The sequence below is a fragment of the Rhodomicrobium sp. R_RK_3 genome (genome assembly GCF_002198715.1).
In the GTDB taxonomy this organism is placed as follows: Bacteria; Pseudomonadota; Alphaproteobacteria; order Rhizobiales; family Rhodomicrobiaceae; genus R-RK-3.
On record NZ_MWLK01000035.1, the window covers coordinates 1 to 54,648 of the forward strand.

The 54,648-nt window shown below is 63.0% G+C and carries 56 protein-coding genes and 2 pseudogenes; 18 read left to right on the forward strand and 40 right to left on the reverse strand.

Annotated elements, in window-relative coordinates; genetic code table 11:
• Window positions 1-95 precede the first annotated feature (95 nt).
• The 4 genes and pseudogenes from BLEFHOIH_RS27415 to BLEFHOIH_RS21490 all read right to left on the reverse strand — a co-directional run.
• Window positions 96-243 (reverse strand): annotated as a pseudogene (locus BLEFHOIH_RS27415) (IS3 family transposase); the annotation flags it as partial.
• Between the two features lie 12 nt (window positions 244-255).
• A complete protein-coding gene (locus BLEFHOIH_RS21480) occupies window positions 256-1,233 on the reverse strand; it encodes an HNH endonuclease signature motif containing protein (protein ID WP_088348097.1) in 978 nt (325 codons plus the stop codon).
• 6 nt (window positions 1,234-1,239) lie between these two features.
• The gene (locus BLEFHOIH_RS21485; RefSeq protein WP_088348098.1) at window positions 1,240-2,979 is read right to left on the reverse strand and encodes a hypothetical protein; all 1,740 of its coding nucleotides are present in this window, start codon (window positions 2,977-2,979) and stop codon (window positions 1,240-1,242) included.
• An 855-nt stretch (window positions 2,980-3,834) separates the two neighbouring features.
• A complete protein-coding gene (locus tag BLEFHOIH_RS21490; protein WP_095407244.1) occupies window positions 3,835-4,653 on the reverse strand; it encodes a transposase in 819 nt (272 codons plus the stop codon).
• Window positions 4,654-4,663: 10 nt separating this feature from the next.
• On the opposite strand from BLEFHOIH_RS21490, the gene BLEFHOIH_RS21495 reads away from it, so the two are divergent.
• Window positions 4,664-4,945 carry an alpha/beta hydrolase gene (locus BLEFHOIH_RS21495; RefSeq protein WP_348626064.1) on the forward strand — a complete coding sequence of 94 codons (282 nt, stop codon included), beginning with the start codon at window positions 4,664-4,666 and terminating at the stop codon, window positions 4,943-4,945.
• A 300-nt stretch (window positions 4,946-5,245) separates the two neighbouring features.
• On the opposite strand, the gene BLEFHOIH_RS27650 is transcribed toward BLEFHOIH_RS21495, so the two are convergent.
• From BLEFHOIH_RS27650 to BLEFHOIH_RS21505, 3 genes are all read right to left on the reverse strand, one after another.
• Window positions 5,246-5,419, reverse strand: a complete 174-nt coding sequence (locus tag BLEFHOIH_RS27650; RefSeq protein ID WP_170937314.1) for a hypothetical protein — start codon at window positions 5,417-5,419, stop codon at window positions 5,246-5,248.
• A gap of 154 nt (window positions 5,420-5,573) precedes the next feature.
• On the reverse strand, window positions 5,574-6,533 hold the full coding sequence (locus tag BLEFHOIH_RS21500) for a zinc-binding dehydrogenase (RefSeq protein ID WP_088348099.1): 960 nt from the start codon (window positions 6,531-6,533) through the stop codon (window positions 5,574-5,576).
• Window positions 6,533-7,546, reverse strand: a complete 1,014-nt coding sequence (locus BLEFHOIH_RS21505) for an NADP-dependent oxidoreductase (RefSeq protein WP_088348100.1) — start codon at window positions 7,544-7,546, stop codon at window positions 6,533-6,535. The genes BLEFHOIH_RS21500 and BLEFHOIH_RS21505 overlap by 1 nt, the downstream gene beginning before the upstream one ends.
• A 326-nt stretch (window positions 7,547-7,872) precedes the next feature.
• Between BLEFHOIH_RS21505 and BLEFHOIH_RS21510 the strand changes: the two genes are divergently transcribed.
• Window positions 7,873-8,865: a zinc-dependent alcohol dehydrogenase family protein gene (locus tag BLEFHOIH_RS21510; RefSeq protein WP_088348101.1), complete on the forward strand. Its 993-nt coding sequence runs from the start codon at window positions 7,873-7,875 to the stop codon at window positions 8,863-8,865.
• Between the two features lie 20 nt (window positions 8,866-8,885).
• On the opposite strand, the gene BLEFHOIH_RS21515 is transcribed toward BLEFHOIH_RS21510, so the two are convergent.
• From BLEFHOIH_RS21515 to BLEFHOIH_RS21540, 6 genes are all read right to left on the reverse strand, one after another.
• Entirely contained in the window at window positions 8,886-9,791 is a 906-nt protein-coding gene (locus tag BLEFHOIH_RS21515; RefSeq protein WP_088348102.1) for a LysR family transcriptional regulator, read from the reverse strand.
• Window positions 9,792-10,424: 633 nt separating this feature from the next.
• The gene (locus tag BLEFHOIH_RS21520) at window positions 10,425-10,973 is read right to left on the reverse strand and encodes an ester cyclase (RefSeq protein ID WP_088348103.1); all 549 of its coding nucleotides are present in this window, start codon (window positions 10,971-10,973) and stop codon (window positions 10,425-10,427) included.
• Between the two features lie 43 nt (window positions 10,974-11,016).
• On the reverse strand, window positions 11,017-11,982 hold the full coding sequence (locus BLEFHOIH_RS21525; protein WP_088348104.1) for a quinone oxidoreductase: 966 nt from the start codon (window positions 11,980-11,982) through the stop codon (window positions 11,017-11,019).
• Window positions 11,983-12,035: 53 nt separating this feature from the next.
• On the reverse strand, window positions 12,036-12,446 hold the full coding sequence (locus BLEFHOIH_RS21530) for a DoxX family protein (RefSeq protein ID WP_210191723.1): 411 nt from the start codon (window positions 12,444-12,446) through the stop codon (window positions 12,036-12,038).
• A 55-nt stretch (window positions 12,447-12,501) separates the two neighbouring features.
• Window positions 12,502-13,101 carry an NAD(P)H:quinone oxidoreductase gene (gene wrbA, locus BLEFHOIH_RS21535; protein WP_088348148.1) on the reverse strand — a complete coding sequence of 200 codons (600 nt, stop codon included), beginning with the start codon at window positions 13,099-13,101 and terminating at the stop codon, window positions 12,502-12,504.
• Between the two features lie 98 nt (window positions 13,102-13,199).
• Complete coding sequence (locus BLEFHOIH_RS21540) at window positions 13,200-14,099, reverse strand: pirin family protein (protein WP_245297139.1); 900 nt, start codon at window positions 14,097-14,099, stop codon at window positions 13,200-13,202.
• A 150-nt stretch (window positions 14,100-14,249) separates the two neighbouring features.
• Here BLEFHOIH_RS21540 and BLEFHOIH_RS21545 point away from each other — a divergent pair, with 150 nt between their 5' ends.
• Window positions 14,250-15,182: a LysR family transcriptional regulator gene (locus tag BLEFHOIH_RS21545; RefSeq protein WP_088348150.1), complete on the forward strand. Its 933-nt coding sequence runs from the start codon at window positions 14,250-14,252 to the stop codon at window positions 15,180-15,182.
• A gap of 556 nt (window positions 15,183-15,738) precedes the next feature.
• On the opposite strand, the gene BLEFHOIH_RS26905 is transcribed toward BLEFHOIH_RS21545, so the two are convergent.
• The 4 genes from BLEFHOIH_RS26905 to BLEFHOIH_RS21560 all read right to left on the reverse strand — a co-directional run bounded on the left by BLEFHOIH_RS26905 (window position 15,739) and on the right by BLEFHOIH_RS21560 (window position 17,537).
• A complete protein-coding gene (locus tag BLEFHOIH_RS26905) occupies window positions 15,739-15,891 on the reverse strand; it encodes a hypothetical protein (RefSeq protein WP_170937315.1) in 153 nt (50 codons plus the stop codon).
• Between the two features lie 118 nt (window positions 15,892-16,009).
• Window positions 16,010-16,822 carry a hypothetical protein gene (locus tag BLEFHOIH_RS21555; protein WP_088348106.1) on the reverse strand — a complete coding sequence of 271 codons (813 nt, stop codon included), beginning with the start codon at window positions 16,820-16,822 and terminating at the stop codon, window positions 16,010-16,012.
• A gap of 120 nt (window positions 16,823-16,942) precedes the next feature.
• On the reverse strand, window positions 16,943-17,089 hold the full coding sequence (locus tag BLEFHOIH_RS26910) for a hypothetical protein (protein ID WP_170937316.1): 147 nt from the start codon (window positions 17,087-17,089) through the stop codon (window positions 16,943-16,945).
• 37 nt (window positions 17,090-17,126) lie between these two features.
• Window positions 17,127-17,537, reverse strand: a complete 411-nt coding sequence (locus BLEFHOIH_RS21560) for a hypothetical protein (RefSeq protein WP_088348107.1) — start codon at window positions 17,535-17,537, stop codon at window positions 17,127-17,129.
• On the opposite strand from BLEFHOIH_RS21560, the gene BLEFHOIH_RS21565 reads away from it, so the two are divergent.
• On the forward strand, window positions 17,527-17,880 hold the full coding sequence (locus BLEFHOIH_RS21565) for a hypothetical protein (RefSeq protein WP_088348108.1): 354 nt from the start codon (window positions 17,527-17,529) through the stop codon (window positions 17,878-17,880). The genes BLEFHOIH_RS21560 and BLEFHOIH_RS21565 overlap by 11 nt on opposite strands.
• Window positions 17,881-18,384: 504 nt before the next feature.
• On the opposite strand, the gene BLEFHOIH_RS21570 is transcribed toward BLEFHOIH_RS21565, so the two are convergent.
• From BLEFHOIH_RS21570 to BLEFHOIH_RS21580, 3 genes are all read right to left on the reverse strand, one after another.
• Window positions 18,385-18,768 (reverse strand): type II toxin-antitoxin system VapC family toxin, encoded by a 384-nt coding sequence (locus BLEFHOIH_RS21570; RefSeq protein ID WP_088348109.1) that lies wholly within the window; start codon window positions 18,766-18,768, stop codon window positions 18,385-18,387.
• Window positions 18,765-19,022 carry a type II toxin-antitoxin system prevent-host-death family antitoxin gene (locus BLEFHOIH_RS21575; RefSeq protein ID WP_088348110.1) on the reverse strand — a complete coding sequence of 86 codons (258 nt, stop codon included), beginning with the start codon at window positions 19,020-19,022 and terminating at the stop codon, window positions 18,765-18,767. Before BLEFHOIH_RS21575 ends, BLEFHOIH_RS21570 begins: the two co-directional genes overlap by 4 nt.
• A gap of 608 nt (window positions 19,023-19,630) precedes the next feature.
• The gene (locus BLEFHOIH_RS21580; RefSeq protein WP_088348111.1) at window positions 19,631-20,263 is read right to left on the reverse strand and encodes a TetR/AcrR family transcriptional regulator; all 633 of its coding nucleotides are present in this window, start codon (window positions 20,261-20,263) and stop codon (window positions 19,631-19,633) included.
• Window positions 20,264-20,342: 79 nt separating this feature from the next.
• Between BLEFHOIH_RS21580 and BLEFHOIH_RS21585 the strand changes: the two genes are divergently transcribed.
• The 5 genes from BLEFHOIH_RS21585 to BLEFHOIH_RS21600 all read left to right on the forward strand — a co-directional run bounded on the left by BLEFHOIH_RS21585 (window position 20,343) and on the right by BLEFHOIH_RS21600 (window position 25,011).
• Window positions 20,343-20,705, forward strand: coding sequence for an ethanolamine utilization protein (locus BLEFHOIH_RS21585; protein WP_088348112.1), 363 nt, complete (start codon window positions 20,343-20,345; stop codon window positions 20,703-20,705).
• Between the two features lie 65 nt (window positions 20,706-20,770).
• Complete coding sequence (locus BLEFHOIH_RS27575) at window positions 20,771-20,896, forward strand: hypothetical protein (RefSeq protein ID WP_280950393.1); 126 nt, start codon at window positions 20,771-20,773, stop codon at window positions 20,894-20,896.
• A 100-nt stretch (window positions 20,897-20,996) separates the two neighbouring features.
• The gene (locus BLEFHOIH_RS21590) at window positions 20,997-21,830 is read left to right on the forward strand and encodes a hypothetical protein (protein WP_125461846.1); all 834 of its coding nucleotides are present in this window, start codon (window positions 20,997-20,999) and stop codon (window positions 21,828-21,830) included.
• Window positions 21,831-22,332: 502 nt separating this feature from the next.
• Window positions 22,333-23,448: a hypothetical protein gene (locus tag BLEFHOIH_RS21595; protein WP_088348114.1), complete on the forward strand. Its 1,116-nt coding sequence runs from the start codon at window positions 22,333-22,335 to the stop codon at window positions 23,446-23,448.
• A gap of 45 nt (window positions 23,449-23,493) precedes the next feature.
• Window positions 23,494-25,011: a hypothetical protein gene (locus BLEFHOIH_RS21600; protein ID WP_088348115.1), complete on the forward strand. Its 1,518-nt coding sequence runs from the start codon at window positions 23,494-23,496 to the stop codon at window positions 25,009-25,011.
• Between the two features lie 149 nt (window positions 25,012-25,160).
• Here the strand turns inward: BLEFHOIH_RS21600 and BLEFHOIH_RS21605 are convergent, their stop codons facing one another.
• The gene (locus BLEFHOIH_RS21605; RefSeq protein WP_125461847.1) at window positions 25,161-26,642 is read right to left on the reverse strand and encodes a hypothetical protein; all 1,482 of its coding nucleotides are present in this window, start codon (window positions 26,640-26,642) and stop codon (window positions 25,161-25,163) included.
• 200 nt (window positions 26,643-26,842) lie between these two features.
• Here BLEFHOIH_RS21605 and BLEFHOIH_RS21610 point away from each other — a divergent pair, with 200 nt between their 5' ends.
• On the forward strand, window positions 26,843-28,075 hold the full coding sequence (locus tag BLEFHOIH_RS21610; RefSeq protein WP_088348117.1) for a lysozyme inhibitor LprI family protein: 1,233 nt from the start codon (window positions 26,843-26,845) through the stop codon (window positions 28,073-28,075).
• A gap of 39 nt (window positions 28,076-28,114) precedes the next feature.
• On the opposite strand, the gene BLEFHOIH_RS21615 is transcribed toward BLEFHOIH_RS21610, so the two are convergent.
• On the reverse strand, window positions 28,115-28,678 hold the full coding sequence (locus BLEFHOIH_RS21615) for a hypothetical protein (protein WP_088348118.1): 564 nt from the start codon (window positions 28,676-28,678) through the stop codon (window positions 28,115-28,117).
• A gap of 146 nt (window positions 28,679-28,824) precedes the next feature.
• Here BLEFHOIH_RS21615 and BLEFHOIH_RS21620 point away from each other — a divergent pair, with 146 nt between their 5' ends.
• A complete protein-coding gene (locus BLEFHOIH_RS21620) occupies window positions 28,825-30,600 on the forward strand; it encodes a hypothetical protein (protein WP_088348119.1) in 1,776 nt (591 codons plus the stop codon).
• 67 nt (window positions 30,601-30,667) lie between these two features.
• On the forward strand, window positions 30,668-31,843 hold the full coding sequence (locus tag BLEFHOIH_RS21625; RefSeq protein WP_088348120.1) for a DUF1906 domain-containing protein: 1,176 nt from the start codon (window positions 30,668-30,670) through the stop codon (window positions 31,841-31,843).
• Window positions 31,844-31,971: 128 nt separating this feature from the next.
• Here BLEFHOIH_RS21625 and BLEFHOIH_RS21630 read toward each other — a convergent pair whose 3' ends face one another.
• Window positions 31,972-33,276: a type II toxin-antitoxin system HipA family toxin gene (locus BLEFHOIH_RS21630; protein ID WP_088348121.1), complete on the reverse strand. Its 1,305-nt coding sequence runs from the start codon at window positions 33,274-33,276 to the stop codon at window positions 31,972-31,974.
• Entirely contained in the window at window positions 33,276-33,527 is a 252-nt protein-coding gene (locus tag BLEFHOIH_RS21635; RefSeq protein WP_088348122.1) for a helix-turn-helix domain-containing protein, read from the reverse strand. Before BLEFHOIH_RS21635 ends, BLEFHOIH_RS21630 begins: the two co-directional genes overlap by 1 nt.
• 247 nt (window positions 33,528-33,774) lie before the next feature.
• Between BLEFHOIH_RS21635 and BLEFHOIH_RS21640 the strand changes: the two genes are divergently transcribed.
• Entirely contained in the window at window positions 33,775-34,737 is a 963-nt protein-coding gene (locus BLEFHOIH_RS21640; protein WP_245297136.1) for an IS5 family transposase, read from the forward strand.
• Window positions 34,738-35,053: 316 nt separating this feature from the next.
• On the opposite strand, the gene BLEFHOIH_RS21645 is transcribed toward BLEFHOIH_RS21640, so the two are convergent.
• Window positions 35,054-36,838 (reverse strand): bifunctional sulfate adenylyltransferase/adenylylsulfate kinase, encoded by a 1,785-nt coding sequence (locus tag BLEFHOIH_RS21645; protein WP_088348124.1) that lies wholly within the window; start codon window positions 36,836-36,838, stop codon window positions 35,054-35,056.
• 217 nt (window positions 36,839-37,055) lie between these two features.
• Window positions 37,056-38,390, reverse strand: a complete 1,335-nt coding sequence (locus tag BLEFHOIH_RS21650) for an amidase (protein WP_088348125.1) — start codon at window positions 38,388-38,390, stop codon at window positions 37,056-37,058.
• Window positions 38,391-38,529: 139 nt separating this feature from the next.
• Between BLEFHOIH_RS21650 and BLEFHOIH_RS21655 the strand changes: the two genes are divergently transcribed.
• On the forward strand, window positions 38,530-39,285 hold the full coding sequence (locus BLEFHOIH_RS21655) for a L,D-transpeptidase (protein WP_348626065.1): 756 nt from the start codon (window positions 38,530-38,532) through the stop codon (window positions 39,283-39,285).
• Window positions 39,286-39,349: 64 nt separating this feature from the next.
• Window positions 39,350-39,940, forward strand: coding sequence for a L,D-transpeptidase (locus BLEFHOIH_RS21660; RefSeq protein WP_088348126.1), 591 nt, complete (start codon window positions 39,350-39,352; stop codon window positions 39,938-39,940).
• A gap of 119 nt (window positions 39,941-40,059) precedes the next feature.
• Here the strand turns inward: BLEFHOIH_RS21660 and BLEFHOIH_RS21665 are convergent, their stop codons facing one another.
• A complete protein-coding gene (locus tag BLEFHOIH_RS21665) occupies window positions 40,060-40,479 on the reverse strand; it encodes a helix-turn-helix domain-containing protein (protein ID WP_088348127.1) in 420 nt (139 codons plus the stop codon).
• A gap of 72 nt (window positions 40,480-40,551) precedes the next feature.
• Between BLEFHOIH_RS21665 and BLEFHOIH_RS21670 the strand changes: the two genes are divergently transcribed.
• On the forward strand, window positions 40,552-41,211 hold the full coding sequence (locus BLEFHOIH_RS21670) for a cation transporter (protein WP_245297137.1): 660 nt from the start codon (window positions 40,552-40,554) through the stop codon (window positions 41,209-41,211).
• Between the two features lie 106 nt (window positions 41,212-41,317).
• On the opposite strand, the gene dhaK is transcribed toward BLEFHOIH_RS21670, so the two are convergent.
• The 13 genes and pseudogenes from dhaK to BLEFHOIH_RS21730 all read right to left on the reverse strand — a co-directional run bounded on the left by dhaK (window position 41,318) and on the right by BLEFHOIH_RS21730 (window position 52,402).
• Window positions 41,318-42,310, reverse strand: coding sequence for a dihydroxyacetone kinase subunit DhaK (dhaK, locus tag BLEFHOIH_RS21675; protein WP_088348129.1), 993 nt, complete (start codon window positions 42,308-42,310; stop codon window positions 41,318-41,320).
• Between the two features lie 13 nt (window positions 42,311-42,323).
• Window positions 42,324-42,764: a hypothetical protein gene (locus tag BLEFHOIH_RS21680; protein ID WP_088348130.1), complete on the reverse strand. Its 441-nt coding sequence runs from the start codon at window positions 42,762-42,764 to the stop codon at window positions 42,324-42,326.
• 4 nt (window positions 42,765-42,768) lie between these two features.
• A complete protein-coding gene (gene ptsP, locus BLEFHOIH_RS21685; protein WP_088348131.1) occupies window positions 42,769-44,376 on the reverse strand; it encodes a phosphoenolpyruvate--protein phosphotransferase in 1,608 nt (535 codons plus the stop codon).
• Window positions 44,369-44,665, reverse strand: a complete 297-nt coding sequence (locus tag BLEFHOIH_RS21690; protein ID WP_245297138.1) for an HPr family phosphocarrier protein — start codon at window positions 44,663-44,665, stop codon at window positions 44,369-44,371. The genes ptsP and BLEFHOIH_RS21690 overlap by 8 nt, the downstream gene beginning before the upstream one ends.
• A gap of 3 nt (window positions 44,666-44,668) precedes the next feature.
• Entirely contained in the window at window positions 44,669-45,052 is a 384-nt protein-coding gene (gene dhaM / locus BLEFHOIH_RS21695; RefSeq protein ID WP_088348132.1) for a dihydroxyacetone kinase phosphoryl donor subunit DhaM, read from the reverse strand.
• A complete protein-coding gene (gene dhaL, locus BLEFHOIH_RS21700; RefSeq protein WP_088348133.1) occupies window positions 45,049-45,651 on the reverse strand; it encodes a dihydroxyacetone kinase subunit DhaL in 603 nt (200 codons plus the stop codon). Before dhaL (BLEFHOIH_RS21700) ends, dhaM begins: the two co-directional genes overlap by 4 nt.
• Window positions 45,648-46,358, reverse strand: a complete 711-nt coding sequence (gene dhaL, locus BLEFHOIH_RS27425; protein ID WP_245297140.1) for a dihydroxyacetone kinase subunit DhaL — start codon at window positions 46,356-46,358, stop codon at window positions 45,648-45,650. The genes dhaL (BLEFHOIH_RS21700) and dhaL (BLEFHOIH_RS27425) overlap by 4 nt, the downstream gene beginning before the upstream one ends.
• Window positions 46,350-47,333, reverse strand: a pseudogene (locus BLEFHOIH_RS27430) (ABC transporter ATP-binding protein); the annotation flags it as partial. The pseudogene BLEFHOIH_RS27430 and the gene dhaL (BLEFHOIH_RS27425), both read right to left, overlap by 9 nt.
• Window positions 47,326-48,423, reverse strand: coding sequence for an ABC transporter ATP-binding protein (locus BLEFHOIH_RS21710; protein WP_088348135.1), 1,098 nt, complete (start codon window positions 48,421-48,423; stop codon window positions 47,326-47,328). The pseudogene BLEFHOIH_RS27430 and the gene BLEFHOIH_RS21710, both read right to left, overlap by 8 nt.
• Before the next feature lie 409 nt (window positions 48,424-48,832).
• Complete coding sequence (locus tag BLEFHOIH_RS21715) at window positions 48,833-49,036, reverse strand: hypothetical protein (protein ID WP_088348136.1); 204 nt, start codon at window positions 49,034-49,036, stop codon at window positions 48,833-48,835.
• On the reverse strand, window positions 49,033-49,986 hold the full coding sequence (locus tag BLEFHOIH_RS21720) for a carbohydrate ABC transporter permease (RefSeq protein WP_088348137.1): 954 nt from the start codon (window positions 49,984-49,986) through the stop codon (window positions 49,033-49,035). The genes BLEFHOIH_RS21715 and BLEFHOIH_RS21720 overlap by 4 nt, the downstream gene beginning before the upstream one ends.
• Window positions 49,983-50,933 carry a sugar ABC transporter permease gene (locus tag BLEFHOIH_RS21725; RefSeq protein ID WP_088348138.1) on the reverse strand — a complete coding sequence of 317 codons (951 nt, stop codon included), beginning with the start codon at window positions 50,931-50,933 and terminating at the stop codon, window positions 49,983-49,985. The genes BLEFHOIH_RS21720 and BLEFHOIH_RS21725 overlap by 4 nt, the downstream gene beginning before the upstream one ends.
• Before the next feature lie 188 nt (window positions 50,934-51,121).
• Window positions 51,122-52,402, reverse strand: a complete 1,281-nt coding sequence (locus BLEFHOIH_RS21730; protein ID WP_245297141.1) for an extracellular solute-binding protein — start codon at window positions 52,400-52,402, stop codon at window positions 51,122-51,124.
• 342 nt (window positions 52,403-52,744) lie between these two features.
• On the opposite strand from BLEFHOIH_RS21730, the gene BLEFHOIH_RS21735 reads away from it, so the two are divergent.
• Together BLEFHOIH_RS21735 and BLEFHOIH_RS21740 are read left to right on the forward strand one after the other, a co-directional pair.
• Complete coding sequence (locus BLEFHOIH_RS21735) at window positions 52,745-53,962, forward strand: PQQ-dependent sugar dehydrogenase (protein ID WP_245297142.1); 1,218 nt, start codon at window positions 52,745-52,747, stop codon at window positions 53,960-53,962.
• Between the two features lie 84 nt (window positions 53,963-54,046).
• On the forward strand, window positions 54,047-54,388 hold the full coding sequence (locus BLEFHOIH_RS21740; RefSeq protein ID WP_088348141.1) for a cytochrome c: 342 nt from the start codon (window positions 54,047-54,049) through the stop codon (window positions 54,386-54,388).
• Window positions 54,389-54,648: the final 260 nt, after the last annotated feature.

Consider the following 54,648-nt stretch of genomic DNA (forward strand, 5'->3'; position numbering starts at 1 on the left):
CCGGCATCACGCATCGACGAGCTGATGCCCTGGGCTTACGCAAAACCAGCCTGAGCCAGGATCAAGGTGGGGTGGCTGGCCCGCTTACGGTCTGTCGCGTACGCCACGTGGCAACGGCGAGCTGGCATGCTCACGACTTTTTTGCCGCGTTTCCTTCATCACCTCGATTTCGAGACCGCGCTCGGCAAGCAACTTATTCAGTCGCACATTCTCGACTTCAAATTGCTTCAGGCGCTTGGGAATGCCAGTTCGTGCTTAGGCTACCGCCCGCGCACGATCATCCCAAATTCTTTTCGCGACCTCACGGCCGAAGAAACGGTGTGCGGCGTAGGGATCATGCTCAGCGCAGTAGATGTGCAGGTTGCTTGGGTTCGGTGCGCCTCTTGCATCTCCAGGCGCAATAAAGAGCTCGGCATTTTTCACCGTTGCACTGCAGCCGCCTGCATGCTCACATCGCGCTCTGGTCGCCAAGATTCGCACGGTCCAAAACGGATGTGGCAGCTCGTGCCAAACCACAGATCCCAGCGCATACACCGAACGCGGCGGTCGACCGTCCGCATCATAAATAGAAGTTCGGGCACCTTTGCTTTTGTTACACCATCCACATGCCAGCGCTAGATTGTCTTTGCCGCCTCCCCCGCCAGCGACAGGAACGATATGATCGACCTCTATTCTGATGTCTCGGGAAAGGATGCCTCTTGGCTTAAGGACATCTACAAATTTCGGCAGATCGAGCTCAATTCCCTTTCGCTTCTTTAAGAACCGATCGACAGCTTGCCCGCTGAATTTGAAGCCGCAAATCCAGCACCTTGGCTCACTTCCCGCTGCATCGACCAAATCCCGTTTTATTGCGCGCGAAGCTCCCACGCGCTTTAACTGCCGATGTCTCTCGACCTCAAGCATGATGCGCTGAGAGATTTTTTGTGCGAACGCGATGCGTTCGTCCTGAGGTTCGCTTGAATAGAGTGCATCGACACGGGCCAGAACATCGGCAAGTACATCGATTATCGTTTTAGTTTCATCTTCAACGTAACGTAACGGGTTGCAAAGTCCTTCCATAAACCACCGGAACCAGATCGCATAAGCATCGGCTCGCAGCATCGGTTCGTTTCGCGGCAACATCGCGTCGGGCGGCGGTCGAGACGACATGTCAACGAGATCTGTCATTCGCCACAGACTCGACGAATCATGTGGTGTTCCGTCGATATAGTGGCTGAGGCGCGTGAGCAACATGAATGCCTATCCCTCTTTATAGAGGGTTGAGAAGAGACGGACATTCGGCAACATTCGGGGATCGCGCCGGTAGCCATACCACACCTTAGACCACTGCTTTCGTGTTCCCGGCGCGTCCTTTTTGACGCCCGAGAGCCGCCAATCACGCGCAAAATAGTTGCGGTCGAGGTCGAGAAGCCACTCGTCGACCAATCCGGGCACCTGATCTGCTGTATCGATCGTCTTGCGTGTCTCTACGAGAAAAGCAAAGAAATCGGTTGCCAACGTCGTCAGCGTCGGTTTGTTAAAGAGGTTGGACGCGCGAGGTCGCCCCCAGTAGTTATAGGCATTTGGATTGCTAGTATTACCCAGCGCATCGCGGACTGCTGACCAGAACTCTATGAATACGGCGCGCCAAGGACCGTCTGGGTTTTGCCAGAAGTTGAAGGCATCGGTGTCAGTGGTACTACTATCGAACGCGATTTTCGAGCTCTCGAGGAACCGGCGCCGCCACACATCGGCATAATCGATCTTCCGATCGTGGAAATAGCGAGCTCCGCGCAACTCGCGGAACAATGTTACAAGTTGACCCAACACCGTCCACGGCAGGAGATCAGAGCCCTCATCTGCAAGTCCCCGGGTTACGAGGTTAGCAAATGGACTCTGAGGGTTTCTTGCGAAAAAACTGATAGCCCGGGAGCTCTTGAGCGGAATTCCTGCACTCTCAAGTCGGTCAGTAATTGGCGCAAGCTCGCCTTCCGACAAACTCGTCGAAATGATAGTGGCGAGCAGCGCTGGCCGCACCGGCGTTGCTTTTTGATTGACGACTACAAACTGAAAGACGTGCTCACCAGGAGCAGCTTCTAAGAGCAATGAGATCGGCAGTCGACGCGCACGCTCAATCAGTAATTCCTGCTCGACCTGATCTGCAGCAGTACCTGACACTAATTTGCTTGCAGCTTGTGCCAGCAGCTTTGGATCATTGTCGATCGAGTCCCGCGCGGCGCGTAGCGCACCCATCAAGCGGTGCTGGCCATCGACCAAGACGACGGGACGAAGATACGCCTCCAAAGCTTCCCGTCCGAAACCCACGAACTCGTCACCCTGGAATTGATCGCCCAATCGCGTCAACAACACTTCCCGAGCGCGAAGCTCCGCCCAAAACTCGGTGACGTGTGACTCCTCGAATAGAGCCTCCTCGGGAGCAGCGGTAGCATCTACTTCGCCATCGGTCTCACCGTCATAGTCCTCCGGCTCCTCGCCGTTATCGTCGGACGTGGGCGAGATGGGGACGTCGGCACTAGACCTGAGCTTTGCGATCAACTCGTCCGGATCTGCACGCCCAGTGAGTTCGGGAACGCGCTCCTCCAAAGCCTCTCGCGCTTGGCGGAACAGGTCTACCAGCCTCTGGGTCGAACGATCTTGCAACGAAATTTTCAGCGTTCCCGCAACCGCAGAAGCATCGGTTTCTGCGTGGGTCGGCGTAAAAGCAACGTCGACACCTTCCGCCTTGCGGATCGCACAAAGGAGTGGATTGTGAATGACGTTGCGCGGTTCGCTGTAGAACCTTGCAATCTGCTGCACACGGAGTTCGTTCACATCGCGCTGAAAGCCGATGGTTTCCCCGTCTAGCAAGCGCGACTTTTGGGGTATCCCTACCCATTGGTCGATCTCAACCGCCGAAGCCGAGAGCAAGACCAGAGGCGGAGCGTCGCCACCTTGACGCGCCAATAACGCTGGATATTCGAATATCTTGACCGGCATCATAATACTTTCGCTGCTCTTTTTTCACCCTAGGCTGCATCGAAAGCGGCTTCAACTATAGCTCGCTCGGCTCCCCAGCTTTGCATAGCGGCGCAAGAAGGTTTCCTGCTTGTGTGGCTTGTCAACCATCCGCTCGACGAGTGCTGCTAGAATCCGACCCAAAGGCCTGAAGCTTCATTGACGCAAGCGGTCTCACCACCAAGCTCGTACGCCTGCACGATCCTTCGCCTCAGCCATTGGTAATTTCACACTGCAGGGAGACAAATAGGTGGATAGAGCTAAAAACTATCGAGGAAAATCAGCCGCATATTTGAGTGCTGGCGGAGAGGGAGGGGTTCGAACTGCTACGTGCTGAACGCGACGAATGCCGCTAAATCCGCAGGCGCAGCCCACTTTAACTATCGTCTTCAGCGCTCAGCAGCTTTTCCTTTCGGACTGCGCACCGAACGGGTGGAGCGTTTTTACCGGCATTGCAAGGTGCCCGAAGCGGATATCTTGTAAAGGCGCCGGGCTGGTGCTTAGCAATGCTGTAACGGCGGCCTTCCCGCAAAGCGAAATGACCTGTCGCAGGGATGATGAGAGGCGCCGGCATATGACGCTCTGTAGCGACGGTGCCTTATCTCAGCCAATGGAAAAGCCGTAAATTGACACATGACGTCTTCGCCTGCTGTGGTGCCATTGCTTTGACCAAGAATCCAAACCGCACCGCTTCCGAAGCGTTCTCTAATTCCGGGTCTGGGGTCAAGCTCTGATCGTTGTCCTTGCCGAGGCCACGGTTCTCTCCGCGGTAGAGGCTAAACTCTCCGCATGATGGCGTGGGTGACGTTGGCGGATCAATGTGTGAAGCGCGTTTTGCTCCTATGAGCATCGCAAAGCTTGGGGCGATCTCGCCACCGCCATCGTCCCGGCAGGGACATCGTGACCCGCTATCGGCGGGAACTCATCTTGGCTCAAGCCGCCTTTGGCGCTGCCTCCTGCGATGACCAGTTGAAGTCGGTGCCGTCGACCCACATCCGATGCAGGATGACGGACAGCTTGCGGGCCACGGCGACCTTGGCCTTGCGCAGACTGCTGCGCTTGGCAAGCCGCATGCCCCAGGCCTTGCGCCGACCATTTGGCGACCCGGGTGAGCAGCACGCTGGCGGCCTCATAGAGGTAGCTGCGCAGCATGGCGTCGCCGCATTTCGAGATCCGGCCGGTCCAATCGATTTCGCCGGAGGCATAGCGCCTCGTCGTCAGGCCGAGATAGGCGCCGACATTGCGCGATCGCCCAAAACGGGCGGGATCATCGATGGTAGCGAGGAAGCATAGCGCTGTGATCGGGCAGACGCCGGGTGCAGTCATCAGGCGACGCGCCGGAGCGCTGGCTTTCGCCAGCCGCCTGACTTTGCCATCCAGCTCCACAATCTGGCGTCCGACCGCTTCTCGCGCCTGGAGCAGTGGCTCGACGGCGGCGGCGAGCTCGGGGCAGCCCTCGAGCAAGTCATCAGCACGCAGCGTGAAGGTATTCTGCTTGGCCCGCCCGATGACGAGGCCAAAGTTCTTCAGTAGACCACGGATCTGGTTCTCCATGTCCCGCTTGATCTTGACCAGCAGCGCCCGGCTGGCCAGCAGTGCCTTGATGGCGTGGCTGTCCAGTCTTTTGACGCGCACCTCCTTATACCAGCCGGCCTGCATGATCCGTGCAATGCCGATGGCATCGTTGCGGTCATTCCATGCCGTTCAAGGCCGGATCTCAGAGACGCTGTTCGCATCGAAAACCACCGAGGTTGCCTGGCGGTCCAAGCCCAGCTTCTATGCGATATCGCGAAACGACCGCACGACTGCGCCTGAACTACAGCGTTTCGTCGCCGAGCGCATGAAGGCGACTACGATCGAGCTAGACTCCAGCCATGTTTCGCTCATCTCCCATCCGCGCGAGATCGCGAACCTCATCCTTCAGGCGGCGGCCTATACGATAAGCCAATAGGCCACTGTGGCGGCGGCAATCTTCGCACTCGACGAGGCAATGCCGCCGATTCTGCCGGCACAGGACGAGGCGCAGAAACCCAGCTATGCCTCTCGATGCTAATCTCGCCGAGGTGACGCAACCGATGGAGAGGAACGATCGCCCCCTTGCGGAGAGTGCTCCTCGAACGTGACTATGCTCGCCAACGCGCGCAGCGAGACGGCCGCTACGAGGCGACCTTTCCGCCTCCGCCCCGGAACTGATAGCCGTCCAAAGTCGGCTGCCAGCAATGGCCTGAGACTGTGAGAGCTAACACGGCTATCAGAGCGAGATTGCCGAGTGCCTTCGCAGGGAGACGATCTGGGCTGTCAGGCCGATGATCAGAGCAAGCAGCAGACCTGCCTGCGAGCCGAGGAGGATGGGCGAATTCAGGTTGGTCACCAGCGGGTGGCCGTTCGGAACGCGGCGCAAAGTCTCCGTCAGGGTCGGCGGCATCAGCAGGAACGCGGTGAGGCTCAGCAGATCGTCTCGATATAGACGCCGGCGCGGCCGATCCCCCGAAGCCGTCCGACCTGTAGCCAGCAACCAGCAACGCAAGCGTGATCGCAGCAATGGCGTAACTGACCGGCTGATGCTCCGTCAGCCTCCATCATTCCGACGCGACGAAATAGGACGGCCCTGTCAGACGGCGGGCACGGACATCCTCATGCGCCTGCGCTGCGGCTCGAAGCGGATAGCGTGTGGCCTGAATACGAGAAAACGCTCCCGCGCGAACAGCGTCGAACAATTCGCCCACTGCCTGTCCTATGAGTTCGCCGCGGACGTTGCGTACGGTGCTTCCACCCGCGACGCTGATCCTTCTGGTCGCGATGAGCGCCTCGTCGAGTTCGGCGGTTCCAGAGGCGGCTCCGATGGTCAGCAACCGACCGCCGTCACGTAGGGCCCCCACCGATCGGGCGATCGTCGCCTTTCCCACGAACTCGTAGACAGCATCGACTCCATCCGGCGCTAGGGCTTTCAGTTTGACGTCGAACGTCTCGTCGCCTGTCAGAATCGCGTGATCGGTGACAGCAGCCAGGGTCTCCAGCTTCTCCGGGGAACCTGTGGTACCGATGACCCTCGCGCCCAGAGCTTTCGCCCAGAGCGACACGATGGTCCCAGTCGCGCCGGTCGCCCCTTGAACGAGAATGGTCTGCCCGGCCTCGAGTTGGTGAAGCAGCCGTAGCCCCATCCAGGCAGTCAGGCCCTTGCCGAGGAACGTCACAGCCTGGTCTTCTGAGATATCGTCGGGCAAGCGCACCAATGGCGCGACAGGCACGATACGCCGCGTCGCATAGCTGCCGGGGGCGTAAAAATATGCCACCCGGTCCCCGATCTCGAACTCGGTGCCTGCGCCGACAGCTTCGACTGTGCCACTGCCTTCGATACCCAGCACGGCTGGCAAATCGAGCGGGAAAGTGCCGTCCCGGAACATCGTGTCGACGAAGTTCAATCCGATCGCCCGCTGCCGCAGGCGCACCTCGCCAAGCCCCGGCTCGCCGACGTCGACGCTCTCCCACGTTAGAACGCTTGGCTCACCATGCTCGTAGAGGCGGATTGCATGAGCCATCAGTCGATGATCCTCAGCATCATCTTGCCGTCATTGTTGCCATCGAACAGACGCAACATTGCCGGCAGGACATTCTCAATGCCTTGCTCGATATGCTCATCGACGCGCAACTTGCCGTCTCTGACCCAGCCCATCAGTTCGGGCACTGCCTCGCCGATGCGGTGGAAATAGTGGGTCAGGATGACCCCCTCCATGCGCGCGCCCTGGACGATCAGCTCCCAGAGATTGCGCGCGCCGCGCGGCTCGGAATTATATTCCGAGATAAGGCCGCACAGCACGATCCGCGCTTTGGGATTGATGGCTCGTAGGCCGGCGTCGAGGATGTCGCCGCCGACATTCTCGAACTGAATGTCGACGCCATTCGGCGCGGCCTGCCGGATCTCAGCCAGCAGTTCGTCGCCATCCTTGCCGCGGTAGTCAATCGCCGCATCGAAGCCATAGTCGTCCAGTAGGCGCCGAACCTTGGCCGGACCACCCGCAACGCCGATGGTCCGGCAACCCCTCATCTTCGCGATCTGCCCCACCAGCGAGCCGACCGACCCGGCCGCGCCAGTCACGAGAACGGTCTCGCCAGCTTTCGGCTGGCCGATCGCCAGGAGCCCGAAATAGGCCGCGAGCCCCGTAGGACCGATGACCGACAGATAGTTGGTGATGGAGGGAACGGCCTCGGGATCGACCAGATTGTTGTAGCCGCCTTCGACGCCGACGCTGAAATCCTCGACCGCGTTCACGCCGGCTGCCCAAGCGCCGACTGGGAAGGCATCGCTGCGGGACTCGACGATCTGCCCGACGGTGCTTGCACGGACCGGCCCGCCAAGCGCGATCGGCGGCAGGTAGGACGGCCGGTCGTCCATCCAACCGCGCTGCGCGGGGTCGATGGAAACATAGTGATTGCGCAGCAGGAATTGGCCTGGTTCGAGCGTCGGCGTCCGCTCCTTCGTCAGCAGGAAATCTTCATGGACGGGAACGCCGCTCGGACGTCGAACGAGAGTAAATCTGCGGTTGACCGGCACGTAAACTCCATCGCCTAGTTTTCTTAGCGGCGAAGATGAGTAGCGGCCTCCTGGGTCAGAAGTGCCTCTTCCGGAATACGAACTATTCCACGGAAGAATACGCGACCATATAACTCCGCCGCGCATCACTTCCGACCGATGAACTTGGGTCGCGCGGGCGGAAACAAACATTCCACCATGCAATAGATACAATTCCTCGGCACGGTCTGACGATCTCGATCCGTTTCCCCTACTTGCTCGGCAACGCTCTTCAAGAGCATACGCGCGTCGCATGGCCCGAGCCGTAGCGAGCGCAGCTCAAGGTCTACACTCGCGAAGGGAATGCCATGCCGCGTATCGTCCAGTTCTCCGAAATTGGCGGCCCAGAGGTTCTCCAATTCGTCGAGATGGACACGCCGGTTCCAAATGACGAGGAGGTCCTGATACGGGTCAAGGCCCTCGGCCTCAACCGCGCGGAGGCTATGTACCGGCGGAACAACTATATCTTCGAGACGGTTCTGCCTGCTCACCTCGGCACTGAAGCTGCCGGGATCGTCGAGGCGGTCGGTAAGAGCGTCACGCATGTGAAGGTCGGAGATCGCGCCAACACGGTGCCGGCTTTCCGCATGGGCGACTATGCCATCTATAGCGAAGCTGTCGCGATGCCCGGTTACGCTGTGGTCAAGCAGCCTGACGGGCTCTCCTTCGAAGAAGCCGCCTCGCTCTGGGTGATGTTCCTAACCCCATATAGCGCGCTGATCGAGGACGCCAATATCCAGCCTGGCGAACCTGTGTTGATTTCGGCCGCATCGAGCAGCACCGGCATCGCCGCCATCCAGATCGCCAATCGCGCCGGTGCAATCCCAATCGCCCTGACGCGCACAAGTGCCAAACAACAAAGACTATTCAACGCCGGCGCCAAGCATGTCATTCCCTTCGCCGAAGTCGACTTGGTGGCGGAGGTCGCGAGGATTACCGATAGCAAGGGCGTGCGCGTGGCGTTCGATCCGGTGGGCGGCGAATTGCTCCCCAAGTTGATGCAAGTGATGCCGTGGCAGGGCATCCTTTACATCTACGGCGCGCTTGCAGGCGACACGGCGACTGTTCCAGTCCTGACACAGATCGGCCAGATGGTGACGATCAAGGGCTGGATGCCGGCCGATATTCTCTATAACCGCGATCGCCTGCAGGTCGCAGTCGATTACATCACCGCAGGCCTCGGCGAAGGCACGCTGTCTCCCGTCATCGATCGCATCTTCCCCTTCGACGAAATGGTGGAGGCCCATCGGTATCTCGAATCTGCGCAGCAATTTGGGAAAATCGTGGTGAAGGTCGACTGATACAAACCTCACCAGCGCGGCTAACTCAGCCGCAAATGGCGATTCTGGGCGAACGCTCTGACAAGGAAATCCACGAAGACCCGCACTTTGCTCGACTGCAACCGACCACTCGGACTGACCGCGTAGATTGGATGTCGGTCCGGTGCGTATTCCGGCAGCACCCTTACGACCGCGCCCGACTCCAGCTCCTCCGAAAAGAGCCAGGCCGGGCCTTGAGCAAGACCGAGACCCGAGAGAACGCCGACACGAACATGCTCTGCGTCGCTGGTCCTGATCGGCCCTACCGGATCGACCGTTACCGTTCTGTCTGCCTCCCTGAACTGCCAGGGCCGCGCTGCTCCCCCCGATACGAAGGTGACGCATTCATGATCGGCGAGGTCAGCGGGCGTGGCGGGCGTGCCTTTGCGCTCAAGATAGCCTGGAGTTGCGAGAAGCGCCGTCTCGCCGCTGCCGATCTTCCTCGCTACCAGGCTAGAATCCGACAACGAACCGATCCTGATCGCAACGTCGATGCGGTTCTCGATGAGATTGATATAGTGGTCGGATATATCCGTCTCGACCGTGATGTCGGGATACTCCTCAAAGAACTGCGGCAGCTTCGGGAGGATATACATGCGGCCGAAGCCTGCGGACATCGCCACCCTTATGCGCCCGGAGGGCGCCGACTGACCGCGCCCTACCCGCGCCTCGATTTGCTCGACCTCATCGAGCAGACGAACGGTGGCCTCGTAAAAGGCTTCCCCGGCCTCGGTCAGGCTCAACCCGCGCGACGTCCTGCGGAGCAGTTGTGCCCCGAGCCGCGCCTCCAAGGCCGCAATATGCTTGCTGACAGTGGGCTGCACGACCCCCTCGATCTTGGCGGCCTTTGAGAAGCTCGCCGTGTCCACCACGCGGACGAAGAGACGCATCACATCGAGACGATCCATCCAACACTCCTTAGTCCCACCGACGGATGCGCATGATCGGACCAGTTTAAGATCCGGCGCGGAATGCCGCGCCGCAGTTCACCTAATCGATCCTCCCGCCGGCCAAGCTTTCATCGCGATATCAACCATGCGCCGAAGGTCATCGTGCGAGGCGCCACCCTGAGCCGCGATCGACATGCCTGATCTCGCAGGAGAGCGTCGAATCGCTCCTTACCCATGAACGCGCAAGGATGTGGCTCAAAGCCCTCGAAGGCGATCTCGAATCCCGGCCATTTTCGCTCAATCACCTTAGGAGGACCCTGCACCGAACACTTGGCGAGTCATGGCAGCTAGAACGCGGTCGTCGGGTGTTCGCGCAATTGTCTTCAACAGGAAGTGAGGGCGTGAGCGCCAGAAGGCGTTCCAGCGCCTCATCGCCGCCCTTCCGCGCGGCCGCCAAGGCATCGATTTCCTCGAATGGCCGCAGCTTCATGATGTCGGCGCCAATCCTTCTATGGCCTGCAGAGCCCAGAAGTGAGACGTGCCGTCGCCTCGGAAGGCAAGGTCGTAGAATACGTGCTATTCTAAGATGGAATAGAGACAGTCCCAATGATCTCCATTCATGCTCGACAAGCAAAAATGAACTACAGGGTCTTACGCCCTCAAGCGCTGCATCAAGGCAGTCCCATCGGCGATCCCCCAGTGCTCGACGATAGCCCCGCCTCGGATGCGCATGATGTCCATCGCGTCAAAATTTATGACGCGGCCGGTTGGCGCCACTCCCATAAACGCAGCGCGATGCACCCCGAAGTACGTTTTATATGTCGTCACCAAGTCCGCCTCGGCAATCATATGATGGATTTCGGCCCGCCAGCCCCCAAAGCCGGCGCGGAACATCTGATAAATCCTCCGCGTACCTTCTCTATTAGGCTCGAAATCCCCAAAGGGGGTTCGATCTATATAGTTGTCAGCAAACAGGCGATCAAAGAGCGCAAAGTCTCCATCGCGCTGCACACCCTCATGTAGACTGAGAATAACGGCCTTATTCGCCTCCAAGGCCGATCCATCACCGGGATCTGCGGTGACCGGAGATTCGCTCGCGGCTACTCCAACAGTGCCTGCTGTCAAGCCGAGGATCAGCTTGCGGCGATCCAAAAGAGCAAGGTCGCTCCTTCCCACAGGACGAAGATGACTGATTGGCATCGCTATGGCTCCCTCGATTTCCTCGGCGCTCCGGCCAGATGATTTAGGGCTTCAAAACAATAGAGCCGATGACTCGCCGCTCCGCGATGTCCACGTGAGCGCGAGCAGCCTCGCGAAGCGGATATTGGGTGATGGGAATCCGCCCGAAGATATCGCCCTGGAGCGCAGCGAACAGTTCGTCGCTGGCCTCTTCCAGAAGAGCCCGGCTATTCACCACTTGCCCGGTGACTGGCTTCAAATACCGAATGGATCGGCTGACCAGCGCTGCCTCATCCACCGTGGGCGGACCAGAGGCATTGCCAAGATGAACCAGGTCACCGCCATCGCGAATAGACGCTATGGATTTTTCGAAAGTCACGGCGCCCACCAGTTCGTAAACGACATCGACGCCCTGTCCGCCGTTCAACGCCTTCACTTGGGCAGCCAAATCAGCATCGTTCGCACTGAGCACGTGCTCTATGCCACGCTCGCGAACGATCGCAGCTTTCTGTGGACTCCCGACTGACGCGATCACGTTCGCGCCTAGCGCCTGGGCCCACGTAGCGACGAGAGACCCAACGCCACCTGCAGCGGCGTGAACCAGTACGGTATCACTTGGTTTGACTACATGCGCACGCTTCACCAGTGCCCAAGCGGACATCCCCTTAGCGAAGATCGCGGCGGCCTGCTCCGTCGAGATGCCTTCCGGCAGCTTCACCAGCGCGTCGGCCTCGACAATGCGCTCGTCCGCATATGAGCCGAGGGAGAACCAATAACCAACGCGGTCGCCGACCGTCAGGTTAGGAACACCTGGGCCGACCGCCTCAATCACGCCGGCAGCCTCGACACCAATTGCGAAGGGAAGTGAAACCGGAATGGCGCCACTGCGAAAAAGCGTGTCGACGAAATTGACGCCTATGGCGTCCTGTTTGAGCCGAACCTGCCCAGCGCCCGGCTCGCCAACATCAGCTTCCTCGTATTGTAGGACCGCTGGCCCGCCTGTGCTGTGAATGCGAATACGATGTGCCATGCTTCAATCCCGTCTCATCGTTTTGGAACGTCACGAAGGCGCGCTCCCGCGTCTCAAGCAGCGCCCCGGCCGGATAGCCGCCCATCGACGCTGAAGGCGCCTGCTCCGAAAGCGAAGACCTGCAACAACCCGCCCGCCATGGCGATGTTCTTGAGGAAGTGGATCATCTGGTTCTGGTCGGCGAAGTCCCGGTGGAAGAACACCGCAGTCGCAACTGCGAAGATCGCCATGAGCACAGCGACAACACGTGTCCGGTAGCCGATTACGAGCAGGATACCACCGCCGACTTCCACTACGATCGCCAGCAGATAGGCCAGCAGGGGGGCGGGCAGCCCAACGGAGCCGATATAGCCCTGGGTCATCGCAGGAGCCGCGATCTTGCCGAGACCACTGATGATGAAAATCGCCGCGATCAGCAGGCGGCCGAATGCAGACACATAAGAGGACTGATAAGTCATAGACATTTCCTTCAGGGAAGCCAGAGTTGCTCGAAACGCGCGTTCGATCTGACTAATGGTGTCAGCCGAACAGTTTCTTTGCGGTCTGAGCGATGAGTTCGCCCTGCTGGCGTGCTCCCGCCAGTTCGTTCTTGGAGGGTTGGCGTGACCCGTCGCCGCCTGCGACTGTCGTCGCCCCATAGGGAGCGCCACCTGTCACTTCGTCGATCTTCATCTGCCCTTGGAAACTGTAGGGCAGACCTACGATGACCATCCCGAAATGCAGGAGGTTCGTGATAATCGAGAACAGCGTGGTTTCCTGACCGCCGTGCTGAGTGGCGGACGATGTGAAAGCTCCGCCGACCTTGCCGTGAAGCGCTCCCTTCATCCACAGCCCACCAGCCTGATCGAGGAAACTGGCAAGCTGCGAAGAGATGCGGCCGAACCGCGTCCCAGCGCCTACGATGATCGCGTCATAGTGGACCAGCTCATCGATCGTCGCGACCGGAGCTGCCTGGTCCAGCTTGAAGTGGCTGGCACGTGCGACATCTTCCGGAACCGTCTCCGGGACACGCTTCACGTCGACCGTCGCGCCGGCCGACCTGGCGCCCTCGGCCACGGCGTAAGCCATCGCTTCGACATGGCCATAGGTGGAATAGTAGAGAACGAGAACCTTCGGCATCGAAACGCTCCTATTGCTGACGTGCGGTGTGGTTTTCTCGGGCTCCGGCGGGGCCACTGACGACGAGCCGAAGAGCCGGTTTATGAAACTGCGAACGCTCATCTGGAGGCCACCTCGGTCGGCAAAGCGATGAATTCGGTCTCCCCGGGAACCCCCGGGAAGTGCCGCTCACGCCAGTCAGACATCGCCTGCTCGATCCGCTCCATCGAGCTGGAGACGAAGTTCCAATGGATGAACCGCTTCTCCGGCAGCGGCTCGCCACCGATGAGCATCAGCCGCACCGCGCTACCGGCCTTTAGGACGATCTCGGAACCCGGCTTGAAGACGATCAACTCGCCAGCGCTGAATTCGCCTTCCTGGCCGACGACCCGCACAGAGCCCACCACGAGATAGATCGCGCGCTCTGCATGTTCGGCCGCGATCTGAAACCGCGCACCCCGCGCCAGCGCAACATCGGCGTAGATCGTGTCCGAAAAGGTCGACACGGGATAGCGACGCCCGAATCCTGACCCAGCGATCAACGTCGCGGTGATACCTTCACCTTCAATGCGTGGAAGCGCGCTCGCCGCATGATGAGCAAAGCTGGGCTCTGCTTCCTCTTGGGCTTTGGGCAGCGCAAGCCAGACTTGCTGGCCGAAGATGGTGCTGCCTTGCACGCGAGCGCTCTCAGGCGTGCGTTCCGAATGCACTATTCCCGGGCCCGCGGTCATCAGATTGGCCTCGCTAGGGCCAATGGCCTGCACGTGCCCCGCGCTATCGCGGTGTAGGAGGTCTCCCTCGATCAGATACGTCAGGGTAGCTAAGCCGATATGCGCATGCGGCCGCGTATCAACGCCGTCGCCCTCACCGAAAACGGCCGGCCCGAAGGCGTCGAAGAATATGAACGGCCCAACCATCTGCCGCTTTGCTGACGGAAGAGCGCGCCGAACTTCAAATCCCGCGCCCAAATTGTGAACACCCGGCGGCATGACGACATCGACTTTGGATATATTGTTCAAAACCAGCGTCAATACTGAGACCTCCACGAAGATCCCCAGCGTCTGTTGAAGCGGCCAGCACGGATCTTTGTCCTTGATCACGATAACTAGGCATTCACTCTGATATAAAATACCCGTAAAACGTTGGACATAACGTTCAAGGAATCTGAAATGCAGGGACCGGGCCTTCCCAGCCTCGATCAGTTGCAAGTGTTTCTGACAGTCGTGGAGACGGGGAGTTTTGCGGCCGCAGGACGCAAGCTCGGACGGGCGACGTCGGCGGTGAGCTACGCGATTGCCAATCTCGAGCAGCAGCTCGGTGTCCAACTTTTCGACCGGGACCGCACACGCAAACCGACTCTGACCGCAATTGGCTCATCCGTATTGTCGGAGGCTCGCACCGTCACCGTTGGCGTCGACAGCCTACGCGCAAAAATCAGCGGCCTGACGAGCGGGCTCGAATCCGAGGTTTCAATCGTTGTTGACGTGATGCTTCCCACCGCGCGGCTCGTTGACGCGATGCTGGCCTTTCAAAGAGAATTTCCCACTGTCGCACTGCGCCTGCACGTCGAAGCTCTAGGCGCCGTCACGCAACTAATCCTGTCCGGCGCGGCCGCGATTGGTATCAGCGGGCCGGAGCACAAAGGGATGGCCGGCCTCGAGCAGATGCGTGTCGGCAGCGTAGAATTGATCCCTGTCGCCGCTCCGAGCCATCCTCTCGCCCAGGCTGCCACCATCCAGCCGGGAGCCGCCCGCGATCACGTTCAGCTTGTCCTGACGGACCGCTCCCTCCTGACGGAAGGAAAGGATTTCGGGGTCGTGGCAGTTCGGTCCTGGCGGCTCGCCGATCTCGGGTCGAAGCATGCGCTTTTGCTAGCGGGCCTCGGTTGGGGCAGCATGCCCGAACCGATGGTTAGATCCGACTTAGAAGCGGGGCGCCTCAAGAAGCTCGACTTACCAGAGTGGAGCGTAAGCCAGTACGCGATGCAGGCGATCTATCGAACCGAATCACCGCCGGGCCCCGCCGCTGCGTGGCTCATCGACCGATTCATCGAGCAAGCAGAATTGCGTCTGAAGGCACCGCGTCCTTCGCTTGGAACCTGACCGTTGTCGGGCCACCTTACGTCCAACGGCCCAATATCGCCCGTAGCCTGATCAGCAGGTCCCTCAGGCATCGCGGCAACGCCGACGTCGCGCGCCAGAATCCTCTCACCGAGAACGGGCTTGGCGGTTAGCCTGCGAACGCTGCAGCGCGCCGTTGCGCCCTACCGGCAAGCACTCAAGGCCGAGGCATTGGCGACGACACGGTTCGAGACGCCGTCAGGCCGGCAATTGCAGATCGACATCGGCGGCGCCAAGCTCAAGTCTTCTTGTTCGTGGCCACGCTCGGGCATCCGGGGCGCCCGCACGTTCGGGCGTTCCGGCACGAGCAGCAGGCGAGTGGGTTCTCGGGGCTGGAGAGCGCGTTTACGACCTTCGGCGGCGTGCCGGAGGAGGTGCTGGTGGACAACCCGCGCGCGCTCGTGGTGCTTCACGACGCGGTAAGCCGCACGGTCCTGTTCAACGACAAGCTGCTCGCGTCCGCTAGGCATTGGGGCTTCACCCCCGGGTTTGTGGGCCGTATCGGGCGCACGAAGGGCAAGACCGAGAACGGCGTCAGTTACGTGAAGAAGAGCACCATCGCCGGGCACGTGCGGTCGAGATTGGCGTTTGCCACGTCGAGACGCTTCAGGATCGGCGCAAGGCGTTGCCTGCCGGCGGGCCGCTCTGCCTCCAGGTGGATGGCGGCATGCAGTTGCTGGAGGTCGTGCATCGTTGCCGAGAACCTTCGTAGATGCCTCAAGGCCAGATCACGGAACGGATTGATAGCTAGCGAATGAGAGCAGCGCCCTAAAGACTGGTTCCACCTCCAGTCGCGACGGCGTGGCTACCTAACCGGCTGACCGACAGAAATTCGGTCGCAGATAGGCAATGTCAAAGCCGGCGCGCTGGATGTTGCCATATGAGTGGCCGGGCTCGCCGGGATGGGGCACGCCGGTCTCGGTGGTCAGTATGCGAGCCCCTTGTACTGCGGCGTGAGAGACGCGCGCCGCTAGGAGAGCGGATTGCGCGCCCCGCTGGCGATAGGCTGAGAGCGCTGCCCCAACGCCGAGCCAACCGGATGCGCCGTGCACGAAAAGCGCGGCCGTCGCTACCGGCGCCTCTCCATCGAATGCCATGAAGCAGGTCCAGCGGGGCCGGTCGACGAGCGCCGACAGCCACTCAGCCGCGGCAGACGGCAAACCAAAGACGGTTGCCGCAATCTCCCCGAACGCGGCTGCATGCTCGCGGCCGATCATGCGCACCTCCAGGCTGCTCTGCGCTGTGATGATGCCGGGCCGCCGGATGAACTTCGCCCAGACGCGGTGGTGTGGTACAAGACCACGTGCATTGCACAGCGCTTCCAGAGCCTTCTCCCCTTCCGGAACCTGAACGCCGCCATTGGGCGTGTCTGCAGCATCGAACGCTGCAATTGCCTCATCGAGCACTTGCGGCTGTGCGGGCGACACAACGCCGAGGCAAGCAAGCCGGTTGAACACAAGCGAGTCGATCCGGCGCGATATCAATAGTGCAGCATCGCCCTTTAGCCGGTACGCTACGCTGAGTTCAACTGCGGCATCGGTAGGGGCGGCGGCATAGAGATCGAGCCAAGCGTCGCGTTCGACGATCTCGATATCGCGGAAGTCGGCTGTTGAAATAGTCATGGATGGTCCTCTCAAATATTACATTGCTGGATGCTCGGCCGGCCTTGGCGCTTCGGCCTTGCTGGCGGTGTCCAGAAATCTCGAAGATGAGGTACTCGCCGTGACTGAAGGTCAGCACTTTCAGGCGGTCCGGAGCGAAGCCGTTTTGGTCATTTTTGTTGGACGAAGTCTAATGGCCGAGCAGGCGGCGTCGAGAGTATCGCCGCCAACATTCTCGAACTGAATATCGATGCCGTTCGGCGCGGCTTTGCGGATCTCGGTCACCAACTCTTCAAGACCCTTGCTTTGGTAATCGATCGCAGCGTCAAAGCCGTAATCTTGGAGCAGCCGGCGAATCTTCGCCGGACCATCCGCCTCGCCGAATGTCCGACGGCCCCTTCATCTTCGCGATTTGCCCAACCAGCGAGCCGACCGACCCGGCCGCCGCTGTGACCAGAACGGTTTCGCCAGCCTTGGGCTGACCGATCGCCAGCAAGCCGAAATAAGCGGCGAGCCCCGTGTGGCCAACCACCGACAGATAGTTGGTGATCGAAGGTACCGCCTTGGGATCAACCCGATTGTTGTAACCGCCTTCGACGCCGACGCTGAAGTCCTCAATCCCATTCACGCCGGCCACCCACGCGCCGACCGGGAAGTCATCACTTCGCGATTCAACGATTTGCCCAACTGTGCTGGCGCGTTGATCGCGATCGGAGGCAGGTAAGATGGCCGTCATCCATCCAGCCGTGTTGGGCGGGATCAATAGAGACATAGTGATTGCGCAGCAGGAAGTGGCGCGGGGCGAGGGCCGGCTCCGGCTCCTTCGTCAGCCGGAAACCGGAACACCGCTCTGGCGTCGCACAAGCATGAATCTTCGGTTAACTGACACGGAAACTCCTTTGCTGCGAGTTTACTGGGACGAAAATGCGCGATGGCTCCTCGAGCCAGAAGTGCGCATCCTGGAATACAAATCATTCCATCACGGAATGCGTGATCAGGACTCAATTTATAGTGACGAGAAAATGTCGACCCAACTAGCACTTGTTAAGATTTATAGCGAATTGTTGACTACCGTATAGAGATAAACCATTGCGCTGAGCTGGTGCTTGTCTTGTCGATTCGCATAGTGATGCGTTTGAACTCCTTAAGCTTGCAGAAGAGGTTCTCGATCAGATGCCACCTCTTATAAATCTCGCCGTCAATGGCTCGCCGGGCCAAACGTTGGGGGCCCCTGAGAGATAACGATCGCGGTGCCACGATGATCGTTAACGAAGCAGCCGGCCGGCAGTCTCCAGCGCGATCCAGCCGCCAGAATCAATTCGACCATTTAGGCAGCATCGGTAACTGAGCGCAGATAACAGCGGGCAGCTTCAACGCTCATATGGGAATCTGGTCTCTGTCTAGGCCGCGCGGCTGCAGGGCACAGAATTGCCGACTGGCGACTATGCTATCGGCAAAATACGACATGCGGGTTCCGCTGTCGCCCGCCCGAGGGTGCCAGTGCTGCGCGTCCTTTTGCGCTGCCTCGTCTCCCCTTCATTGCCATCATCTCCACATATGGTCACGGCACAGTGCGGTATGTCTTAAAGAGCGCCCTCGATATCGGTTCGCGCGAAATCCTCCCCGACATATAGCAATCGGCAATCATGCTCCTTCGCTACCTCATAGGCGAAGCAGTCACCGAAATTCAGCGCAGCCGGGTGAATGCCCTTCCCCCATGTTTCATAAGCCTTGGCGATACGCCGCGCCGAGGCGGGTGTCAGGCTGACTATCTCTAAGCCGAGCCCATCGATCAGTTGATCGACCTCCTCACCGACATTGCGCCGCCCCGCGACGATCAGCGCTTCGGCAACCGTACCGGCTGAGATCAGCAGGCGATCTTCAGCTTCGAGCAGGGCAGCGCAGGCATCCGCCTCCGGTTCATTCAGCACGATCGCCATCAGCGCGGATGTATCGACCGCGATCATCTGGGAAGACCATCGTCACCATACAGAAAATCCTGGCTGCGCGCGGCGTTTGGACCGGCAGTGGCCTTGGCGGTGGCAGAAGCGCGAACCCTGTCGAGCAAGACCCTGCGGGATTTGGTGTCGACCACCGGCTTCACTGGCACCAGTCGCACGGCAGGTTGGCCGTGACGTGTCAGGATGACTTCGTCTCCCGCCTCGGCGCGCCGCACCAGTTCGGTAAGCTGCCCTTTCGCTTCGGTCACGGATATCTGCATGACAGAGCCTTAAGCCAAACATTCGATCATCCGATACTCTAGACTATTATATGGTCCATTTCAACTTGTGACCGGCATGAGAGAGGGGTGTGTCAGCGACTTCCCCAGTCTGAACTGATGCACCGACTGATGGGTGAACAAACCTAATAGCTTCTAGATTTGCTCAAGCTGATATCCGCGTGAGTGCCGGGTGGCTGCATAAGCCGTTGCATGCCCCCGCAACCAATAACGAGACGAAATTCGATTTTATTCCGGCGATCCCTGATGTTGGCCCAAGCTAGGCTGGGTCATCCACGCACAGCCTGGTCCGCTGGACGTTGCCCGCGCGCTGACGGAAAAGGCGGGCATCGCGTTCGAGCTTTGCACGCGCGTTGAAAGCGACTTCGGAACGTCCCCCCTCGATTATCTGACCCGGTGGCGCATGCTGCTGGCGGGGACTCGCTCGCTAACGGAGGCAACCAGCCGGTGTCGCCAATCGCTTTGTCGCTGGGTACGAATTAGAGTGCCTTCAGCACCGCCGCCAAACGCGCGGCATCCGTGGGCAACAACCGCGCTCACTCGCGCCGCTACCGGCGATCACCCGAAACGGTCGCATAGGACGAGCGGCCTCATCGCCGACTTACGCGCAATCCGCCGTAAATCAGCCAGGTGAACGCCTCGACGGCTTCGGCCTTGCCGCCATCGCCGCGAACCAGCGCGGCCGCGAGCGCTTCGCCCGCGCCGACCAGCCCGACGCAGACCCGCTGGAGTTCGGCGGGCGGCATGGTGCTGTGCGGCTTTAAAACGGACGCAAACATCTGGACACAGTGCTCGAGGAGTTCCGCGAGGACTGCGGCCTTTTCCTCGCTGCCGGCCAGCGCGGCGCCAATGGCGTGCACCTCTCCCTTGGTATCGGCCGCGCAGTGGATGTAAGCCTCCGCAAGACATTCGACCGTTTCTTTCAAGCTCCGTTGGCCCGAAGCCATTGCGTCACGGAATGCGTCGATTTGCTCCGTGTCCAGCCATCTATAGAGGTCGATGAGCAGAATGGAGCGCGTGGCGAAGTGATCGTAGACGACCGGTTTGGAGACCCCGGCGCGCGCGGCTAGATAGCCCAGCGTCAGGCGGTCCGCGCCCTCCTCCCTGACGATCAGGCGCGCCGTATGCATGAGTTGCAGGCGCCGCGCGGCCTTGGGAAGCCTCGGCGAACGTCTCCTCTTGGTCTCTCTATCCACATGCCGCTCCGGCTCGAACATTTCCATTTGCGGGAACCTACAACTCGTAGCTTCGTTGCACTGGCTACGAAAAGTAGGTTCCTAATTCGAGGCCAGGAGGCTTCTCATGTCACCGCAATCCGTTCAAAAGTTCTCGATAGCCGACGCAGCCTTCGAGCGCTCTCCAGGGCAGGAGGGCGATGTGTTCGCGGCGAATTTGCTCGATGAGCGGCACGGCGGGCCAATCAGCGTCGGCTATGGACGCTATGGCCCCGACCAGAGCATTCGCGAAAGCCTTGCCGTCGTAGATGTCATGGTTGTCCTCGAGGGACGGGTCTCGGTCTCAACCGACGCCGGCACCGTGACCGGCGGTCCCGGCGAGATCGTCTACATGCCCAAGGGCGCAGCGGTCACCATTCGCTCGCACGAGGAAGGCGCTATCACCGCCTATGTCACCTTTCCGCATTGGCGGGAGGCGCTGGCAACGTGACGTATTGATCGGCCGGAGCTTGCTCGGGCGCTGCGGCCGGCCACGCTGCTGAGGGTGAATCTATCGTGCCAGGCACGACCCCGAAGCGCGTCCATGTCGCGCAGGAATTCATTGTCGAGCTGACCCGCGAGACCTTGAGCGAGCAGGCCGCACGCGATGCGCTGACGGCTTGTACAACCGGCATTATCTAAGCGACAGCTTGAAACGCGAGGGCTGTTCTTGCCTGGCGGCGATTTCCGTGCCAAAGCGGCGCGTGGGTAAGAACGGCTCATGCGGCCGATGGGGGAAAATATGAAGAGATTTAAGGCATTGGCCGCGGGGGCGCTGGCCGTCATTGCGCTGGCGACCGGCGGCGGGGCGGCGGCGGCGACGAAGCCGAAAGCGGTGCCGGCTTCGGGCAAGAAGATGATCTGCGTCCTTTCGGACGTGGCACACGAATTCTATCTGCAGAAGATCGGCCTGACAGTGTTCGGCAATGAGTTCAGCACCGTCGCCGTTCCGCAATGGCAGTTGGATCAGGCCATTTTCAACAAAGCCAAGGCGATCCTCTCGGCGAAATTCGACGTCAAGCACGTCCCGACGAAGATCGAAACCTACGCGCCGCTGCGGACCGAGGGCGGCTTCTTCCGTGACCGCGAGGGCGAGCGCAAGGCGCTGATCCAGAAGCTGACCGCCTCTTCAGGCTGCGACTACATCTTGCTGGTTGCCGGCAATGCCAGCCAGGTCGGCTCGACCAACCAATATGTCGGCGGGCTCGGCGTGCTCGAGATGGGCAATGAGCTGATGGGCTATTCGCGTCAGGTGCACGCGCTCACCTTCCTCTATGTCTATGACGGCAGGAGCATGGAAACGCTGCAATACCAACGCGGCGGTACCGATGAAGACACGCTGTTCAAGGCGATCCACGGCCCGTCGCAGGAAATCGATGTCAAACTGCATCCGACGCTGCAGGCGGTCGCCGACGATCCGAAGACGCGCGACCTGATTCGGAAGCAGGTCGAGCGAAGCCTGGAACTGACGGTGCCAGGGCTGTTCGATATCAAGGCGCTGGACCAAGCGGCGAACATCAACGTGCAGACAGCGAAAGACCGGGCCGCGAAGAAGGACCATTGGGCGCCGTTCTAAATCAACCGTTCGCCCCGCAGAGCCGATATCGGGGCGGCGACCGGGCCTGTCGTCACCAGGCGAGGCCCGTCGCCCGCCTTGGGGCGCCGCTGATGGCCGGGGGCCGGCCCGCGAAAGCGTCGGTCGGCGGTCAATCCGCGATACCAGTATTATTACGGATCAAAAAGCAATTGTTAGATGCGGCCACCTCGGAGACCATGCCTGTTCTATGCTTGAGCGGGGCGAGGGCTCAAGGCGCCTGCGATGTGAACAGCTCTGCCGAGTAAGTAGGCGCCTTCATCCAAACGAGTGAAGCGAACTTCGCTGGAATTTGGTTTGCTAGACTGGCCGCAAAGTGCATCAAGAGTTGATATTGGCGTAGGTCCTCCTTGCATCCGCAGCGATGATGAAATTTTATTCGCCAGCCGTCTTGGATGAGCGGAATGCGGAACAGCATTGAGTTTCGAAGTCGTCGGCACAGTTTTATCAGTATAAATTATTTTTGGTATTGGAGATTTTTGTTATGTCAATCTCTGAAGCCGCCGGGTTTGTTACAATCGAAACCGGCGCCAGGTTTGTCCCGGAAACCATTTCTGAGCGCACGCTCGAAGCCGCTTCCGCCCCCGTGCCTGTCGATTCGAAGCGCGGCTACGGCACGGTGAATTACAAGATCGGCGAGCGCTCCGAACGGGAATATCTGAAGAAAGCCATCACGGCTTTCACCGATACGCTCCCCGAAAAATTCGGTAATTCCGAGGGCACTTACACGATAACCCTCGTCGTCAAGGACGGGACCGGCAAGGACCTTGCCAAGGAGCCGATCCTCACCTTCCAGTGGAAGAACCAGCGCGTATTCTTTTTCATCGACAAGCTGGTCGAGCAGTTGCAGTCGACACAGTGGTCCGGAACGCTGGTGGATCAGTTGCTGACCACGGATGCGACGAGGCGCTACAAGATCGGCGTGGAGGTGTTCCTTTCCAACAGCCGGTCGATGGATTTCGACTCGCTCAAGAAGACCTCGAAGCTTTTCAGCGAGGGCGCGCTCGCCAGCTTTCTGCCGCTGCCGGCATCGGCGGTCGGCATCATCAGTGCGGTCTCCGATATCGTCGATCTGTTCTACACGGGCTCGCGCAAGCAGACCTTGGTCGAGTTCGACGAGTTCGAAGTCATGACCTCTCCGCAGACCTATACGGTCCCGGTGAAGTTCCGCGATGCCCAAGATCGCCCGTGGACACTTCCGATCAAGATCAATCTCCAGGCAAACCAGTCAAAGTTCATGTCCGGGCCGTTCGATGCGCGGAATCTTGTCGTGACCATCGTCGGAGAGAAGAATTTCACGGTCGTGACGGCGAAGGGAGCACCCGTCAAGGCGTCGCTCATCGAGCTGCTGCGGTCCTCCGACGACTTCCCAGAGGCGCGTGCCTTGCTCGACAGCGTCGCGGCCAACAGGAAATTTGAAGGAAATACCCAGACCGCCAGCGGCGCTCTCTATGCCGCGCTTGGAAATTTCCAATCGATTTATGACGCCCGGGCGCTTTACTGGGCCTTCCTCAAGCAAAATGAATCGCTGCTCGATTTGAATGCTTGCCTGGCCGGGGGACGGAGGGAAGAGCTCCAGCAGGTCGGCCTCAGTTTTTAGTCGAGGCATTTATTGCGCATCAACTCATTGCGATGGGAGGAATCGATGCCCGATCCTTTGCGGCTCTATCCAGATCTGGGCGGATTTATCGATGACAGCGGGCCCTACGAACTGACCAGCTCGGAGTTTCGGGCCGACGGGCAACGTTGGCTGTTGGTCACGCAGAGCGGAGAGTTCGAAGGCGGGCAGTTGCTCTTTCGGATCGAGGCGGGACGGCTGAAGCCGGTTCGGGCGGATTCCCTCGTTGACCTCAATCCGCGCCTCGCGGAGGCCGAGGCGGCCCATGTCGGATTGGAGCCCAGTCCGGCGGCCGAGGTCAGTGCGGTTGCGACGGCGATGCGCAGTCTGGCCAACCGGCCCAGCGATCCGCCGTCAGAGACGCGATTCTCGACGGCGTCGGGACCGGACGGCGGCAATCTCGCCTGCGTCTGGGCCATTCGCCATTTGGTGCGCGACGTCTTGCGGCGGTGGATCACCCGTTCGGATTCCACGTCGGAATTCGCGGACGACCTGTTCGCGGGCTTCGGCCGGTCCTTTGAGGAGGCCGATCTCGATGAGGGCAGTATCGTCATATCGCCGACCGCCTGGGGCAGCGGCAGCATGCGGGGGCGGCACGGACATGTGGGACTGCTTGGGCCCCGCCAACCCGGCGGCGCGCGGATCATCTACTCGAACTCGAGCGCCCGCAGACGCTGGGAGCAGAATTTCACGCTGAACTCATGGCGTGAGCGCTACGAGCGCGGCAAGCACCTCAAGGTTCTGTTCTTCCCGATCCCCAAGATCGCCGGCGCCTTGGAAGTCGCTGGCGGCCGCGTTGGCCTTGAGGCCGCCGAGGCGCCCGGCACGTTCCTATCCGCCGAGGACCACGGCCCTGATCCGCTCGCAGGCGAGGGACCGCCCCAGCGCGGCGGAGCGGTCTTCGGTCCGGAGACCGAAGCGGTGAGCGCCGATCTTCCGATCAACCGGTCGCAGGCACTCAAGGTCACGCGGTGGATGAAGTCGAATTTTGGGACGAAGCTGACCGCCGCGGTGCAGGGCACGCCATTCTCGATCGATCATTTATGCGCGATCGTGTGCCAGGAGACGGCTTATTTTTGGGTCAGCCTGATCGATCGCCTGTCGCCCCGGGAGATCATCGAGCGCTGCGTGCTCGACGCAAGCGGCGATTATCCGGAGACGAGCCGGTCGGCCTTTCCCGTCGACACGGCCGAGTTCCGCGCTCGCTACGGCGATGATTTCACCAGGCTTCTGATCGAGGAGGCGAACAAGACCCGGGCGCTGCGCAATTACGGGCCGAAGCAATGGGTGTACAAGGGCTACGGGCTTTTCCAATACGATCTGCAATATGTGAAGACCGACGAGGCGTTTTTCAGATCGAAGCAATGGTACGATTTCGATATATGCCTCGAGAAAGCCGCCCGTGAACTCAAGGCAAAATACGCGGCGACCGGCGATGTGTGGTCGGCGATCAAGGCCTATAACGGCACAGGCATGCGCGCCACGCGTTACGCCAACAACGTGATGCGTTTCAGGGAATGGTGCGCCGAGGTGCCATTGGCTTAGCCTTGGATCAGGTGACTTGACGTTGCACCTCGCGGTGGCCGAGTTCGCGCTCACACTTCACCGCGAGGCTTTTCGCACTTCTCCGACCGCTCGCAGTCCCGAGGCCGCCAGCCAAGCTGCCTTCGGGCTGCCAGCCGGCGTTGGCAACCTCATTTAGCGGCGAATTTCTTTTTCATGATGTCCTGGATCAAGGCCAGTTGCCGCCCGTCGGAGCCGAAATCCCAGCACGCGGTTTCCGGCGCCGGATCGCCGACCCTGGCGGCTGCCAAAATAGCACCGGCGAAGGGCGCGGCCTTCTTGTCCTCGTGATAGGCCTTGAGCACCGGATAGAGCTTCGCCCGGTTCAAGAGCGCCCACCGCACCAGCAGGGCGTCGATCTTCGACAGGCCCAGATCCTGCGCCGTTGCCTTGATCTTCTCGCAGAGGGCGAAAACCTTCGCCCAGCTCGTCTTCGTCGATGACGATCCCTCGCCTCCGGTTTCCCGCGTCGGCCTCTCGCCCACCGCATCCGTGGCTGGCACGGCCGGTGCCGTCGTTTCGGCTGGCGCTCCGGTCTTCGGCGCCTTGCTCGCGGCAATCTCGCCATAAAGCTCGAAGGACTGCCCGAGCGCCTTGCTGAAGAAATCCTCCTTCGCGCATGACGCGTTGCCGGGCAGGCATCGGTGGCCCGCGCCCAATCCTTGATGAGACAGGATTTCCTCCGGAGAGATCAAGGCGTTCTCGCCCGGATTCGCATCCAAGATGATCGACGCGCTTCGGCTCTGGTAGATCTCCATGGAACCAACCCCCTCGGTCAGCCAGTTCGGCGAGCTGATCTTGAAATAATAGCCGGCCGGATAGCTGTCGCCGTCCTTGCCGTCGCGGTCTGCCGTCAGGATGGCGAGATATTGGATCGAGGAGGCCGAATTCTGCGACAGCAGTTTGTCGAGGTCGGTCGCGACGGTCGAGACCAGCGCACCGACCGGGGCGGCGATGGGCATCCAGACGGCGCTGGCAGAAAGCGCCAGCTTGGCGATGGTGGCGAAGGCGTCCCCCTCCAACTGTCGGCCCGCGGTCACCACGAAATGCAGCTCATACTCGCCCTCCCCTTCGGCGAAATCGGAATGGATCAGATAGGGGCCGACACGGTCGCCGGCCGAGGCGAAAATGCAGCCCTTGAATTTCGTTTTGGCGTCCGGATTGGAATTGTTGCCATAGGCGAACAGGACCGTCTCGGGCAGGGCCGAGCCACGCGCCGTGCCGCGCTTGCCCTTATATTCGATGCCGAGTTTGGCGGCGGTGAACCAGCTATCGCGGGATCCGTTGCAATTCTTGATGGCGACCGGATCGAGGAAGCGGTTACGCATCGCCAGGAAGGTGTAGAACTCGCCGCCCCGCAAAGGGGCATCGGCAGTACGGGCGCCTTCCGGCTTGCCGAACAGTTCGTCCAGCTTCGCCGCAGGCGCGGCCGCGAGCATCAAATAGCTCGGCGTGTGATACTGCTCAGAAATGAAATTGGCCGGCTTGGTCTGGTCGATCTTGAGCAGCGATCCCCCCGCCGCCTGTGCTTGGCCAGGCAGCGGCGAGACCAACGCGGTTGTCGCCAGCACTCCGGCGGCAAGCCGCGATTGCAATAACTTCGATAGGCTCATCAGTGGCTCCATGGTCCAGATACGCGGCTGTCGGCATGGGCTCCGGGACGCCGGAGTCCGCCTGCCGGGCCGACACGGGAACACCACTCCGGGTTTGGCGGCGTTTTCTGGCGAGCCCCGTCCGGGGCGCAGCGGCGATGCGGCGTTGGACCTTGCTACGGTTCGGCCCTAAAATCGGTCGGGGCGAGCGGGGCCGAGGGATGGGGATCGAGGCGCGACAAACGGGAGTTCTGGCTCTGCTGGCGGCCGGACGGCGCGGCGCGGCGCGAAGGCCCGCATGGCTGGCCGCGCCCCTCGCCACGGTGTTCGGGTGGCGGGCGGCCGAGGCTGCGGCAGCCGTTCCAAGCGCTCGCGTCATCATCGGCACCACCAACGGCCCGGTCGATGTGCTGCTGCTTACGCCGGAGGCAACCGATCAGTCGGTCATGTGCATCGGCGGCGAAACCGACCAAACCGGGGTCAGCGGCCAATATCATGCCTTCACCGACCGGCGCACCGGCATCATCGGCAAGTTGTTCCAGCAATCCGCCTTCCGGATGGACGTCTCCGCCGGCATCGATACCGGGACGAGCTGGCAGCTCGGCGCTTTCGCGGCGCACGCGCTGTTCGCCGCCGGGCGTCTCGAACAGGGGCTGGCGCGCGGCGCGCCGCCCGTTGCCGCCATCTGGGCGAGCGGCGCGGTGCGTGTCGCGGACGGCGCCGTCCGGCCGGTCGAGTTCCTGGCGGAGAAGCTGACCGCCTCGATCGCGGCATTGTCGGAGCATAGCGGCCAGGGTCGGCGGGCGATCGCGCTGGTGCCGTCTGAGAATGCCGGCGAGATCGGCGGCGCGCTGGCCGAGGCGCTGCTGCGGCACGGCATCGAGGTCAGGCCGGTCTCGCATATTCGCGAGGTGCTGGAGGCGCTGTCCCTGCCCGGACGCGGCCGCTCGCGCTCGCCGGGCTGGCTGGTCCTGGTCGGCATCGCCATTGCCGGCGGCTTGTTGGCGCTATCGCTCCGCATCGCCAGCGCCCCCGCGATCTTCGAGCCGCTGCCTTTCAACCCCCAGTCCGATCCCAGCTTCAGTTGCGCGCGCTATCTGCGTGCGAATCCGCTGCAAACCTCGAGCGGCCGCAGCCCGGAGGGCGATCTGATGTGCCACGACCCGCAGACCGCCGCCGTCGACAAGAAAATGGGCGAGGCCTATCGCGAGCTCCAGGCGCTGTTGCCGCAGGAGGAAAAAGAGGCGCTGCAAAAGGTCGAGCATCAGGAATGGCGGCGATGGCGCGACCGGCGCTGCGGCATCACCTGGGAGAATCTGGAGCCCAAGATCCTGCTCAACATCCAATGCCTGATCGGCGAGAACCTCGCCCGCCAGCATGAATATGAAGAACGGATCAAGATCCAGCGCGCCAAGCCCTCGATCCGGCCAAACCTTTCGCCGCCGCTGCAATGACCGCCGGACTCAGATGAGCCAGTGGAAAATCTTTGTGATCTAATTTCGCCAGACGATGGTGATGCCGGTTGCGGGGTCCTTCAACATGCGGACGATTACGGCATGCGCCTCCTTCGCGGTGTCGAGCAGCAATTGCACCCGGCCGTCCACCCCCGGCGCATCGATCGGCAGCATGACGCCGAACTCCCGGTCAGGCGCCTCGATGATAAGACAGCCGGCTTCGCGCCGCCGGTCCGCGCTGGCGATCACCACATAAACTTGCTCAGGCCGCGCATTCGAGGCCGACAGCCGGATCGACCCGCCCGGCGAAAAGCGCTCGGTGACGTCAGGACTCGACGCGGCCGCCGCCAGCCGGCCGATTTCCAGCGCGCGGCCCGATGCGACCAGATCCGCTTTCAGGGCGAGGTAATCCGCGCGCAGCCGCCGGTCGCTGAACAGCAGGGCCTGCTGATCCGGCGCAAGCGAACCGCCCTGGCCTGTGAGCATGCCGTAAAGATCGGCAAAAGCCGGGCGTCGCCGGGCGTCTGCGGTCTCGCCCTCGAGCGAGCGCGCGACGAATAAATCCTCGGCTCGCTGCACAATGGCGGGGTCGGTGATCGACATCAGGGATGCGCTTTCAGGTTCAACCTCGACTGTATAAGGATTGGCGCTTGCCTTCCAGCGGTGGCATGGCCGCCGGACGGGGTGATTGACCTTTTCTTCGGGTTTGATGCATTTTTCATAAGATGCGGGTGTGTTGGGGGCGGGTCATGGGTGCGCCGGTTTTCGGCAGCGTGTCGGCCGAATTGACCGAAGCCATCGCAATGATGGCCGAGCGGACCACGCGGACCGGCGAGCCCTGGTGTCCGCCGCGCGTTTCGGCCGCGATCCGCCGCGCCATCATCGACCGCAGCGAGGATCTGGGGCGTTATGTCCACCAGTCGATGCGCTTTGCGCGGCTGGCCGCCCTGTGCGCGCCGCGCGGCTATGTGGATTTCCTGTACGGCGCGGTTCCGGCCCTCCGTGCCGAGGCCTTCCGCACCGCAATCCGCGCGGCGGGCGCGTGCGGAACGCCAACCGCCCCTGCCTTGCGGATCGGTCAGGACGGCATTGTCCTGCTCGAGCCCGCGATGGCCACCCGCAACGGCGCCGGTTTCGAAATCGCTTATGCGCAGATGCCGGCTTTGGCGGCCTTTCTGGATGTGCTGCACAATACGCTCGGCTATGCCGAGATCGCCGGTCTGCTGGCGCCGATCACGGGCCTCCGCGCCGAGCCGGCAGCCGCCGATGAGGTCACCCGGCTCGTCCGCTCACGGCTGAATGGCTGGCTGTCGCCACGTCTGGAGGCGGCGCACCGGCGGGAGCAGGCCAAGCGCATCCACGAATTTCTGGCCCATCGCCAGGCCGTCCTGCCCGAGGCGATCGACGATGGCATGATCTTCGACTTCTGGCTGGCGAGGGCCGGTTTCTGGCGCGGGCGCATGGACAGCGAGGCGGTGGACCGCGCCAAGCTGGAAAAGCTGGCGCGGGACGAGGGCTTCCGGGTGTTCCGCTCGGCCGCCCGGCTCATGCTCCGCTATCGCCAGGCCCTGCTCGATGCCGTCGCCGAGCGGCGCATGGGCAGCGCGCAAAGCCTCACCCGCTCGGCGGATGGCGAGGATGACCGGACGACGATCGAGATCGCGGATGGCGCGCCGCTCGAACCGGTGGAGCCCTGGATCTCGCCGCTCGCCGAGCTTGCGAGGCCGCCGGCCAACCGGATCAAATGGCTGACGGCCCGGGAAACGCGCCATCTGCGCAACTATCTCGGTATGCCGCCCGAGACCGCCGCCGGACCGGATCCGGACGAGGAGGAAAGCCAGGGCGGCATCTTCGAGCGCGCCGCCTTCGATCTGGCCTTCAGCCGCACGCTGCTCCGCGTCGACGTGCTGGGCGGAATGCAGGCCGACCTCATCGCCCGGCTGAAAAAACGCATGCCGCCGGCCGAAGCGCTCGAAGCGGCGCGCCCCTGCGTCACCGGCGACAGCTACCGCGAGGCAGCCGGCGTGTATGCCGAGACGCGCGATCAGCTTCGTCTCGAAGGGCTGGCGGCGCTGGACATTCTCGGCAGCGGGGGCGATGCCGCAGCGATGCTGCTGGCGGAGCATTTCGGCGGGGTGGATGCGGCGGCGGCGCTGGGTGGTGCACCGGCGGATCGCTGCGAGATCGGCTCGAAGCTCGCAACACTGTTCAGCGGTGCCGCCGTTGGAGATACGGCCGTCACAGCGCTTCTCGCCGAAGCCCGGCGCAGCCGCGCCCGCGTCAACCGCGACGGCTTCCGCAAACAGGACCTGGCCGATGGCGCCGCAACGCTCGCCTACCGCGCTTCCGTGATGCCGCTGATTGCCCTCCACCGCGCGCTGGGTCGCCTCTGCGACCGGTTGGGGGGCGCGCCCTTCCTGGAGGAGGCGGAGGCCGATCGCGATCGGTTTCTTGCTGGCCTGGAATTGATCTACGGGCAGGCTAACACAAATTTCGCGGCCGACATTCTCAGGCCAAGTGATTGAATTTACGCGATTGAATTGCCGCGTCCTCCCGCCTGGACCGGCAGGCCCTCCGCCGACGCTTAGAAAAATGCGCAATGCCCGAAGTGGTGACTTCAGCAGGGGCATTGCCCGAAACGGGCCGCGTCCTCGTCAATCGATAAGAAGCGAAATTCATATGCGAAAATGGAAACGTAAAGCGATGTTCATGAGCCGCCGCAGTTTTCTCAATCGCCTGGGGGCCGGCGCCGCGGCGCTCGCCCTGCAGCCTCCTCGCATCCCTGCCTTTGCCGGCCCGAGCGGCGCGCCGGGCGCCATCAAGATTATCGACAGCGCGCGCGACGTCAGCGATCAGGCTGGCCTGATCCGCTATGCCGGCATATCGACCGTCATCCGCTATTACGCCCGGAATGACGGCCAATGGCCGGGCAAGGTCCTGTCCCCGACGGAGCGGGCGGTGCTCGAAGAGCACGGTCTATCCCTTGCCGTCATCTTCCAGCACAACAATTCGAACCCGCTCAACTTCATGGATGGCGAGAAGAAAAAACTCGACGCGCAATGGGCGCTCACCCATGCGGAGCGGGTCGGCCAGCCGAAGGGCACACCGATCTATTTCGGCGCCGACTTTAACCTGAGGCCGGAGCACGAGGACGCCGTCAAAGCCTATTTCGAGTACGTCGCCTCCGCCTTGGCGGGCAAAGGCTACGAGGTCGGCATTTACGGCTGCGGCGCCGCATGCGCGTTGGTTGGCGGCATCGCGCAATATTTCTGGCTATCGGCATCCGTCGGCTATGCGGGAAGCTCCAGTTTCTACAATTCCGGCGATTGGCATCTGTTTCAGAACAAGATCGAATTGCCAAAGCCCTATGCCAGCCAGCGCCCCGAGAAAAAAGCAGACCGCGTCATCGACACGGATGTCTTGAATGACCGCTTCGAATATTTCGGCCAATGGCGCACCGACGGGACGCCGGTCGTTCATTCAAAGGCGCAGTCTGCGGCCATTCTGGCGCTCCGGGCTTTTGTGACCACCGCCCCGAATGCGGTCCTCTACAAGCGGCGCTCCGGAACATGGGAGGCCACCGGGAAGACGATCGACTATGCGAGAAATGTCAGACTTCTCGGGAGGAGGGGCGACTATGTGGCTTTATCCCTGGATGAAGGCGACGACGTTCAGGGCTATTGCCGGGCATCCGACCTAAGCTGCAATCTTGGCAAGATGCCGCCCTATTCCGACAAGACACAAGGCGCGGAGCTGGCCTGTGAGTGACCTCTGAATTGGACCACCTTTGCGAGATATCTCCGCTGCGAGCGCCCTCTCCTCCACGGAGAGGGCGCGATGCGCCAATCACGGCGTTCCTCCGCAGTTTGCGAAGACCTCCGCGATAACCCCGCGTGTCACACCGCAAGCCGCTCAAGGCGAGCCTTGAAGCCGCCGGTGATCGAGGCGGCGATCTGCTCGGGAAAATCGGCCGGCAGGGCTTGCTCGACCTTAGCCAACGCTTTGGGCGCAAGGCGGTGGAGATCGGCGAAGATCTCCTCGAGGATGGGCGCGGCGACGCCGGCTTGCGCGGCGCTCTGGGCGAAATGCCGGGGCATGATCCTATGGATCGCATAATGCCGGCTAGCGCCGACGGCCATGGCGAGCTTCATCTTGGTGCGCGGGATCTGCCCGGCATCCGCGCTCGGCTGCGCGGAAATCACGTCATAGAGCGGCGTGATGCGAAAGCGCCCGCCCGGCGAGAGAAACAGGCTGAAATTCTTGGCGTGGCCGTCCGTCGCCCCCAGCAGCCAGAACACCACGATCGCCTTGAGGAACTGCCGCTGATCGTCTTCCGGCGTATCGCTGCCTTTGAGCAGGTTCAAAATGGCCGCGATGCCCGGGCCGCCCTCATTCTCATATTTGAGCGTCGGCGGCACCGACAGGGCCTGGCAGCAATCCTCCTGCGGCAGGCGCAGCAAGCGCTTGTCCTTGGTCCAGCGGCGGTCGAAGCGTTGGACGACCAGCACATTCCTGCCCCCGAATCTCGCCAGTTCGGCTTCGGCGCTGGGCAGGCCGAGCGCGGCGGTGAGCCTGAGGCAGAAAAACTCGTTCTCGACGCTGTGGGTCAGGTCGAGCCCGTTGGGCAGGCGGCCGATGCTCGGCTTGAGAATATGCGTCGTCGCCGTGGTCCCGAGCGGCTTGTGCCAGCGCTTTTTCCAGTAGAGCAGCGCGGTCTTTTCCTGCGCGCCGGCGATCGAGATGCGAAAATCCTGGTCGTCGCCGAGGCCGAGCGGGGCGGTTGTGAGGTTGTCCAGCATCGCGCCGATCTCCGCGTCGCCAACCGGCTTGCCGGCGATCGCGCCCGCCGAGTCCGGTTCCTCGCCCTCGGGGAGGAATTGCAGCGCCCCGACGCAGTCCCGTCCGACCGCCGTCAGCAGGCTATAGGCATCGGTGCCCTGGGCCTGCATGCGCTCCGCCAGCCGGCGGCGGATGGCATCGCTGTCGGGCAGCAGATTGTCGAACACGGCGATGACGGGCGCGCCGATATAGCGGTCCTCACGCAGCGGCAGCGACAGGGAGACCGGCAAGGCGTGCTCCCAGTCGAGCCAGGCGCGGTCATAGTGGAAATCGACGGCGCCGCTCGTAAGCCGGTTGAGCCGGCCGACGAGCCGGCTGTTGAGATACACGTCCAGCGGTATATGCCGGCGCGCGCGGGGCATCAGAAAATATCCTCGATCTCGGCGGGCGCGGCTTTCGAGCGCGGCCGGACGACGAATTCCAGATCGAGCGCCGCCAGCACATCGCAAAGCGTGCGAAGCTGAGTGCCGGGCTCGCCGCTCTCTACCGCCGAGACCGTCGCCTGCCGGATCTGAACGCGCTTGCCCAGCGCCGTCTGGCTGAGGCCGAGCTTGCGCCGTCGCCGCCTGATGGCGTCGCCGATCTGCTTGGGGGTGCGGGCGATCTGGTCCATGACGGAACTCCATTGGATCCGTCATGATATACGCCCTGGCGGATAAATTTCAATATACGCGAGAACGTATATTTTGTTTTATACGACTGAGCGTATAAATTTAGAATATGCGCTGTAGCGTATTTTTGGGGGGCGGCGACTCTCGGCCTTCAGCTCGCCGCAGACCAGCCCTCTCCCACGGGAGACCTTTGCGTAAGTCGATTTTGGTTGAGTGATGGCTTGCGAGGCTCTGATTCGGAGGCGGGTGATGCACAAGCAGGTTGGACAGCGGGGCTTTGTCGATCAGCTTTTGGAGCAGCGCAGCGCCCGCAAGGCGCATCTGGCGCGGATCGCGTCGCTGATCGACTGGGCGGCGATCGATCGGCTGGCCGCTCCGATCTACGCCAGCCAGACCGGTCGCCCGAGCTACCCGCCGCTGGTCATGATCAAGGCGTTGCTTCTGGCCCAATGGTACGGCCTGTCCGATCCCGGACTGGAGGAAGCACTCGACGACACGCTGTCGTTCCGGGCTTTTGCCGGCCTCTCGCTGCAGGATGCGGTCCCCGACCATTCCACGATCTGCCGCTTCCGCCAGCAATTGCAGCAGCATAACTTGAGCGAGGCGATCTTTTGTGAGGTCGGCCGGCAGCTGGAAGCGCGTAATCTGATCGTCAAGCGCGGCACCCTGATCGATGCCACGCTGATCGAGGCGCAAGCGGCAAAGCCGGGCTTCGACCAGGGCCGGGCGGCCACCAGCACCGTCGACAAAGATGCCGATTGGACGCGCAAAGCCGGCAAATCCCATTTCGGCTACAAGGCCCACATCGCCGTCGACCAGCATAGCGGCCTGATCCGGAAGGCCATTCTCACCCCGGCAAGCGTCAATGACAGCGAGGTTGCCGACGCGCTGATCCTTGGCGATGAGGGCGCCGTCTATGCGGACAAGGCCTATGAGCAGCGCGGGCGCCGCCAGCGGCTGAAGGGGCTCGGTATCAAAGACCGGATCATGCACCGCAGCCACAAGAACCAGACCGGGCTGCCGCGCTGGCAGCGCCGCCGTAACCGGCTGATTGCTCCGATCCGCGCCGCCATAGAGCGGGTGTTCGGCACGCTGAAGCGCAGCTATGACTACCGGCGGGTGCGCTTCTTCGACCTCGCCAGAAATGCCGTCGATCTGAACTTGCTCTGCGTCGCCTTCAACCTCCGAAAGGCTGCGGCGATGTGGGGATGACGCCCGCTGAAGCTGGGAAGGCCGGCCGGCAGTGCCGGCCGCGGAAGCCTACCCAGTCGCAAAGACCCCGCCAAACGCTTTCGGGCCAAGCGCTGGCGACTTACGCAACCTTCTCCACGGGGAGAGGGCGGCGCGCGAAGCGTGCCGGGTGAGGGGGTAATGCCTCTCCGTGAGGCGACGTCGTGGTCCTACCGATAGGGATTACCCCCTCACCCCAAACGTCTCCCCATGGGAGAGGGAGTCCGGCTGCGGATTGGGCTAGAGGGTGGACCCCGGCGGCGGGGCGGCCGAGACCGCCCGCACCCTAAGGGCGGAGCTAGGCCGAGATGGCCAGGGGCTCGCGGAGGGTGCTGGTGCGGTCGGCGGGGGTTTTCAGCAAGCCCATCTGCGCCAGCTTGGCGAGGATGGCGTCCGCCGCGCCGTCGGCCGTCAGCGCCACGGTGTCGATGGCGACTTCCGGGGAGACCGGCGCCTCATAGGGATCGTCGATGCCGGTGAACTGCTTCAGCTTGCCCTCGCGCGCCAGCTTGTAGAGGCCCTTGCGGTCGCGGCGTTCGCATTCGGCGAGAGGCGTCGCGACATGCACTTCGATGAAGCCGCCATAAGGCTCGATCATCTCGCGGACGTCGCGGCGCGTTGCGGCATAGGGGGCGATCGGCGCGCAGATGGCGATGCCGCCATTCTTGGTGATCTCCGAGGCCACATAGCCGATGCGCAGGATGTTGATGTTGCGGTGCTCCTTGGAGAAACCCAGCTCCGAGGACAGATGCTTGCGCACCACGTCGCCGTCGAGCAGCGTGACGGGACGCCCGCCGATCTGCATCAGCTTGGCCATCAGCGCATTGGCGATGGTCGACTTGCCCGCGCCCGACAGGCCGGTGAAGAAGACGGTGAAGCCCTGGCGGTCGCGGGGCGGATGGGTGCGGCGCAGCTCGGCGATGACGCTGGGAAAGGAGAACCATTCCGGGATCTCCTCGCCCTCCTGCAGGCGGCGGCGCAGCTCGGTGCCGGAAATGTTCAGGATCGCCTCGCCCGGCTGGATTTCGTCGGCGGGGGCGTATTGATGGCGGTTCTGGAGATAGACCATCTCCTTGAATGGCACCATCTCGATGCCGAGCTCTCCGGAGTGCCGGGCAACCAGCTCCTGCGCATCATAGGGGCCGTAGAAGGGCTTGCCCTCGCTGTTATTGCCGGGGCCGGCGTGGTCGCGGCCGACGATCAGATGGGTGCAGCCGAAATTCCTGCGGATGATGGCGTGCCAGAGCGCCTCGCGCGGGCCGGCCATGCGCATGGCGAGGCCGAGCAGGCTGAGCGTGGCGCCGCCTTCGGGGTAATGCGGCAGGAGCGCTTCATAGCAGCGCACGCGGGTGAAATGATCGACGTCGCCTGGCTTGGTCATGCCGACGACCGGGTGGATGAGGAGCTTGGCGCCGACCTGCTGGGCCGCGCGGAGGGTCAGCTCGTAATGGGCGCGGTGCAGCGGATTGCGGGTCTGGAAGGCGACGATCTTGTTCCAGCCGAGCGCGCGGAACTGCGCCTTGAGCTCGTTCGGCGACTGGCGGCGCTCGCGGAAATCATAATGGTTCGGCGCCTGCAGGCCGATCACCCGCCCACCGACATAATGGCTGCCGGCCTTGTCATGCAGATAGCGCACGCCCGGATGGGCGGCATCGTCGGCGCCGAATACGAATTCGGCCTCGCGGGCCTTGTTCGGCTGCCAGATCGACTGCACTTCGAGCAGCGCCAGCACGATATTTTCCGGGTCGCGCAAGGCGATGCGCTGGCCGATTTCCAGCTTGCCGGCGAAATCGGCGCCGACGTCGAGCGTCACCGGGATCGGCCACAGCGCGCCGGATTCCAGTCGCATCTCCGAGAGGACCCGGTCATAGTCGCCCCGATTGAGGAAACCGGCGAGCGGCGCGAAGCCGCCATTCATTAAAAGTTCGAGGTCGCAAAGCTGGCGCGCGCTCAAATCCCAGGAGACAAGTTCGCCGGCTTCCGCCTTCAACGCCGCAAGCTCTTGGGCGGGCGCGAACAATTCCGGGGTGGCTCCGGCGCGATTGAGGGCGGCAAAAGACGCCGCAGCTTCGGTCTCGCTCATCTTCGTCTCTCAAACAGTGTTGTTCTGAATATAGTACGATTCGTGCGGTTTACCTAACACACTGCCGTCAAGAGTCAATGAGCGAACTTATGCGGGGCTGCCATGCATGCGTGCATGATCAGCATGCGAACATGCGGCCGAGGCCCGATATCCGCCGGGCCCCGCGCAAATTCTTCTGCCGATCAGAGGGTTATGACGCCCTGCTTCGAAAGCGGGGCTAGGACGCCGCGAGGTGGTTGACCAGCCAGCGCGCTGTGCGTAACAGCCGCGCATCCTCGCGCCGCGCCCCGATGAGCTGAACCCCGACCGGCATTGCGTCCACTTCCAGCAGCGGCAGCGACAGCGCCGGGACGCCCAGATAGGTCCAGAGCGTGCAGAAGATCGGATCGCCGGTGGCGCCGAGGCCGAGCGGGGCGGGACCGGAGGTGGCCGGTGTCAGGATGGCGCCGTAGCGGTTGAACAGATCCTCGAAGCGCTCGGCGAGCCGTGCGGCCTGATCGCGGGCATTGTTGTACTGGACGGCGGTCACATGGCGGCCCTGGTCGATCATGCCCCGCAGGCGCTCGCTCATGGCGTCGCCGCTGCGCTCCGCCAGCGGGCCGAAATGGCGGGCGAGGTCGGCGAGCATGATATGGCCGTGCCACTCGATCGCCGAGGCGAAGCCGTCCGGCAGCGCGACCTCCTCGCAATGGGCGCCGAGCGCGTCCGCCAGTTCCTCGAAGGCGGCCTTGGTGCCGGCCTCGGCGCGGTCCCAGACCGGCGATTTGACGAAGCCGAGCACGGGCGGCAGCGGCGGCTCGGCGATGGCGGTGCGGTAATGGCTGCCCCTGCTCCTCGGATACATGCCGGCATCCTCCGGGTCATAGGCCGACAGCATGTCGGCGGCGACGGCCAGGTCCTCGATCGAGCGGGCGAAAATGCCGGGCGTGTCGAGCGGCGGCGATTGGGTGAGGACGCCGGTGCGCGAGATCAGGCCGAATGTCGGCTTGAGGCCGTAGACGCCGCAGAAGGAGGCGGGGCGGATCACCGAGCCGTTGGTCTGCGTGCCGAGCGCGAAGGGCACCATATGCGCCGCGACCGCCGCCGCCGAGCCGGAGGAGGAGCCGCCGGGCGTCCGCTCGGGGTTATGCGGGTTGCGGGTTTTGCCGGGGTGGTAGACGGCGAATTCGGTCGTCACCGTCTTGCCGATCAGCACGGCGCCGGCCTCGCGCAGCCGTGCGATGGCGGCGGCGTCGCGCAAGGGCTGGCGGCCGGAAAAGAGCGGGCTGCCATATTCGGTCGGCATGTCGGCGGTGTCGAAAATGTCCTTGGCGGCGAAAGGCACGCCGTGCAGCGGCCCGACCGGGCGTCCGCTCGACCGCTCCAGATCGGCGTTGCGGGCCTGCGCCAGCGCCTGCTCCGCATCCAGATGCGTCCAAGCGCCGACCGTTTCTTCACGCTCTGCGATCACCGAAAGACACGCGGCGACAAGCTCTTCGCTTCGACAGTTACCGGCGTGGATTTCGGCCGCCATCTGAACAGCCGTAAGCTGAGCAAGTTCCGGTACAGACATGATAACTCCTTTAGGGCACAATTATCGTTCAAGATGGCGCGGCTGATGACGAAGCGTTTACCGTATCTTGACCGTTATCGCCATAAAATGGCCCGAATTCGACAAGGGCTCCGGTGAGTTCGGCGTGAGGATTGTGAGTATGAGCATGGTTTTTCAGCGTTTGCGCCGAAAATGTGTCGAATCAGCCACATTCTCCGCGCAATTCGGCACGGGGAACCGGCTGCAACTCTTGATAAGCCCTGCCACTTCATGGACTAATCTTAACCGGATTGGGCACAATCCAGGAGAGCATGCGTACATTGCGCAGGGCTTTCGCACTCGACCCAGCCTGCCCGGGTCGGACCGCGAAGAGATGGGGATGACTGAGATTCGCTCCGGCAAATATACGATTTGCCTCAGGCATCTTGTTGCCTGCGTGGCCTTGCTCGTTGCGTTGGCGCCGGTATCCGGCGGCGCCGCGGCGCGCGAGCTCGTGAGCTGGGACGGCCCGCAGGAACTCGGCACCGTCGTCATCAAAACCTCCGAACGCCGGCTCTATTACGTCCTCGGCCACGGCATGGCGCTGCGCTACGACGTGGCCGTCGGCAAGGCGGGCATGCAGTGGGCCGGACAGACTTTCGTACAGGCCAAGCGCGAGCACCCGACCTGGACGCCGACGCCGCGCATGCGCCGCGAAAACCCATATTTGCCCCAGTCCATTGGCCCCGGCGCGAGCAACCCGCTCGGCGCGCGCGCCATTTACCTCGGCTGGACGGAATATCGCATCCACGGCACCAACGCGCCCTGGTCCATCGGCAGCGCTGCGTCAAGCGGCTGCATCCGAATGCGGAACGGGGATGTCGTTGATTTGTTTCAAAGAGTTCACATCGGCGCCCCGGTTCATGTGATCCGGTAGGCATTTTCTCAACACCCGGCATTCGGGATTTAACACGCGGCAAAGCGACTTAACGGAGGGTATCATGTTCAAAGGCTTCATCAGAATGGCGGCGTTCGCCGCCGGCGCCGTGGCGCTGACCGTCATGGGCGCAAACAGCGCCCGCGCCGACTTCCTCGACGACCTTTTCGGCGGCGGCCCCAGCTACGGCGGCAGCAAGACGATGGTCCGCTTCTCGCCGAAGTTCAATCCCGGCCAGATCATCGTCAGCTTCGGCGACCGCCGTCTCTATTACGTGACCCAGAAGGGCCAGGCGATCAGCTATCCGATCGCAATCCCGAAGGGCGAGGCCCGCTGGGCCGGCGTGCTGAGCGTCAGCGCCAAGAAGGTCAATCCCGACTGGACGCCGACCCCGGAAATGCGCCGTGAGAATCCGAAGCTCCCGGCCTATGTGCCCGGTGGCCACCCGCGCAACCCGCTCGGCGTCCGCGCCCTCTATCTGGGCTCCTCTCTCTACCGCATTCACGGCACCGACGCGCCCTGGCTGATCGGTCAGGAAGTCTCCAAGGGCTGCATCCGCATGCACAATGCCGACGTCGTCGACCTGTACAACCGCGCCAATGTCGGCGCCCGCGTCACGGTCACCTGGTCGCGCTTCAATACCTCCTCGTCGTAATCGGCGACTCTGTTAAGTCTGCCCGAAGGGCCGGAGGAAACTCCGGCCTTTTGGTTTTTAGGCGGAACGAGCGACAGCGCTGCGGAGTGCTTCTGCCTTCCAACCAAGACCAATCCGCGCTAATGCGTCTCGTGCAGGCACTTGCCGTGGTCGGCGAGCACGTCGATAACGCGGCACTCGGCGATCCGCCCGCCCGAGCACGCCTCGACCATCCGCGCCAGTTCCTCGCGCATCGCCTGCAGCCGGGCGATCTTGTCGTCGACCTCCTGCAAATGACTGGCGGCCAGCGCGTCCGCTGCCTCGCAAGGGGCGTCCGGATGGGCGGCGAGTTGCAGCAGGCTGCGCACGACATCCAGCGAAAAGCCCAATTCACGTGCATGTTTGATGAACAACAATCGCCGCAATTCCTTGTCACCGTAGCGCCGCTGGCCGCCAGCGGTGCGCGGCGCGGCCGGCATCAGGCCGATTTCCTCGAAATAACGCAATGTCTGCACCGCGTAACCGGCCCGTTTAGCCAATTCACCAATCGCGAAGTCCATGTCATTTTTTCCTTGAAGCTACAGTCACTGTAGATGTTAGCGTCAGCTCAAGATTTTCAAGGGAGTACGGCGATGTCGGCGAGTTGCGGCCATCACAATGCGAGTTTCGAGGGCATGGACCCCCGCTATAAGCGGATCTTGTGGACCGTCATCGCCATCAACGGGGCGATGTTCCTCGTCGAAATGACCGCTGGCGCCCTGGCCGGATCGCAGGCGCTGCAGGCCGACGCGCTGGATTTCCTCGCCGATACGCTCACTTATGGCGTCAGCCTCGCCGTGATCGGCCGCTCCATCGCCATTCGCTCGAACGCCGCCCTGCTGAAGGGCGCCAGCCTTGCCCTGATGGGCGCATGGGTGTTCGGCGCGACGGCCTATCAGCTCCTGGTGCTCGGCGTGCCGAGCCCCGGCGTGATGGGCGGCGTCGGCTTTCTGGCGCTGGCCGCGAATGTGGCGAGCGTGCTGTTGCTTGCCCGCTACAAGGATGGCGACGCCAATGTCCGCTCGGTCTGGCTGTGCTCGCGCAACGACGCCATCGGCAATGTCGCGGTGATGGGCGCCGCCGTCGCCGTCTGGGCGACCGCCAGCGCCTGGCCCGATCTCATCGTCGCCTTCGCCATGGCCGGCCTGTTCCTGGTCTCGGCCGTCACGATCTTCCGCCAGGCCCTCGCCGAGCGCCGCGGCGAACCCGCCGGCCGCCTCGCCACCGAGCCGCATCTGCATCACGATCATTAGCGCCGGATCATTTTGACCGGAAGCATCGCCCCTCAGCGGCACTGCACAGGCGCGTCAACTGTGTGTGCCGCCTTCCAACGGTCGGATCGGCATTCGGTCAAGTGCCTTACATGCCCCAGCGCAACGCCGCCGTGTGAACGGGGGCGTCCCAGAACGACCGCAACTCGGCGTCGAGCTTGGTCAGCGTGATCGAGCACCCCGCCATGTCCAGTGAGGTGCAGTAATTGCCGACCAGCGAGCGGGCGATGCTTAGGCCGCGCGCCTCGCATTGGCGGCGGGCGGCGTCATACATGCCGTAGAGCTCCAGCAGCGGCGTGCCGCCCATGCCGTTGACCAGCAGCAATACCTCCTGGCCCGCGCCCGGCTTCAGGTCCTCGCAGATCGCGCCGACCGTTTCGGCGGCGATAGCGTCGGCGCTCATCATGGCGACGCGGCGGCGTCCCGGCTCGCCATGAATGCCCACCCCCATTTCCAGCTCGTTCTCGCCGATGTCGAAGGTCGGACGGCCGGCGGCGGGCACCGTGCAAGAGGTCAGCGCCACGCCCATCGTGCCCGAGGCCGCATTGATGCGCTCGCCGAGCGCTTTGCACCCGTCGAGATCCGCGCCCTTTTCCGCCGCCGCGCCGACCATCTTCTCGACGATGACCGTCGCCGCCACGCCGCGACGCCCTTGGCTGTGCAGCGAGGTCTCGACCGCGACGTCGTCATTGGTGAGCACCGTCGCGATGCGGCCGTCGCTCATCTCGGCGGCCATCTCGAAATTCATCACGTCGCCGGCGTAGTTCTTGACGATGAAGAGAACGCCTGCCCCGCCGTCGATGGCCTCGGCGGCGGCGAGCATCTGGTCCGGCGTCGGCGAAGTGAAAACCTGGCCGGGGCAGGCCGCGTCCAGCATGCCGTAGCCGACGAAGCCCGCATGCATCGGCTCATGGCCCGAACCGCCGCCGGACAGGAGCGCGACCTTGCCCGCTTTCGGCCCAGCCTTGCGGGTCACGAACATCGGCTCGAAATGCACTGAAACGATATCGGCATGGGCGGCGCCGAAGCCGCGCAGGCTTTCGGTCAAAACGTCGTCGACCGCGTTCATCAGCTTTTTCATCTGGCTTCCTCCCTTATTTCTTATTGGCGCTGTCCTCGGCGTCCCGCACCAGAGCGATCAGGCGCTCGGCGAAGTCGCGGATCATCAGCTCGACCTCGTGGCGGCGCCCGGGATCGGCGAATTGCGGCAGCGGAATGCGCAGCACATCCGCCTCGAGCGACGCCAGTTCCTCGATGGCTCCATATTGGCCCGGATGGGCGCGCGCATAAATCTCCATGAACCGGCGCTGCTCTTCCAGGCTAAAATGGCAGACCTTGAACAGCGCCGGGATGTGCTGCGCGGGCAGCGGCACCCGGTAGGACGGATTGGTGATCTGCGAGATGAAGCTTTTATGGGTGCCGAGAGCTTCGGCCAGCTTCTGCCGCGTGCCGGAGGGGCGGCGGTCGAGATAGAGGCGCAGCAGGGCCTTATACTCGGCGATGGGTTCGATAGGCTGTGCGCTGTCATCGGCCATGGGTCTATTCCGGGGCGGTGCGGCTGATGGCGAGTTTGACCGCGCCGATCTGCGCCGGGGCGCAACTTAGGCTGCGCAGGCCGGTGGCGAGCAGCGGGGCGATCAGATGCGGCGTGGACGCCATGTCGCCGCAAAGGCTGACTTCGACGTTGCGATGACGGGCGGCCGCGACGGTTCGGGCGATAAGTTCGAGCACGGCCGGGTTCAGCGGATCGGCGAGCGGGGCAAGGGCGGCGTTGTCGCGCGCGCTGGCGGTTGCGTATTGGATGAGGTCGTTGGAGCCGATGGAGTAGAAATCGGCGTTGAAGGCGGCGGCCGTCAGCGCGGCGGCGGGGACTTCGATCATCATGCCCAGTGGCGGCGTCGCACAGGGCATCCCGGCGCGTTGCAGGGCGGCGATCTCGTCGAGCATCATCTCGCGGGCGGTTGTGAGTTCGGCGGGCACCGTCACCATCGGGACCATCACCTTGACCGGGCCGAGCGCCGCCGCCCGCGCCAAGGCGCGGAGCTGGGTGCGGAAAATGTCCGGCTTGGCAAGGGAGAGTCGCAGGCCGCGCACGCCGAGGAAGGGGTTCGCCTCGCCGTCGAAGGTGATGCCGGGGATGGGCTTGTCGCCGCCTGCGTCGAGCGTGCGGATGGTGACGGGACGGCCCTGCGCCCAGGAGATCAGCCGCGCATAGAATGCGAATTGCGCCTCCTCGGTCGGCTGGCCGTGCCGGAACAGGAATTCGGTTCGGGTGAGGCCGACGCCGTCGCAGATCTCAGGCGGGATCGAGTCGAGGCGGTCCGGCTCGTCGATGTTGACGAGCACCTGCACGCGTTCGCCGCGCGGGGTCATCGCAGGCTTGCGGATGAGGGCTTCGATCGCGCGGTCATCATGGCTCGCGGCAGACAGCCGCGCCGTTGCGGCGGCAAGGGTCGCGGCGCTCGGCCCGGCAATCACCACACCCTCCGGCGCGTCGAGAATTGCAGGTGCGCCGTCTTCGAATGCGTCGAATTCCGCCGACAGGCCGACGATGAGGTTCACGCCCCGTGACCGGGCCAGAATCGCGACATGGCTCGTCGGGCTGCCGCCGAGCGTCGCCGCGCCGCCGATGCCGGTCCAATCCAGGTCAAGGAATGTAGATGGGGTGAGTTCCGCCGCGATGAGGATGGCGCCGTCGGGCAGTTCCGCCGCCGCGCTCGGCTCCTGCACCGCACGCAGCACGCGGGACTTCAAATCCGCAAGGTCCGCCGCGCGCGCGGCAAGCGTATCGTCGCCGCCCTTGCGATAGTCCGCGATCTCCGCGTCCATCGTGGACGCCCACGCCGCATCCCACGCCTCGCCGTCCGCAATCGCGCGAAGGACGGGCGCCAGCAAATCCTCATCGCCGAGCAGGGCGAGCTGAAACTCCAGGATCTCGCCGGCCAATTCGTCCTCGGAGGCAATCAGCCGATCGATTTGCCCGGCGGCCTCTGCGATCGCCGCGCGAAACGCCCTCCGCTCTTCCTCAACGCCCGCAAATGCCCGCTGCGCCGCCGCCTTCTCCCGCAGCACGACCACCGGCCCGATCGCGATGCCGCCGGACACGCCGATGCCTCGAAATCTCCGTTCGGGGGCATCCTCAGTCATGGAAATCCCGCTGCACCAGCGCCATCAGCGCATCGACCGCGCTCCGCGCATCGTCGCCCGCCGCGCGGATATGCAGGGGCAAACCCGCGCCTGCCTTCAGCTTCATCACCGCGTTGGGCGACTTGGCGTTGACCCAGTCCCCGCCGCCCTCGGCGCGGATTTCGATTGCCGCCTCAAACGTCTTCGCCAGCCGCGTCAGCTTGACCGCGGGCCGCGCATGCAGCCCGGTCGGGTCGCGGATCACCGCGTTGCCGACGATCCAGTCGAGGTCGCGCGCCATGTCGGTCATGCGTCAAAAATCCTCCGCCGTGGCGCGCACGGCCTCCAGAGATGCCCCGCCTGCCGCCTCGGTCGCCGCCATCACCGCACCCTCCACGACCGGCGCATTCAGGATCTGCACATGCGCGCCGCGCCCGTCGGAAAGCATTTCGATGGCGATTTCGCTGTTGGTCTCCGCCCCGCCGAGATCGACCAGCACGGCGACGCCCTTGGGCGTGTAGACCTTTTCGATGGCCGCCATGATCGCCGCAACATCCGTGCCGAGGCCGCCATCGGGATTGCCGCCGCACCAGGCGACGCGCACCTCCTCGCCGACCATTTGGCGCACCATGTCCGCCGCGCCCTTGGCGACATCGGGCGAGTGCGACACGATGACGATGGATACGGTGTCGGTCATTTGGCCTCCAGCACGTCGCAAATCGCGTGGATCAACAGCGTCGCGGAACGCGCGCCGGGATCGAGATGGCCGATCGAGCGCTCGCCGACGAAGGCGGCGCGGCCCTTGGTGGCGCGCATGTCCTTGGTGGCCGCAAGGGCGGCGTCGGCGACATCGCGGACCTGCGCGATGGTGGCGCCGGCCGCCAGCGCCTCCTGCACCGGGACCAGCACGTCGAGCATGGTTTTCGCGCCGGCGTCGGATTTGCCGCGCGCCTTGACCGCCTCGATGCCCGCGCCGAGCATCGCGGCCGCCGCTTTCGTGCCGGCGGGCCGGGCCTCCACCGCCTTGCCCATCGCCATCAGCAGCGAACCGTAGAGCGGACCGGACGCGCCGCCGATCTTCATCACCAGCGCCGTGCCGGCCTTCTGCAGCGCCTGGCCGAAGGGCAAGGGCGCGATCTCGTCCGCCGCCGCCGCGAGGGCGCTGAAGCCGCGCGCCATGTTCTGCCCGTGATCGCCATCGCCGATGGGCCGGTCGAGCGCGGTCAACTCGTCCGCATGGGCGGCGATGGTCGCGTTGCATTTGGCGATCAGCGCGCGCATCAACTCCTCGCTCATCCCAGTCTCTCCTGCACGGTTTCGCAAATGGCGGCGATGATCACCGCGCTCGATTTCGAGCCCGGATCGATATGACCTAGGGCGCGTTCGCCCAGAAAAGCGGCACGGCCTTTTGTGGCAAGCCGGTCTTTCGTCGAAAGCATGCCCGTTTCGGCGATCCAGGGCAGCTCGCGCGCGATGTCGCGGCCCGGCCGGCCCATGTCCGCCATCTCGCTGAGAACTTGCGAGACGGGGATCAGCACATCGAGCATGGTCTTGTCGCCGAGTTCGGCCTTGCCGCGTTTCTTGATCGCCGCAACACCCGCCGCGACCATGCGGGCGACGGTCTTGGCGTCCCAGCGTCCGTCCGCGCCTTCCGCCTTCGACATATCCAGGAAAAAGCTGGCAATCAGAGGGCCGGATGCGCCGCCCACGGTCATCAGGATGGATTTGGCCACGGCTTTCAACGCGGCGTCGGGGGCGAGCGGGGCGAGGTCGGGTTTGATGGAGGTGAGCTTGGCGAAGCCGCGCGTCAGGTTGATGAAGTGGTCGCCGTCGCCGATGGCGCGGTCGAGGCCTTCGATCTCGGCTTCGTGGTCGCGGACCGCTGCCGCGGCCGCATCGAGGCAGGCGAGGAGGAGGGCGGTTTCGCTGGGGGCGGCGGTCTTGACGGTGATGGGCGTCGGCGCAGGCGAGCCGATGCGGTCGCCGCGCGTATCGAAGAACAGCGCGGCGCCGGGACGGACGGAGGCTTTCACCACATCGCCCTGGCGCAGGGCAGTGCGCGCGCCGAGCAAGGCGTGGAGGTGGCGGCCTTCGCAGTCCAGCAGCGCGATCGACTCGACGCCCAGATGCTCGATGGTGAGCACCTTGGCCACCGCGCCATTGCCGTTCAACACCACGTCTTCCGGCCGTACGCCGATGGTCTCGGACGCCGCCGGCGCGTCGGCGACGCCCAGCGCGCCCATCGGCAAGAGATTGATCTGAGGACTGCCGAGCCGTTGCGCGGCGTGGATGTTTGCCGGCCGTTCATAGACATCGCGCGGCGAGGCGATCTGTACCAGCGCGCCCTCGGATAGCACGCCAATGCGGTCTGCCAGGGTCATGGCCTCGAGCTGGTCGTGCGTCACATAGACGATGGTGGCGCCGAGTTCGCGCTGGATGCGCTTCAGCTCGACGCGCAGGTCCTCACGCAGCTTGGCGTCGAGCGAGGAGAGCGGCTCGTCCATCAAAAAGAGGTTCGGCGAGCGCACCAGGGCGCGGCCGATGGAGACGCGCTGCATCTCGCCGCCGGACAGGGTCGTCGCGCGATTGGCGAGTTTTGACTCGATGCGCAGCATGGCGGCGATCTCGCGCACGCGCCTTTCGATCGCCTGGGCCGAGGTCCGCCGGCCGGGCGCGCGCAAGGGGAAGGCGAGGTTGTCGAAGACCGTGTAGTGCGGATAGAGCGAATATTGCTGGAATACGAAGGCCACGTCGCGCCGGGCCGGGTCGAGCGCGGTCACGTCCTCCCCGCCGATCTCGATGCGGCCCTCTTCGGGCGTCTCCAGCCCGGCGAACAGGCGCAAGGTCGTCGTCTTGCCCGCGCCAGTCGGGCCGAGCAGCACGATGAACTCGCCGTCCGCCACGCGCAGGTCGATGCCGGAAATGGCGACTTTGTCGCCGAAGCGCTTGGTGACGCTGTGGAGGGCGGCTTCAGCCATGCGCATCTCCATCGAACAGCGTGCTGCGCACGGCCCGGTCGGTGTCGGGGTTGAAGACGACGATGCGCTCGGGGTCGAAAGCGAGGCCGACGGTCTCGCCGTAATCGACCCTCACCGTGTTCGGCGCGCGCACGCGCAGGCGGCCGGCGTCGGTATCGACGGTGACGAGCTGGCGCGCGCCCATATATTCGACGGCGAACACCCGGCCGCGCAACGGCCCTTCATCGGCGATGCGGATATGCTCTGGCCGAGCGCCGAGCACGGCACCCTCGGTCGCCAAGCCCTCGCGCGTTTCCGGCATGGCCACGGTCGCGCCGTTGACGCGAATTTCCCGCGTGCCGGGCGCAAACTTCCCGCGCGCGGCCAAAAAATTCATCGACGGGCTGCCGATGAAGCCGGCCACGAATTTCGTCGCGGGGCGCTCATAGACCTCCATCGGGGCGCCGACTTGCAGCACGTCGCCCTTGTTCATGATGCAGATGCGGTCGGCCATCGACATCGCCTCGATCTGGTCGTGCGTGACATAGACGGTGGTGGCCTTGATGCGGTTGTGCAGCAGCCGCAATTCCTCGCACATGCGGTCGCGGAATTCGGCGTCGAGCGCGCCGAGCGGTTCGTCCATCAGGAATGCTTTTGCCCGCCGCACGATGGCCCGCCCCAGCGCCACGCGCTGCCGGTCGCCTGCCGCGAGACCGCCGACGCCGCGATCGAGGAGATGCGTGATCTGCAATAGCCGGGCGACATCCTCGGTGCGGGCGCGGATTTCTGCGCGCGGCAGGCCCTGAATGCGCAAGGGGAAAGAGATGTTCCGGCGCACGCTCATATGCGGATAGAGCGCGAAGAGCTGAAAGACAAAGGCGATGTCGCGTTCCGAGCCGCGATTGAAGGTGACGTCCTCGCCGTCCAGCAGGATTTGTCCGCTGGTCGGCATTTCGAGGCCGGCGATCATGCGCAGGGTCGTGGTCTTGCCGCAGCCCGAGGGGCCGAGCATGACGAAGAACTCGCCGTCGCGCACGGTGAAGCTCGAATCGTTCACCGCGACGAAATCGGCGAAGTGCTTTTTGAGGTTGCGGATCTGGATCTCGGCCATGGCTAGCACGCCCTCTCGGCGAGGCCCGCTTCCCCTCTCCCATGGGGAGAGGGTGGCGCGCGGAGCGTGCCGGGTGAGGGGGTGCGGAGTAACGATGGGGCACATCCCCTCATCCGGCCCTCTCCCCTCGGAGACCTTTCCGGCTCCAGAAAATCTCTCATCCGTCGCCCCGGCCGGCAGAGCCGGCGCCTACTCGCCTCTTCGCTTGCCCCTGCGATTGCGGATCGGCGATTGGGTCCCGGCTCGGCCTGGCGGCCGTCCGGGACGACGGGGAAGAGAGGCCGGTGAGGGGAACTCGCGGAGAGGTCACAAACCATCGATAGGGCACAACCCCTCACCCCACCCTCTCCCCATGGGAGAGGGAGCGGACGGCCGTACCAAGGACGAACAAGGAGAGCGATCATCCGCCTCACTCCGGGAAATGGCTGACGATGACGAAGCCCACGGTGCCGGTCAGGATCGCGGCGAAGGACCAGCCGTAGAGCCAGAGCGAGAAGGGCTGCATCAGCATGAAGACGCCCGCCGCGATCAGCGCCGTCGCGCCGTTCTCCCAGGGGCCGCGCCGAAAATAGCGGGCAATGCTCTGGCGGGGCTTGTGCTCGATAGCGCTCATTTGCGGACCGCTCCGAAGGTGATGCCGCGCAGGAGCTGGTTGCGCAGCAGCACGGTGAAGATGACGACGGGCAGCAGGAACAGCGTGGTCCCGGCGGCGACGGCGGGCCAGTCGAGGCCGCCCTCGCCGATGATCAGCGGGATGAAGGGCGGCGCGGTCTGCGCCTCGCCGCTGGTCAGCAGCAGCGCGAAGGCATATTCGTTCCAGGAAAAGATCAGGCAGAAGATCGCGGTGGCGGCGATCCCCGCGCGCATCTGCGGCAGCACGACTTTCACGAAGGCTTGCAGGCGCGTATAGCCGTCGACAAGCGCCGCCTCTTCATATTCGCGCGGGATCTCGTCGATAAAACCCTTCAGCAGCCAGACCGACAGCGACAGGTTCACCGCCGTATAGAGCAGGATCAGGCCGAGCGCGGTGTCGGAGAGGCCGAGCTGCCGGTACATCAGGAAGATCGGGATGGCGACAGCAATGGGCGGCATCATCCGCGTCGAGAGGATGAAGAACATCAGATCGTCCTTCAGCGGCACCTTGAAGCGCGAGAAGCCATAGGCCGCGAGCGTGCCGAGGAAGACGGCGAGGAAGGTGGAGCCGAAGCCGATGATGACGGAGTTCTGATAGCGGTCGATGAACCGCGAGGGCCCGGTGATGACCATGTTCCGCTCGCGCACCAGCGCATCGTACCAGCTCTGCGGGGGCCCGAGGCTGTTGATGTATTCCGGCGTCTGGCGCGAGCGGGTCGTGAAGAGGTTGACGTAGCCTTCGAGCGTCGGCGTGAACAGCACCTCGGGCGGATAGGCGATGGAATCGGGCGGCGATTTGAAGCCGGTGAGGAAAATCCAGACCAGCGGAATCAGCGCGACCAGGGCATAGGCGATCACCAGGATACCGGCGATCCATTTGACGCGCGGGCTGGCCTCGCCCACGGAATATGCGGTGCTCGCGGCGCTCATGACTTCACCCGGTTGAGTGCCTTGACGTAGATGTTGCCGAGCCCGAACACCGTCACGAACAGGATCACGGCATAGGCGGAGGAATAGCCGGTTCGCCAAGACTCGAAAGCTTCGCGCTTCAGGTTGATCGAGGCCAGTTCCGTCGCCGAGCCGGGGCCGCCGGAGGTCAGCTCAACGACCATGTCGAACATCTTGAAATTCTCGATGCCCCGGAACAGCACCGCGAGCATCAGGAAGGGCAGCACGCGCGGCAGCGTGACGTACCAGAATTTTTGCAGGCCGTTGGCGCGGTCGATCTCGGCGGCCTCATAGAGATAGGCCGGGATCGAGCGCAAACCGGCGAGGCAGAGCAGCATGATGTAGGGCGTCCACATCCAGGTATCGACGATGACGATGGCCCAGGGCGCGAGGTGGATCGAGCCGATCATGTCTACGGCGCCGACATTGGCGAAGACATCGATGATGTAGCTGAAAATGCCGGTCTGCGGCTGGTAGAGATAGGTCCAGAAGGTGCCGACCACGGCGGGCGACAGCATCATCGGGATGAGGATGACGGTCGTCCAGAAGCTGGAGGTTTTGAAGCCGCGATTGATGAGCAGCGCGAGGCCGAGCCCCAGCGCCACCTGGATCAGCATGGTCCAGACCACGAAATGCGCGGTGACCTGGAGATAGCCCCAAATGTCCCCGCTGGAGAGAATGCGCTCGTAATTGGCGGTGCCGATCCACTGCACCGGACGGCCCGGCTGATTGGCGCGGTAATTGGTGAAGGAGAGATAGACGGTCCACAGAAGCGGGAAGATGTTGATGGCGAGCAGGATCAGGATGCTCGGCATGATGAAGATCCAGGCGATGGCCCGGTCCGAGAGGCCGCGCATCCGGTTCGCCGCGCCGAAGGGCGTGATCCGCGCCGCCCGCTCCGCAATTCGATCGATGGTTCCGACTGCCATTTGGTTCTGCTCGCTTATTGCCCTCTCCCCTTGTGGGAGAGGGCTCCCGCCGCAGGCGGGCGGGTGAGGGGTGTGGAACTATCCGCACGCTCGTCCCGGGCCGAGAGGCAGCGCGCCCTCACCCGGTCGCTTCGCGCCCGCCCTCTCCCGCAAGGGGAGAGGGCAAGGCCCTGCATGGAAGAGGACGGTCAAAGTTTCCCGTCATCCTTGAAAGTCGCGGTCCAGTCCTTGATCAGTGCGTCAAGCGCTTCCTTCGCGGTGCCCTTGTCGGCGACCACGTAATCATGCACGCGCTTCTGCATCGCCTGCAGCAGCTCGGCATAGGTCGGCTCCTGCCAGAAATCCTTGACGCTTCCCATGGCTTTCAGGAATTCGCCGGCAAAGGGCGTCGATTTCGGGAAGTCCGGCGCCCCGGCCACTTTGACATGGCAGGAGAAGCCGCCGAGCTTCCACCACTTGGCCTGGACGTCGGGCTGTGCGAACCATTTGATATATTCCAGCGCCTCGGCCTTCTTGTCGGAATAGGCGACGACCGAAATGCCCTGGCCCCCGAGCGTCGAGCCTTCGACTTTCTGCGGCGGGTTGGCGAAATAGCCCGATTTCTCGCCGCCGACATTGGGGTCCTTGGCGATGCCGGGGAAGAAGGCGAAGAAGTTCATCTGCAGCGCGGTCTGGCCGGATTTATAGGCGTCCAGATCTTCCGTCATATAGGCGTCGGAATGGCCGGGCGGCGTGCAGCATTTATAGAGCGACTTGTAGAATTCGAGCCCGGCGACCGCGTCGGGCGAGTTCACCGCGCCCTCCATGTCGTATTTGCCGGGGGTCTTTTCGTAGGTGAAGCCGAAGGGGTACATGGCGTCGGTGGCGCCCATGGTGATGCCTTCGGAGCCGCGCTCGGTGTAGATCGCTGCGCCGTAAACCTTCTTGCCGTCGATCTCGCGGCCCTGGAAGAACTCGCCGATCTCCTTCAGCTCCGTCCAGTTCTTCGGCGGGGCGAGATCGCGATTGTACTTCTTCTTGAATTCGGCCTGGATCTCCGGCCGCGCGAACCAGTCCTTACGGTAGACCCAGCCGACCGCGTCGCCCATGGCTGGCAGCGCGTAATAGTTCTTGCTGCCCTTCGGCCAAGTGGAATAGGCATAAACGGTCGCGGGAAGGAAATCATCCATGGAGATGTTTTCCTTGGCGAAGAAGTCGTTCAGCTTGACATAATGACCGTAGACCGCGCCGCCGCCGATCCATTGGCTGTCGCCGATCATGAGATCGCAGAGCTTGCCGCGCGAGTTTAGTTCGTTCAGCATGCGGTCGGCGAAATTCGTCCAGGGGACGAATTCGAATTTCATCTTGATGCCGCTCTTGGCGGTGAATTCCTTAGAGAGTTCGACCAGCGCATTGGCGGGGTCCCAAGCGGCCCAGCACAGAGTGATCGTCTTGTCCTGCGCATACGCTGCGGACGCAGATCCGCACATGGCTATCGCGCAAGCGGCGATGGCCGTTTTCCATGCCCTCATGGGCTCCTCCTGGCTTTCCTCCGGCCGCCCGCCTTATCACTGTTTTCGACCAGCGGGTCGATCTCACCGGCATTTGCAGCAAGCGGCTCAGCTAAACCTATTTGCCGGTTGAGTTTAGCTAAACTCAACTACTAAACCGAGTCAAGCCGGTTGTTCGGGCATCTCGCCAAGGCCAAATGAATGCGATACATTACTCATTCCTGCCATCGACCGGTGCGGCGGCGGCGGGCAAGCTGAAACAGCAAAACAAATATTTGAGGAAGCGCTATGCGTAACAAGACGTTGATTGCGGCCGCCGCCATGACGGCGGCCCTCGGGACGGTCCACGCCAGAGCCGCCGACAATCTGGAAAAGCTGGGCAAGTTTCAGGTTACGGGGACCAAAGACTTCACGGAAATTCCGCAGAAGGGCGAAAATGTTAAGGCCATCCAGCAGACCCTGAAAAAGATCAAACTCCCGCAAGGCTTCAAGATCAGCCTTTATGCCGTGGTGCCGGACGCGCGCCATATGGCCGTCGGCCCACAGGGCATCGTCACGTTCGTCGGCACACGGAAGAACAAGGTCTGGGCCGTCACCGACCGCAACAAGGACCGCGTCGCCGACGAGGTGAAGGATTTTGCCCCCTCGATCGACTTCACCATCCCGAACGGCGTCTGCTTCTCGAAGGACGGCATGCTGTTCATCGCCGAGCGCAACCGCGTCCTGCTCTTCCCGGCGGCCGAATTCTTCTATGAAAGCCCGGACGTCGCCGCGTTCAACGTGGTCAAGCAGGGCGAGCTGATCCCGGTCGAGGAAGAGAGCTACAACCACACCGCCCGCGTCTGCAAGGTCGGCCAGGACGGCAAGCTTTACATCACGCTCGGCCAGCCCTTCAACGTGCCGGCGCCCGAAAAGCTCGACCTCTACAAGCAGCAGGGCATCGGCGGCATCATCCGCATCGGCACCGACGGCACCGGCCGCGAAGTCTTTGCGACCGGCGTGCGCAATTCGGTCGGCCTGGATATCAGCCCCTCGACGGGCGATGTGTGGTTCACGGACAATCAGGTCGACGGCATGGGCGACACCATTCCTCCGGGCGAGATCAACCACGCGACCAAGCCCGGCCAGAATTTCGGCTTCCCCTGGTATGGCGGCGGCTCGGTGCGGACGGTCGAGTATAAGAACGACACGCCGCCGGCCGATGCCGTGGCTCCGGTCTCCGAGACTGACGCTCACGCGGCCGATCTCGGCATGGCCTTCTACACCGGCAACAAATTCCCGAAGAAATATCGCGGCGGCATCTTCTCGGCTCAGCACGGTTCGTGGAACCGCACCAAGCCGGTCGGCGCGCGGGTGATGTTCACGCCGGTCGGCGAGGACGGCAAGTCGGGTGAAACCGTGCCGTTCGCGGAAGGCTGGAACGAGGGCGGCGAGTATTTCGGACGCCCCGTGGACGTGGCCAACCTGCCGGACGGCTCGATCCTGGTCTCGGACGATCTGGCCGGCGCCATCTACCGGATCTCCTACGAGGCGAATTGATCGTCTCTGAACCATCATGCCGCAGGCCGGTCGCTGGTCGCGCCCGGCCTGTTTTCATGACCGCGCATTAAAAAGGGGAAGCGAATGAAGCGCTTCGCAATTTGGGTTTTTCTGGCGCCGCTGGCGATCCTCGCCGGCGCTCCGGCGGCCGGCTTCGCGGCCGATCTGAAGGCGGGCAAGCAGAAGGCGATGCAATGCGCCGTCTGCCATGGGCCGAACGGCATCGCCGTCAATCCGGACGCGCCGAATCTGGCCGGCGAGGCCTCGATATACATCGAGAAACAGCTCAAGGCTTTCCGGTCCGGCGCGCGGCAGAACGAGATGATGACGCTGATGGCCAAGGATCTCAGCGACGCCGACATCGCCGATCTTGCGGCCTGGTTTTCCGCCATGAAGGTCAGCGTGACGCTGCCGGATGTGAAGTGACGGCTTTGTCGTGCATCGTGCCGCGCGTCCTGCGCGGCGTCTCCCGGCGCGCGTGCCAGCGCCGGTCGGCGTGCCGGACATGGTCAACGCTGAGACCGATATTGTCATCCCCGCGAAAGCGGCTATCCAGCTAAGGGTGACATTAGTCCAAGAACTGGTGACTTAAACGCGAAGGCGGCGGAGCGACGCCATCTCGCTTTCGCGTCAAAGCCGACCAAAAGGGGGCTGGACGATGCCAGCCCCTGAACGGTCTGCCGCGA

Coding starts and splice junctions, on each gene's coding strand:
- BLEFHOIH_RS21480 (WP_088348097.1), bottom strand. CDS start 1,233: ATGTTGCTCACGCGCCTCAGCCACTATATCGACGGAACACCACATGAT.
- BLEFHOIH_RS21485 (WP_088348098.1), bottom strand. CDS start 2,979: ATGATGCCGGTCAAGATATTCGAATATCCAGCGTTATTGGCGCGTCAA.
- BLEFHOIH_RS21490 (WP_095407244.1), bottom strand. CDS start 4,653: ATGCAGGCCGGCTGGTATAAGGAGGTGCGCGTCAAAAGACTGGACAGC.
- BLEFHOIH_RS21495 (WP_348626064.1), top strand. CDS start 4,664: ATGCCGATGGCATCGTTGCGGTCATTCCATGCCGTTCAAGGCCGGATC.
- BLEFHOIH_RS27650 (WP_170937314.1), bottom strand. CDS start 5,419: ATGCCGCCGACCCTGACGGAGACTTTGCGCCGCGTTCCGAACGGCCAC.
- BLEFHOIH_RS21500 (WP_088348099.1), bottom strand. CDS start 6,533: ATGGCTCATGCAATCCGCCTCTACGAGCATGGTGAGCCAAGCGTTCTA.
- BLEFHOIH_RS21510 (WP_088348101.1), top strand. CDS start 7,873: ATGCCGCGTATCGTCCAGTTCTCCGAAATTGGCGGCCCAGAGGTTCTC.
- BLEFHOIH_RS21515 (WP_088348102.1), bottom strand. CDS start 9,791: ATGGATCGTCTCGATGTGATGCGTCTCTTCGTCCGCGTGGTGGACACG.
- BLEFHOIH_RS21520 (WP_088348103.1), bottom strand. CDS start 10,973: ATGCCAATCAGTCATCTTCGTCCTGTGGGAAGGAGCGACCTTGCTCTT.
- BLEFHOIH_RS21525 (WP_088348104.1), bottom strand. CDS start 11,982: ATGGCACATCGTATTCGCATTCACAGCACAGGCGGGCCAGCGGTCCTA.
- BLEFHOIH_RS21530 (WP_210191723.1), bottom strand. CDS start 12,446: ATGTCTATGACTTATCAGTCCTCTTATGTGTCTGCATTCGGCCGCCTG.
- wrbA (WP_088348148.1), bottom strand. CDS start 13,101: ATGCCGAAGGTTCTCGTTCTCTACTATTCCACCTATGGCCATGTCGAA.
- BLEFHOIH_RS21545 (WP_088348150.1), top strand. CDS start 14,250: ATGCAGGGACCGGGCCTTCCCAGCCTCGATCAGTTGCAAGTGTTTCTG.
- BLEFHOIH_RS26905 (WP_170937315.1), bottom strand. CDS start 15,891: ATGCACGACCTCCAGCAACTGCATGCCGCCATCCACCTGGAGGCAGAG.
- BLEFHOIH_RS21555 (WP_088348106.1), bottom strand. CDS start 16,822: ATGACTATTTCAACAGCCGACTTCCGCGATATCGAGATCGTCGAACGC.
- BLEFHOIH_RS21565 (WP_088348108.1), top strand. CDS start 17,527: ATGGCCGTCATCCATCCAGCCGTGTTGGGCGGGATCAATAGAGACATA.
- BLEFHOIH_RS21560 (WP_088348107.1), bottom strand. CDS start 17,537: ATGACGGCCATCTTACCTGCCTCCGATCGCGATCAACGCGCCAGCACA.
- BLEFHOIH_RS21570 (WP_088348109.1), bottom strand. CDS start 18,768: ATGATCGCGGTCGATACATCCGCGCTGATGGCGATCGTGCTGAATGAA.
- BLEFHOIH_RS21575 (WP_088348110.1), bottom strand. CDS start 19,022: ATGCAGATATCCGTGACCGAAGCGAAAGGGCAGCTTACCGAACTGGTG.
- BLEFHOIH_RS21580 (WP_088348111.1), bottom strand. CDS start 20,263: ATGGAAATGTTCGAGCCGGAGCGGCATGTGGATAGAGAGACCAAGAGG.
- BLEFHOIH_RS21585 (WP_088348112.1), top strand. CDS start 20,343: ATGTCACCGCAATCCGTTCAAAAGTTCTCGATAGCCGACGCAGCCTTC.
- BLEFHOIH_RS21590 (WP_125461846.1), top strand. CDS start 20,997: ATGAAGAGATTTAAGGCATTGGCCGCGGGGGCGCTGGCCGTCATTGCG.
- BLEFHOIH_RS21595 (WP_088348114.1), top strand. CDS start 22,333: ATGTCAATCTCTGAAGCCGCCGGGTTTGTTACAATCGAAACCGGCGCC.
- BLEFHOIH_RS21600 (WP_088348115.1), top strand. CDS start 23,494: ATGCCCGATCCTTTGCGGCTCTATCCAGATCTGGGCGGATTTATCGAT.
- BLEFHOIH_RS21605 (WP_125461847.1), bottom strand. CDS start 26,642: ATGAGCCTATCGAAGTTATTGCAATCGCGGCTTGCCGCCGGAGTGCTG.
- BLEFHOIH_RS21610 (WP_088348117.1), top strand. CDS start 26,843: ATGGGGATCGAGGCGCGACAAACGGGAGTTCTGGCTCTGCTGGCGGCC.
- BLEFHOIH_RS21615 (WP_088348118.1), bottom strand. CDS start 28,678: ATGTCGATCACCGACCCCGCCATTGTGCAGCGAGCCGAGGATTTATTC.
- BLEFHOIH_RS21620 (WP_088348119.1), top strand. CDS start 28,825: ATGGGTGCGCCGGTTTTCGGCAGCGTGTCGGCCGAATTGACCGAAGCC.
- BLEFHOIH_RS21625 (WP_088348120.1), top strand. CDS start 30,668: ATGCGCAATGCCCGAAGTGGTGACTTCAGCAGGGGCATTGCCCGAAAC.
- BLEFHOIH_RS21630 (WP_088348121.1), bottom strand. CDS start 33,276: ATGCCCCGCGCGCGCCGGCATATACCGCTGGACGTGTATCTCAACAGC.
- BLEFHOIH_RS21635 (WP_088348122.1), bottom strand. CDS start 33,527: ATGGACCAGATCGCCCGCACCCCCAAGCAGATCGGCGACGCCATCAGG.
- BLEFHOIH_RS21640 (WP_245297136.1), top strand. CDS start 33,775: ATGCACAAGCAGGTTGGACAGCGGGGCTTTGTCGATCAGCTTTTGGAG.
- BLEFHOIH_RS21645 (WP_088348124.1), bottom strand. CDS start 36,838: ATGAGCGAGACCGAAGCTGCGGCGTCTTTTGCCGCCCTCAATCGCGCC.
- BLEFHOIH_RS21650 (WP_088348125.1), bottom strand. CDS start 38,390: ATGTCTGTACCGGAACTTGCTCAGCTTACGGCTGTTCAGATGGCGGCC.
- BLEFHOIH_RS21655 (WP_348626065.1), top strand. CDS start 38,530: ATGAGCATGGTTTTTCAGCGTTTGCGCCGAAAATGTGTCGAATCAGCC.
- BLEFHOIH_RS21660 (WP_088348126.1), top strand. CDS start 39,350: ATGTTCAAAGGCTTCATCAGAATGGCGGCGTTCGCCGCCGGCGCCGTG.
- BLEFHOIH_RS21665 (WP_088348127.1), bottom strand. CDS start 40,479: ATGGACTTCGCGATTGGTGAATTGGCTAAACGGGCCGGTTACGCGGTG.
- BLEFHOIH_RS21670 (WP_245297137.1), top strand. CDS start 40,552: ATGTCGGCGAGTTGCGGCCATCACAATGCGAGTTTCGAGGGCATGGAC.
- dhaK (WP_088348129.1), bottom strand. CDS start 42,310: ATGAAAAAGCTGATGAACGCGGTCGACGACGTTTTGACCGAAAGCCTG.
- BLEFHOIH_RS21680 (WP_088348130.1), bottom strand. CDS start 42,764: ATGGCCGATGACAGCGCACAGCCTATCGAACCCATCGCCGAGTATAAG.
- ptsP (WP_088348131.1), bottom strand. CDS start 44,376: ATGACTGAGGATGCCCCCGAACGGAGATTTCGAGGCATCGGCGTGTCC.
- BLEFHOIH_RS21690 (WP_245297138.1), bottom strand. CDS start 44,665: ATGACCGACATGGCGCGCGACCTCGACTGGATCGTCGGCAACGCGGTG.
- dhaM (WP_088348132.1), bottom strand. CDS start 45,052: ATGACCGACACCGTATCCATCGTCATCGTGTCGCACTCGCCCGATGTC.
- dhaL (WP_088348133.1), bottom strand. CDS start 45,651: ATGAGCGAGGAGTTGATGCGCGCGCTGATCGCCAAATGCAACGCGACC.
- BLEFHOIH_RS21710 (WP_088348135.1), bottom strand. CDS start 48,423: ATGGCCGAGATCCAGATCCGCAACCTCAAAAAGCACTTCGCCGATTTC.
- BLEFHOIH_RS21715 (WP_088348136.1), bottom strand. CDS start 49,036: ATGAGCGCTATCGAGCACAAGCCCCGCCAGAGCATTGCCCGCTATTTT.
- BLEFHOIH_RS21720 (WP_088348137.1), bottom strand. CDS start 49,986: ATGAGCGCCGCGAGCACCGCATATTCCGTGGGCGAGGCCAGCCCGCGC.
- BLEFHOIH_RS21725 (WP_088348138.1), bottom strand. CDS start 50,933: ATGGCAGTCGGAACCATCGATCGAATTGCGGAGCGGGCGGCGCGGATC.
- BLEFHOIH_RS21730 (WP_245297141.1), bottom strand. CDS start 52,402: ATGTGCGGATCTGCGTCCGCAGCGTATGCGCAGGACAAGACGATCACT.
- BLEFHOIH_RS21735 (WP_245297142.1), top strand. CDS start 52,745: ATGACGGCGGCCCTCGGGACGGTCCACGCCAGAGCCGCCGACAATCTG.
- BLEFHOIH_RS21740 (WP_088348141.1), top strand. CDS start 54,047: ATGAAGCGCTTCGCAATTTGGGTTTTTCTGGCGCCGCTGGCGATCCTC.